The following is a 43,819-nucleotide window of genomic DNA, read 5'->3' as shown; positions in this document are numbered from 1 at the left end:
GTCCCCGACCGACGCTTCGCGCGTTCGGGGACGCGCCCGCTCGGGCGCATAGACAGGGAAATAACAGTCCACAGGACTGTTATTTATTTCGTTCCGAAGATGCGGTCGCCGGCGTCGCCGAGGCCGGGAACGATGTAAGCCGCAGAGTTCAGCCCCTCGTCGATGGCGCACGTATAAATGTGCACGTTGTTGTCAGCGGCGAGGACGGCGTCGATGCCCTCCGGCGCGGCGACGAGCACCATGAGCTTGATCTCGCCGGTAACGCCGCGCGAGCGCAGATAGGTGACAGCCGAGATGATCGAACCGCCCGTCGCAAGCATCGGGTCGACCACGAGCACCGTGCGGTTGGCGATATCCTCGGGCATCTTATCGTAGTAGGGAACCGGCTCGTGGGTCTCCTCGTTGCGGTACATGCCCAGATGTCCCACACGCGCCGCGGGAATCAAATCGAGCACACCATCGACCATGCCGAGGCCCGCACGGAGAATAGGCACAACCGCGAGCTTCTTGCCCGACACCTGCTTGCAACGAGCCGTGCAGATGGGGGTTTCGACGTCCACGTCGGAAAGCGGCAAGTCGCGCGTCGCCTCGTAGCCCTCGAACAGGGCAAGCTCCCGCACAAGCTCGCGGAACTGCTTGCAGGAGGTCGTTTTATCGCGCAGGATGGAAAGCTTGTGCTGCACCATAGGGTGATCGACGAGGGTGACGCGGCTGTTGTCCATGGTTCCTTCTTTCGGCCGAAGTTCGCTTCCATAAAGAAAAGGGCCCGCGGTAAGCCGCGAGCCCTTCACCGTTTCATGCGATTCTACCAGCATTGGGTTGCCACGTGAGCCACAACCAATGCATGCACCGAGTAAGAATTCAGGAAAGCGCCATTTCTCGACCCGCTTCGAAGGGTCGGATCACGCTTTCGCGGTTGTCCTCGCGAAATAGGGTCGAGAACTCATCGACCTGGCGCAAGATGTCGTCCGCGCGAGGGGCAGCTTCTAGTACTCCATGCCCGGGTAGAGCGGATGCGCCTCGAGCATCGCGTCGACCTTCTTCTTGATGTCGGCGAGCTTCGCGTCGTCGTCAGCGTTGAACACGGTGCCCGCGATGCACAGGCCGACCTCGTAGAAGTCGTCCTTCGTGAAGCCGCGCGTGGTGGCCGCAGCAGATCCGACGCGAATGCCGCTCGCCACGAAGGGGCCGCGCTGCTCGTTGGGGATGGTGTTCTTGTTCACCGTAAGGCCAACGCGCTCAAGCAGCTTCTCGGCGTCCTTGCCGGTGACATCGGCAGGCGTGAGGTCCACGAGGCACAGGTGGTTGTCCGTGCCGCCCGACACCAGGCGCAGGCCGCCGTCGGTCATGCCCTGGCCGAGCGCCTTCGCGTTCTCGACCACATGATCGATGTAGGTTTTGAACTCGGGCTTGAGCGCCTCGCCGAACGCGACCGCCTTGCCGGCGATCACGTGCATGAGCGGGCCGCCCTGCGAACCGGGGAACACAGCGGAGTTAATCTTCTTGAAGAGCTCCTCAGAGTTCGTCAGGATGAAGCCGCCACGCGGGCCGCGCAGCGTCTTGTGGCTGGTCGACGTCGTGATATCGGCATACGGCACGGGGCTGGGATGCGCACCCGTGGCGACGAGACCGGCGATGTGGGCCATGTCCACCATGAGGTAGGCGCCCACCTCATGCGCGATTTCGGCCATGCGCGGGAAGTCGATTGTGCGCGGATACGCCGAAGCGCCGCCGACGATGACCTTCGGGCGAACTTCCTTTGCCTTTTCGAGGAGCGCGTCATAGTCGATGACCTCGGTCACGGGATCGACGCCATAGGATTCCGCATGGTAGAGCTTGCCCGAGAAGTTCGCCGGGCTGCCGTGGGTAAGGTGGCCGCCGTTGTCGAGGCCCATGCCCAAAATGGTGTCGCCGGGCTTGATCAGCGCGAAGTATGCCGCCAAGTTCGCATTCGCGCCGGAATGGGGCTGGACGTTCGCGAACTGTGCGCCGTAGAGCTTGCAGGCGCGATCGCGCGCGAGATCTTCCACGATGTCGACCTTTTCGCAACCGCCGTAGTAGCGCTTGCCGGGATAGCCCTCCGCGTACTTGTTGGTGAGCACGCTGCCCATGGCCTCCATGACAGCCGGGCTGGTGAAGTTCTCCGAAGCGATGAGCTCGACACTCGTGCGCTGACGTCCCAGCTCAGCGCGAAGAACGTCGGCGACCTCGGGATCGCTTTCACTTACATATTGCAACGTCATATAACTCGCCCCTTCCAGAGCCCGAAAAAAGTATGCGCCCACTCTAGCACAATGAGCAGGCGCAATTGTTACAAGTTGGTTAGGGGAGGTTTGCGTTGGTCGGGGGAAAGATGACCCAACCGGAAAGCGAGACCGCTATGCCGACGGCGTCTCGAGCGCCATGATCTTCTCGACACGACCCGCGTGACGACCGCCGCCGAAGTCAGTGGACAGAAACACGTCGAGGATGCTCTTGTTTTCCTCCACGTCGACGAAGCGCCCCGACAACGTCACGATGTTGGCATCGTTGTGCTCGCGGCACAGCTCGGCGAACTGCGTGTTGATGACATTCACCGCTCGAATGCCGTTGATCTTGTTGGCGGCGACCGCCATGCCGATCCCCGTGCCGCACACGAGAACGCCGTACGTCGCCACGCCGCCTGCCACCTCATGGGCGACTTTGGCGGCGAAGTCGGGGTAATCGACGCGGTCATCGGAGTCGGGGCCCAGATCGTGCACCTCGTAGCCCTTCTCCTCAAGGTAGACAGCCAAAAGTTGTTTCTGCTCAAAACCCGCGTGATCGCTTGCGATGCTGATAATCATGTTCCTACTCTCCCTTATGTCGTGAACCTGCCCTATTTCGTCTTCGTATGCCCCACCGCGCGCCGCCATCCTTCCAAAAGCTCGGCATGGCGTGTATGGTCCATCTGCGGCTCGTAGACGTCGTCGGTCGTGCGCAGCCCGCGCAATTGGTCGGTGCTCTCCCAAAAGCCCGTCGCCAAACCGGCCAGATACGCGGCGCCGACGGCAGTGGTCTCCGCGTTCTGCGGACGATGTAGCGACGTGCGAAGCATATCGCATTGGAACTGCATGAGGAAGTCGTTTTTCGACGCGCCGCCGTCAACGTTGAGCTCGGTAAGCTTCACACCCGAATCGGCTTCCATCGCCACCACCAGGTCATGCACCTGGTAAGCGAGCGATTCGAGCGCCGCGCGGACGAAATGGGCGCGGGTCGATCCGCGCGTGAGCCCAACGACCGTCCCGCGCGCGTCGGCATCCCAATACGGGGCCCCAAGGCCGGTGAAGGCGGGCACGATGTAGACGCCTTCGGTGCCATCGACGCTGCGCGCAATCTCGCAGGTGTCCGCCACGTTGTCGATAAGGCCCATCTCGTCGCGCAACCACTGCAAAAGAGCGCCCGCCATGAACACGCTTCCCTCGAGCGCATACTCAGGTTCCTTTGTATCAGGCGAGGACGCTGCAATAGTCGTAACCAGGCCGTTCTTCGATTCACACGCCTCGTGCCCTGTATTCATCAGAAGGAAGCAGCCCGTGCCGTAGGTATTCTTCGCCTGCCCGGGCGAAAAGCAGCACTGCCCGAACAGCGCCGCCTGCTGGTCGCCCGCGATACCGCGGATGGGCACCCCGGGGAAGGCGGCGGGGTTCCTTGTCACCCCGAAATCGCCCGACGAGGGGCGCACCTCGGGAAGCATCGAGGCGGGGATGTCGAACAGGTCGAGCAGCCACGGGTCCCACTTCATGTCGTGGATGTTGAACAGCATGGTCCGGCTTGCGTTGGTGACGTCGGTGGCGTGCACCTCGCCCTGCGTGAGGGCCCATAAAAGCCACGAATCGATCGTGCCGAAGGCGAGTTTCCCCTGAAGTGCGTCCTCGCGGGCGCTGGGGACGTTGTCGAGGATCCAGCGAATCTTGCTAGCGGAAAAGTACGCGTCGGGAATAAGGCCCGTGCGCCGCGTGATTTCCGCCGCGACCCCCGGGTCCCCGCACAGCTCCTCGACAAGAGGCGCCGTTCGGCGGCACTGCCACACAATGGCGTTCGCCACCGGCTGGCCGGTCTCGCGGTTCCACACGACCGTGGTCTCGCGCTGGTTGGTGATACCGATCGAATCGATGTCGCAGGGCCCCAAGTCGTTCGACACGAGCAACTCCGTCAACGCCCCGAGCTGGGAAGACAAGATGTCGCGCGGGTCGTGTTCGACCCAACCGGGTTTGGGGAAGATCTGCGGGAAGGGGTTTTGCACCACATCGACCACGCGCCCTTCGCGGTCGATGAGCATCGCGCGGGAAGACGTGGTCCCCTGGTCAAGCGCGACAACGTAGGTTTTCGACATGAGCATCTCCTTGGAAGGTAGCAACATCTGGCGTAACGGGAAATCACGAGATCAGCCCATGTGCCGGCCCATCCAGTCGACCACGTCATCGTAGACCTGCTGCTTGCCGGGTTCGTTCAAAATCTCATGGCGCATGCCCTTGTAGAGCCTTACCTCGACGTCTTTGATGCCGGCTTTCTCGAACAGGGAGGCCGCGCTCTTCACACCGCGCCCCTTCTTCCCCACCGGGTCAAGCGCGCCGGCGACGAACAGGATGGGCAGCTCAGAGGGTATCGCGAGCGCCGAGTCGAGCGTCGCGACCTCGGCGGTAAGGCTCGTGAGCGTAGCGTAGGCGCCGGCCGTGAACTTCTGGCCGCACAGGTCGTCGGCGATATAGGCATCGACGATGGCGGGGTCGGTGGAAAGCCAGTCGAGGGGCGTGCGCGCGTTTTTGACGTCTTTTGAGAACGCGCCATCCGCAAGGTTATGGAGCAGGTTGCTGCGAGTGCGTTCCCCCTGCTTGGCGGCCACGCGGCTGGCGAGCGCATGTCCCATCTTCGACTTCACGACGGGCTCGTTTCCCGTGCCGCAGATCACAGCGCCCGAAAGGCCTTCCGCGTAGCGGGATAGGTATGCCCGCGTGACGAAGCTTCCCATGGAATGCCCGAAGATGAAGTAGGGCGTCTTGCGCGAGAAACGGGCGCTCATCGTTTTCCGCATCTCGTGAACGTCCTCGATGAGGGCGTCCTTCCCGCAATCGAGGGGCATGTGCCCCAAATCCATCGGGTCGGCGACCGAGCGGCCGTGCCCGATGTGGTCATGCGCGCATACCGCGAAGCCGGCGCTCACGAGGAAGCGGGCGAAGTCCTCGTAGCGGCCGATGTGCTCGGACATGCCGTGGACGATTTGGACGATTGCACGAGGGGCGGCACTTGATGCTCCCCGCGGGGTAACGGGCTGCCATATCACGCCTTTGATCTGGGAAGACTTATCGTACGACCTGAACCCTACCGAAGATTTCTCAACTGGTTTAGACACGAGATCCCCCTTGTGTTGAAGCGATTTCCCTGTCCTGCATCAGTATAGCGACTTACCGCGCCGCGCGGGCAGCCAACCCTATGAAAGGGACTTGATGTCCGCAATAGTGATGGCGCCCTCGCGCATGATAACGGGATGGTCCTGCGTGCAATCGACGACCGTTGACGCGACGCCGCTCTTGCTGCCGTCTTCCCCATCCGAGAGCACCGCCGAAACCTGGGAACAAATGCCGGCGTCGAGCTCGTCGAAGGCTCCTGCGGGGCGCTTTCCCGACACGTTTGCCGAGGTCGTCGCGAGGGGACACCCCACCGCGTCGATCAGCTCGAGCGCGCAGGCGTTGTTCGGCATGCGAAGGCCGATGGTGCCAGCATTCGAGCGGAACGCTTCGGGAACCTCGTCCGACGCCTTCACAATCAGCGTGAGGGGACCCGGCCAAAACGTTCGAGCGAGCACGAAGGCGAACTCGGGGACGCAGCGGCCGAAGCGAGCGAGGTCATCTTGCTGGGAAACGAGCCACGAGATGGGCTTTTTCCGGGTGCGGCGCTTCAGGTCGTAGAGGATGTCGGGGGAAGCGGCATGGCGGATTGAAACGCCCAGACCATACACCGTTTCTGTAGGGAAAATCGCCGGCTTGCCCTTTTTGAGGGCAGAAGCCGTAACCGCAATCGAATCGGAAAGACGCGCCATGGAACCACCTTTTCAAGCACTCGTCGTTTGCCGTGCGCATGATGTGCGCGGCGACATGTCATGAATTGTAGCACTCGCGGGTTGGCGCGAGGGTAGGCGGCGGGCGTGCGCGGGCGGCCGGCGCGAGGACGGGCGCGGGGGGCGGGACAGCGGGCGGCGGGCGGCGGGCGGCGGGCGGGCGCGGGGGCGGGCGGAGGCAGTTCTTCCCACATTTCTTTCTCGAATTCACCTTCTTCCTCGAAATCGGCACGTCGTGGACAAAAATCGTCGATATGTGAGCCATCCAGAGACGGAAGAAGGGATGGGTGGACTCGCCACGCGCGTTTTCCCAGCTCAGAAAAATCGACATTGAGTTACCCTCGTATAACTCCTCGCATATCGACGAATTCTGTCCACGAGGCCCCGATTTTCGAGAAGAAGAGGGTCAACAGACGGCGGGCAAATCAGGGCGAACGCAGCGCCGGGCATGCATGGGTGGCAGCGAGCGCGGGCGGAATCGTGACCTGTGTCAGCGGACGCTCTAGCGGGAAGAGAACTCGGCCGCAATGGCCTCGGCTACGCGCAGACCGTCGACGGCGGCGCTCATGATACCGCCCGCATAACCCGCGCCTTCGCCGCACGGATAGACGCGAGTCCTCGGGTTCTCTTCCAGGGCGAGCAAATCGCCTGCCAGTCGCACCTGAAAGTTCTTCCCGCGAACCATACGGATGGGGCTTGAGCTGCGCGTTTCAGGACCGGTGAGAACGGCGCCGGGATCGGCGAACCCATGCAGCTTCGCATCGAGCAACGGCAAACCCTTCGCAAGCGCGTCGCAGATGAATTCGGGAAGGCATTCGTGCAAATCGCACCAGACGACACCGCGAGGGTAACTCGGGTGCACGACCGCGCGGCCATGCCGCACAGGCGCGCCCGTGTGACGACGAGCTTCGAGCCCCGCCGTGTAGTTATGCGACTCGGATGCGGCCGTACGGCGGTGAGCCTCGGGCGAGACCGCGGGACGATGAGGCTCGGACGCGGCAGTGCGGCAGCGAGCCTCAACCTCGGCCGCGGCGGCGCCACGCGGCTGCTCGCCTTCGGGCCGCTCACTCGAATGCGCGGCGGCCGAAAGGAAATCCCCCACCGTCTGCGCGGGCGCGGCATAGGGCGCCCCACCATTGCGGCGAGCAAGCTCGAAAGCCGCACGCTCGACCTCACGCTGCAAGCAAACGCCTTCCATAACGTCGTCCCCCGGCAGGTCGTCGGGCCGCACGTCGGCGAGCAGCGCGCTGTTCGAGTTCTCGCCATCGCGCGCGAAACGGCTCATGCCGTTCACCACGACGCCGCCTTCTTCGCTTGCCGCCGCGACAACTTCCCCACCTGGGCACATGCAGAAAGTGTACACGCCACGGGGCGCGTTCTCGCTTGCAGCGGCATTCTCGCCATGTGCCGCACCCGAGCGAGAAACGGCACCGCTGCGCGACAGGATTCCGCCCCCATCAACAGCGGCGTTGGGACGGGCAACGTTCGCGCTTGCGACATCATCGGCACGCGCGGGATCATCCGTCCTTGCAGTGGAATCGGCGCACGCGGGATCATCCGCCCCTGCGACGCCACCCTTGCTTGCAGCATCCGCGCGGGAAGACACGAGGGCAGGCACGCGAACCGCCATCTTGTAGTCGGCGGCACCGAGCGCCGCGTGTTTCGCCGCAGCACCGTATTGCGCGTGGTTGATGAGCGACTGCGGATGCTCGATGCGAACGCCCATCGAGAAGGGCTTGCGCTCGAGCGCGAACCCTCGATCTCGGGCAAGCTCGAATACATCGCGCGCCGAGTGCCCGCACGCGACGACGACACGCGAGGCTTCGACCACTTCGCGCGCGCCCGTGCGAGAATCCTCCAGCACGACCGAGCGAACCGCGCCACCCGACAGCTCGATATCGGCAAGACGCGTGAGGAAACGCACCTCGCCACCTGCGGCGATGATGCACTCTCGAATGTTTTTCACGACGGCGGGCAGCTTGTCGGTACCGATATGGGGCTTCGCCTGCCAAAGGATCTCATCAGGCGCGCCCGCCTGGACGAACGCCTCGAGGACATGGCGGATATGAGAGCTTTTCGTGCCCGTGGTCAGCTTGCCGTCGGAAAACGTGCCAGCGCCACCTTCCCCGAACTGCACGTTCGCCGCCACGTCAAGCGCACCGCCCGCGTTGAAGGACTCGATAGCCGCCGTGCGCTCGTCGACCGCCGCACCACGCTCGACCACGAGCGGGCGCAGACCCGCTTCAGCCAGATAAAGCGCGCAGAAAAGGCCCGCAGGCCCCGTGCCCGCGACGACGATGCGACCGTCAGACGACGCCGCATGCGATCGAAGGTCGGGAATTGCAAGCGGTGCGGGCGGATCGTATGCGCGGACGTTCACCCCGCGAGCGGGGGCCAGCGCGTCGTGGGCCACACCTTGAGCAAGGCGGACGGCGTAGGTGGCGTTGAAGTGCACATTGGACTTCTTCCGCGCATCAACGCTGCGTTTCACCAGGGAAAACGAGACAATATCCTGCGGCGCGACCCCGAGCGCGGAGGCAACTGCGGCACGAGCGAGGTTTGTCTCACGCGAGACCGAGGTCTCACATGCAGGCGGGACAGGAATCGGGTGAGTTGCCCCGGTCGAAAGTGGAGCAGGGGTTGAGACGGGGGTCGGGTGATTTGCCTCACTCGCGAGGCTCTCCAGCCCCGCATCGAGCGGAAGCGCAACGTTCGACACCTCGATTATGTCCACGCCTTCAAGCGCGCTCGTATCGAAGGTGGCGCCACGATGCGACGCTCTGCCGTCGCGAGAACGGGAAGAGGCGTGCGAGCTGGCCTTCCCCCCGCGATAAGACCGACCGCTCGCGTTCTTGCCAGCGTTCGCGCCCTTGCCGCCAGCGCCCTTGCCGCCCGACATCTTGACGCCGTCCGCCCTCTTGTCGCTCGTTTTCTTGCCGTTCGCGCCCTTATTGTTCGACTTCTTGTCGCTCGCCCTTTTGCCGCCGTCATCCCTCTTGCCAGCGTTCGCGCCCTTGCCGCCGCGAGTGTCCTTCGAGCTCATTCGCCTTCCCCTTCCCCATCGGCGGACACAACGACGCCGCAAGCAGCCGACGCACCCGCGAGCAGGCCCGATGCCCATGCCCAATGCAAGTTGTAGCCTCCGCAGGGAGCGTCCACGTCGAGCGCCTCGCCGACAGCGAACAACCCCGGCAGCACGGGCGCCTCCATAGTTTGCGGGTCGAATGCCGCAACCAGAAGCCCGCCGCGCGAGACCTGGCATTGCTTCGCGTCGCCGATGCCACGAACTGCAAGGCGCAACCCCCCGATGACGCGCGAGAGCGCAAGCGCATCCTTCTTGGAAAGCGGCCGCGCGGGGTCGATTGACGCGCACTTGCAAAGCACCTGCGCCACCTGGGGAAGCATCGCGCCGCGCAGCACGTCCTCGGCAGCGATCTGGCCGTTCTCACCAAAGCGCGTCGACAGATGCTTGCGCCGCGCGAGCAACCACGCATCGCGGTCGGAGTCAGACATCTGCGGCAGAAAATCAATCGAGAGCACGTCCCCCTCGCGAGCCGCCCGCGACAGGTTGAACACGCACACGCCCGACACGCCGTAGTCGCGGAACAAAAGCTCGCCTTCCTCCCGCGCAACAAGGCTTCCCGAGCGTTCGAGCGAGACGGCGCACTTCACGCGAATGTTGTTCAGCTGGCGCGTGATGCGCGAGTCGGTAGCAAGCGGCCCCAAGACCGGCCGCATCGGTTCGCACGGGATCGCGGAGGGCATCTCAACGGCGCTCATGCCGCGCCCGCCGACAGCAAGGACGACCTTTTCGGCATGAGCGATCGATCCGTCGGAAAATCGCAGGTGAAAGCGGCTCTTCCCTCTCGCAGGAGCCTCGATTGCGCGAAGGGTTTTCCCGAATTCCACACGCGCGCCCGACACATCGAGGGCTGCGCGCAGCACATCGAGCACCGACGACGCCTTGTTGGCGGCCGGGTACATACGACCCTCGCCCTCCTCGCGCCATATAAGGCCCAAGCTAGAGAAGAATCGCTGCACGGGCGCTTCGTAGGCGCTCGCGAAATGGACGCCTTCCCGCACGGGAATTTCATAGGCTCCTAAAGATTGCGTGCTCGCCTGACTGGGCGCTTTGGGGGCGCCCGCAAGTTGAGCGCTCCCCCGACAAGGCACCTCGAGGGCACCCGCAGATTGAGCGCTCCCCCGCCCAGAAGCTTTCGAAAGGCTCGCAAGCGAGCGCAACGCGGCTTCTACAAAGGCGGCGTTGCGATAACAAGCTGGGTCGATGTGGGCGTTCGAGAAATTGCAGCGGCCGTTCCCTGTCGCAAGAATCGAGCGGCCGACGCGCTCGGGGTCGGCCTCGAAGAGCACGATTTCGCACTCGCCCGCTGCACCGAGCCGCGCAAGTTCGTTTCCGGCGGCGATAGCTGCAGCCAAACCGGCCGCGCCGCCTCCTATGATGGCAATCTTTTTCATGATGTAAGAGTATAGGCGATGCGAGGCGTCGCTTTCCGCCGACTTCCCTTCGCCTTGCAAACAACAAGGGCGCACGACGGCGCCCCCAGGGAAAGCTGTCAACGCGCATCTGGCCGCGCCTATTTCGAGGCAATCATCGGGATTTCCCGCGTGTCTTCCTCCTCGATGTTGCCGTCGTAGACATAATGCTTCGTCTCGCGGCAAATCAGCCCCGAAAGCAGCAAGATGGCGATGATGTTGGGGATGGCCATGAGCGCATTGCCGATGTCGGAAATGGTCCACACCACGTTGCCCACGCCGATCGCGCCGAGGAACGCCACGAGAACGTACACAATGTGGTACGGCAGGATGGCGCGCTTGCCGAACAGGTAGGCGGCGCAGCGGTTGCCGTAATACGACCAGCCGAGAATCGTGGAATACGAGAACGACACCATGCCGATGACGAGGATCGGCGTCCCAACATAGGGAATGGTGGCGAAGGCGGTGGAAGCGAGCTGCGCGCCGGTGTAGAACGTCGGGTCGGCGAGCACCTCCGCCTGGATTTCGGGGTGCGCGATCATCGTCGAAACTAACACGATGCCCGTGAGCGCACAGATGACAACCGTGGACCAGAAGGTGCCGGTCATAGCGATGAGCGCCTGCTCGGCAGGGTTTTTCGTCTTGGCGGCAGCCGCGATGATGGGGGCGGAGCCGAGGCCTGACTCGTTGGAGAACAGGCCGCGGGCGCAACCGAACTGCAACGCCATCAAAAGCCCGGAACCGACTGCACCGCCGAACGCCGCCTTCGGAGTGAAGGCGCACTCGAAGATGAGGCCGATGGCGCTGCCGAGAACGGGCGCGTTCATCAGCAGGATCACGATACAGCCGCCCGCGTAGGCGACCGCCATGACGGGGACGAGCTTCTCGCAAACATGGGAGATGGACTGCACGCCACCGAAGATGACGATGCCCACTAACACGACGATGGCGATGCCGACCGCCCATTCGGGGATGCCGGGAATCGAGGATGTGATGATGCCGGTCATGGACGTCGCCTGTACCGCCGAGCCCGTGCCGATGGTCGCGACGACGGCGAACGCGGCGAACGCGATGCCGCCAAGCTTCGCCCACCAGGGGCGCGTGCCGTCTTTACGCGTGAAGGCGCGCTCCCACACGTACATGGCGCCGCCAAGCATGTTGCCCGCATGGTCGCGCACGCGGTAGCGCACCGAGGCGTAGACTTCCACGTACTTCGTGGCCATGCCGAACACGCCGGTGATCCACATCCAGAAGACGGCGCCAGGGCCACCTGCCAGGATAGCCGTGGCAACGCCGACGATGGAGCCCGTACCGATGGTCGCGGCAAGCGCCGTCGCAAGCGCGCCGAAGTTGGAGATATCGCCCTCGCCCTTCGAGGTGCCGCCGCCCCACGACATACGAAGCGCCTGGGGCAGCTTGCGCTGGATGAAGCCCGTGCGAACGGTGAGGAAGATATGGGTGCCGAGCAGGAGCGCAATCATGGCGGGCCCCCACACGACTGAGTCAATGGTGTTCAAGATTTCAATCATAGTGGGTTGGTATTGTAAAGGAAATGCAAACGCTCGCGCGGGCGCATCCCCCAAACGGCAACGAGAAAACATCGTCGGTAGATTCCGTACGACGAAGCCATTCCAAAATCGAGAACATCTTTAAAGACCGAGCGTTTGATTGCCATTACTATGTTTTAAAGAAACCGAACGTCAGGGCATAAAAAACGACCCCGCTTTTGCGAGGCCGTTCAGCATGTATGAATGTAAAAAAGGATTTACAGCTTCACCACATTGCTTGCCTGGAGCTTGCCGTTCTGACCCGTGGTCACGTCGAAGGAAACAGCCTGGCCCTCATCGAGCGTCTTGAAGCCGTCCATCTTGATCTCGGAAAAATGAACGAAAAGGTCTTCACCATCCTTCTGGGAGATGAAGCCATAGCCTTTTTCCGGGTTGAACCACTTAACAGTACCTTCCGCCATTTTAAAATCCTCTTCTCTTCCCCTTAAGCCGGGGAGGTAACTCTGCGCGTTGCATGGCGGCAACACTCGCCCTCACTTCGAGGGCACATGAATACTATACGCTATCGCGCTGCGAAACCGTTCCGAAATCGCAGGAATTCGTACCATTTTTCCCGAAGCATGCGATGCGGGGAAATGCCAACGGAAACGACGTGCTCTTAGCCCTGTGTCGACTCGAGATAATCGAGCCGCTCAGCTGGAGTGCCCTCGGCAAGCTCGAACCCGTAGGCCGAGGCGAGCGCTTGCGCCTGACCCGCGCGAACCTCTGCGAGCTCGTCGTTTCCCGCACTGCGCAGGAACTCCGACTCGAGCTGCAAGCTGTTCGCGACGTATTCAGTGACATGCGGATCGACGCCCGACACCTGAAGCACCGATGCCATCGATTCGGGGGCAAGAGAAAGAAGCATCGACCCGTCGAGGTCGGTTGCGTCGCCGATAGCGCTCTCGAGCATGTCGGCTGCAGCCGCTGGGTCGCGGCCGTCGTCGGCACGCTCGATGCTGCGGCGCATCGCTTCCATGAACTGCATGAGCAGACGCATGAGATAATCTTGTTCGAACATGGCCCTCCCCCGTTCGCGGTAGGTTACAGTCGGTCCTTCATCAGTCGGCCTTCGGCGGCACGATTCCCAAATGCTCGTAAGCGCGCTCAGTCGCCTGGCGGCCCTTCGGCGTGCGCACGATAAGTCCTTGCTGCATGAGATAGGGCTCGTACACGTCTTCGATGGTGTCGGTATCTTCCGAGAGCGCCGACGCAAGCGTGGTGAGGCCCACAGGACGCCCGCCGAACTGCACGGCAAGCAGCTCCAAAATGCGATTGTCGACCGCGTCGAGCCCCAGGTTGTCCACCTCGAAGAAGCTGAGCGCCTGTGCCGCGACATCCTCGTCGATAACACCGTCACCCCTCACCTGTGCCCAGTCGCGCACGCGCTTGAGCATGCGGTTCGCCAAACGCGGGGTTCCACGGCTGCGGCGGGCGATCTCAAGCGCGCCGTCCTCGCTGATGGGAACATCAAGGATAGCAGCCGAGCGTGCAACGATCGCCGCGAGTTCCTCGGGCGTGTAATACTGCAGGCGGAATGCAATGCCGAAGCGGTCGCGCAAAGGACCTGTGAGTAGGCCCGTTCGCGTCGTCGCACCGATGAGCGTGAAGTGGGGCAGATCGAGGCGGATCGATCGCGCTGCCGGCCCCTTTCCCACCACGATATCGAGCGCGAAATCCTCGAGCGCGGGATAGAGCACTTCCTCGACCATGCGGTTCAGGCGATGAATCTCGTCGATGAAGAGGACGTCGCCCTCTTCGAGGTTCGTGAGGATTGCCGCCAAGTCGCCCGTTCGCTCAATAGCCGGACCGCTCGTCGTGCGGATGTTCGCACCGAGCTCGTTGGCGACCACCGTGGCAAGCGTGGTCTTGCCAAGCCCCGGAGGCCCGGAAAACAGGATGTGGTCGGCGCATTCCTTGCGCTGCTGCGCCGCCTCGATAAGGATAGCGAGCGACTCTTTCACCTTGGTTTGCCCCAAGTAGTCGCAAAGCTTCTTCGGGCGCAGGCTACGGTCGAGCGCGAGGTCGTCCTCTTGCAAGTTGGGCGCCACCGCGCGATCGCTTGCAGACGGGGACGCTCCACCCTGCATCGCAGTTGCCGCCTCGAAGACCATTCCCTCTATTTGAACACCGTCCGCCATTGCGTCCTTTTCATCTAATGAGCCGTACCCAGTCGCTTAAGGGCATATTGTAACAGCGCTGCCTCGGTCGCACCCTCGGGAGCCCCCTTCAACGCCAATTCTGCCTCCTGCGAGGTAAATCCCATAGAGAGAAGCGCCTCGGCCGCGCCTTTCAGCCTGTCATCGAGAATCGTTTGCGCGGAAGGCTCGGAGAGCAGGCTTTCAAAGCTCGCGTCGAAGGAGCCCTTCAACTCGAGGATGATGCGCGATGCGCTCTTCTTGCCCACGCCGGGGATCTTCTGCACGAGAGCGACATCCTGCGCGGCGACAGCGTCCGCCAGCGCGCGCGGGGAAAACGTGGAAAGCGCCGCCAGCGCGACCTTCGGCCCGACGCCGGTCACGCCGATCAGGCGCTCGAAGGTGGCCTTCTCCTCTTCTGAGAGGAACCCGTAAAGCGCGATACCCGCATCGCTCACCTGCAGATACGTGAGCACCGTGACGGCGCCGCCGGATTCCGGCAGCTTAGAGAGCGCCGTTGCCGACATGAAAACAGCGTATCCCACGCCGTTTACGTCGATATAGGCGACTTGCGGCGTTTTGCCGACGAGCTTACCCTTGAGAAACGCGATCATACTTGCTCCTTATCTCGCAAGTCCGCCGAAGCCTTCGTGGGTGGTATAGCAGATGGCGGCGGCCAACGCATCGGCGGCGTGGTCGGGGCTCGGCACCGAATCGAGCGAGAGCAGCTGGCTTACCATGTACTGCACCTGCTCCTTGTCAGCAGTGCCCGTACCCACCACCGCAAGCTTAATTTGGCGAGGCGTGAATTCCCCCACGCTGAGATTCCCCTCCGCGCAGGCGACGAGCGCCGCGCCGCGCGCTTGGCCCGTTGCGAACGCCGCAGTGATGTTCTGCCCGAACCACACCGTTTCGATTCCCACGCACGTGGGTTTGAAGCGATCGATCACCGCGCCGATCTGCTCGTGGATCTTGCGAAGACGCAAGGAGAGCTCGACCTGCGCGGGCGACGATACGCAACCGTATGCGATGCACGAGAGCTTGGCGCCGCGCTGCGACACGATTCCCCAGCCCGTGTTCGCCAGGCCTGGGTCAATCCCGAGTATGATGCGCTCGCGCGTTGCCACTGTGCTCCCTTGCATTCCCAAACGTTTGTTCGGTATTGTATCATACTGATTCGAGATGCGAACATCCTTTCGCGTTTTCCTTCGCAAGAAACGCAAAAGGCGGCCCCTTTCGGAGCCGCCTTGCAATTCAATTCTCAAAGCTGGAAAGCTTCCTCACCTCACTCGACGCTTCGCGCGAGCAGGGCGCGCCCGCTCGGGCGCCTAGATGGGGAAGGAATAACCCACAGGACTTTCCAGCCCTGCTCGACGCTTCGCGCGAGCAGGACGCGCCCGCTCGGGCGCCTAGATGGGGAAAGAATAGTCCACAGGACTATTCTTCTTCCAAAGCCTCGGCAATCTCGTCGGTGATGTCCATCGTGTGATAGACGTTCTGGAGGTCCTCCAGCTCTTCGAGGCGATCGATGAGGCGCATGACCTTCTTGGCGTCCGCCACGGACACCTCGGTCGGCGTGGACGGAATCATGGTGAGCTCGGCGCCCTTCACCTGAACGCCCTGCTCCTCGATAGCCTTCTTAACGGCCATGAGGTCGGACGGCGAGGTGTAGACAATCCACTCCTCGTCAGCATCCTCGTAGTCGTCTCCGCCAGCCTCGGCGACGGCCATCATGAACTCGTCCTCGTCAGCGGCAGCACCGTTCGGGCCGATGGGGTTCTTCTTGTCGCCAGTCTCAATTTCCTTGGCGACCATGATCTGGCCCTTGCGCTCGAACTGGAACGACACGGAACCGGAAGTGCCGAGCGAGCCGCCCGCATGGGTGAACGCGCTGCGCACGTCAGCCGCGGTGCGGTTGCGGTTGTCGGTCAGAGCCTCGCAAAAGATAGCGACGCCAGCCGGGCCGTAGCCTTCATACTGAACGGTTTCGTAGTTCGCGGCGTCCTTGCCGGAACCGAAAGCCTTGTCGATAGCGGTCTTAATCTTGTCCTTCGGCAGGGAGTAGCCCTTCGCCTTTTCGATAGCAGCGGCGAGCGACGCGTTGTTTTCGGGGTTCGGGTCGCCACCTTCCTTCGCAGCAACAGTGATGTTACGGGAAAGCTTGGAGAACAAAGCAGAGCGCTTAGCGTCCTGGGCAGCCTTGCGATGCTTCGTTGTAGCCCATTTTGAGTGACCTGACATATACGTCCCTTCCGATAATGCAAATACCAGCCGCATAGTTTAGCACAGAGGGCAAGCTACACAAATACCCCACGCCCCACCCGCACGCAATTTGCAGAACGGCCATCAAAAATCGCGTTGGACCAAAAGGGGGGGCTTCGTTCGCAGCGAAGCCCCCCAATACAGCATCATGCCGCCACAAGAAAGCGGATTACTTCAGAATGCCTGACTGAAAAGCGCGCATCAGGATTACGGCAACGCGCTCGCGCGCAACTTCTTCGCCAGGGCGCAAGTACTGCCCATCCGGCTCATCGTATCCGGACACAAGGCCGTTCTCAACCGCCCATGCCATGTTTGCTTGAGCCCATGCCGAAACGCTCTGCCCGTCTTTGAAAGAAGAGAGTACCTTGCTGGACTCTTGAGCGGAAGGAAGGTCCTCGCTTTTTGCGGAGCAGTTTGCAAGAACCGTGATGAGCTGCTCGAAGGTGACGGGGTCATCGGGGCCAAATGCGAACCGGTTACCTTGCTCGTCCGCATATCCGTTGATGACGCCATTTTCAACAGCCCAGTTCACCCCAGCGGTATACCACTCGCCGCCCTTTACATCGGGCATACCGGTCGTATTGGAAGGACGAGAATCCGACGAGACGCCCGGATTGGCGTTGCGATACAAAATCGTCGCAAGCTGAGCACGCGTCAACGTGTCGCCCACGCCGAAAAGCGTCGTACCCGAATAACCCTTAATCAAGCCTTTTTCGTATACGAACATAACGCCCGAATAATACCAAGAGTCGGCGGCGACGTCATCGAACGGTGGGAGCTCCGATATCTTTCCGTAGTACGATTTCCCCCATGTATTTTGATCGCCTGATGTCACAAGAAAATAATACGTTCCCGCAGGCAAAACACCCGTATCAAGAATCACATCCCCGCTTCTGTCACCAGCGGCACTCCCAATAATTGCATCCCCTTGCGAATCATTCCCCTTATTCACGAAATTACCCTCAGAATCATAGAGACCGAAGATTGTTGCGGAATGGTTGCTCATTCTAATCTGCAAACGTTTAGGAGACTGAATGGTGATTTTGTAATAGTCGAGATCGCCAACCTTAGTAGACTCGTAGCTATCGAAGGGATCGTAGATACTCCCCATGAACGTATCGCCAATGACAATCGGCGTTGCCGTGTCCAGTTTAGAATTATTCTCTTTCTCGACTATTGCCCCAACTGGCGTCGAAGCAACCTCGTACCGCGCGGAAACAGAATGATACGCTTTCGTTAGTGAAGCAACATTTAGAAGCCACTTTCCGGCAGGCACCGAGAGAAGACCATACCTCTTTGAGTCTCCCGCCTCCATCGACCACACGTAGCTTATGCTTTTGTCTTCATTTAACAAGCTAACAAGATATGTCGTCGACGAGTTCTTTTCGGGAGCGATGCACGAGTTCGCAATGTCCAAATTTATGAGCGAGTCTTGCTTGATATCAATGAACCAATTTTTGGTGAAATAGCCTTTTCCGTCCGATGACGCAGACCCCCTTACGCCTTCTTCAAGAAGCTGAATGATTTGGAATGAGGCAGTTTTCCTTCCCGTATAATTGCCAATTCCGTCAACAGTCACCGTTGCGAAACCAAGATCAACGTTGTTTTCGTAGCTCAAGGTATAATCGATATCCTTGACCAGCTCCTCGTCGTTTAAAGAAACCGTAACGTCCGGCTCGATCGCCGATCCCGTCCATTCCTGATCAGGAATATCGTTAATAACCGCATTAGTGAGAGACAGCGGACGAATCGTGAACGGCTCCGAAACGCTTCCCGAATACTTACCTATTCCCGTAATGACGCAATGCGCGGTACCAGCATTGACGTTGTCGCTATAGGAAACCTCATAATCTTCGCCAGCAGAAAGCGTCACTCCCTTTAACCGGACCGACTTCACCCCTGGCTCTATTTCACTGCCCGTATAGCGATAAGAGCTATTGTCCAAAACAACGCTCGCCGAAGAAATATCTACTCCCAAAGGGGACAGCTCGGAATCTACTACGGGAGATGCACCTAGCGTTTCGCTGATTGTATTATCCGCAGCATCTTTAAGGGTAATATCTTGCCGACATCTCGAACCATCATCCCCCTCGTCCTGCGAAGCGAATGCGGCAGACGGGACAAATGCCCCTAGCGAGATAGACAGAACGACCGATATGCACTTTTCTTTAAATGACAGGTTCATTTCGCTTCCCACTATCGCATCGTGTAGGAAAGCGGAACTGTTGTTGACCCATTTTCAGCTCCGTAAACCACTTTATTGTCAGAGGAAGATATGCAGCCAATTACGCTGAGGTTAGCGCCCTCCTGAACGCTGATTTTATACATTGAGCCAGACAACTCTCTGACCGACTCCGAAAGGCTAACCAGGCTTGAGCGAAAATCGAAGCTATTACGATACCCATACCTTATTGTGCTGAATGTTCCATTAAGCGGCAGTAAAAGAAAGTATTCATGCTCCCCCGCCTCGTTAGTCACTATTCCAATTCGAGCACCACTTGCGCTCATGCCTGACCTGTCCAGCTGTCCTTGGAATGACGCCAAAACACGTTGCTCTTTTTGCTCTTGGCTCTCAGTCGGCTCGGGGTCGGGCGCAGGCTCGGGGTTGCCAAACACATCGCGGTCGAGCACCATGATCATCTTCGCCATGGCAGCGCGCCACGTCGATCCCATCGGGTCGAGATACGCCCCCGACGGCGTGTCCTTCCCGCTCATAAGCCCCTGGTCAACACACCAACCGAGCGAATCAAGCGCCCAAGAGTCCGCCTCTCGCCATCCAGAAATGTTCTTGAGTGCCGTCTTGTCACTCGCGGTATCGTAGCCCTTGAAGCTCGCATAATTGGCGAGCATGACCGCCGCCTCTTGGCGTGTGATCAGCCTCTCGCCACCGAATGTTCCGTCACCATATCCCTTAATCACACCGTTTTTCTGCGCCCAAAGCGCTGCAGAATAGTAGAAGTCGCTGCTGCTAACGTCGGAGAACCCAGCAGAGCTCGAAATCGGCTTGCCTTCCATGCGCCACAGGATAGTAACCAATTGTCCACGCGTGATATTATCGTAGGGTCCGAAGGTTCCATTGTCATACCCCGTGATAAGGCCCTTGTTCGATACATAAGTTACCGCCGATGCATACCATTCGTTCGGATTGCAATCTGGAAAATCCCTTACCGATTGCAGCTCGATTCCCGAGTTCAGGTCAGATGAAGAATCAACTCCCGAAATCGAATCCAGCAACAACTCAGAGCCGCTTAGGGCATCGTCAAGCGACATGGCCGCCGAAACTGAACCCACCGATTCAAGCTGCGACCCAAGCGCCTCCGCATCACTCTCCGGCGAGGCAAGCGCCACCGCAGGAGTGAAGCAAACAAGGCTTGCTGCCATCCCCACCGAAAGCGCCTTTGACCATACGTTTAGTTTCATAAGGCCCGTCCTTCCCGAGCATAGCTTTCGCCGCACATGCCGCGAAGGTCATCGTACGGCGCCTACTGAAATCAAATAACAATCACCTTTTGTTCAAGATTTAGCCGCAATTGTTTCTGATTTCATACATAGCAGTATAAGACCGTAAGTAACCTGCGACTATGAAAAAGTCGGAAATCAGAAACAAAATCGGGCTGCGCATTAAAGAGCTGCGCGTTCAGCACAACTTGACCCAAGAAAGATTTGCGCTCATGACCGGCATCAATCGTAGCTATCTCGCCGATATCGAAAAAGGCCATCGCAACTTCGGTTTCGACACGCTCGAGAGGATAGTGGAAGGTTTCGGCATCAGCTATTCCGAATTCTTCGAAGGGCTCTAACCAATCGAATCCCCCAAAGCCTCCGCGAATGCGGAGCGTCTTCAACTTCAAACGTCCATGAACAAGCGACGTCCCTTCGCATGCGCGCCAGCGCGACAAATCCCCTTGACATTCTCTATGTTGTACAGGTATTGTTGTACAAAAGCGAGGAGGACGTTATGCCAACATCGATGGTTACCGGAAGAATGGACGACTACAAGAAGGGACGTGGGGCGCAGGTGCTCGCGCAAGCTGGGCTTACTGCCTCGCAAGCCATTAACCTTATGTACGATCGGATCATCAGCGAACAAGACGCCGCGTTTCTTCTCCCCGACGCGCAGGCAACTCCGCCAGCCGAGCGCATCCAAGTCGCCGCTCAGTTCGTCGATTCGCTTTCGCGTAAGACAAGCTCAAGGTTCGACAACATGACCATAGCCGAAATAAAAGCCGAGCGTCTTGCTTCCCGTGGATTGATGTAGCCATGGGAATAATCAAAGCGCTTCTCGACAAGAACATCGTGATCGATTTCCTCAACCAACGAGAACCGTTTTACGAGCAAGCGCGACTTCTTATGATTGCCGGACGAGTCGGGGAATTCGACCTATGGATCCCGTCATCCCAGGTTACGGATTTGATATACATCCTTTCCGAAGGGGGGAAGCCCTCGCTAATCCCCGAGACCCGCGAAAGAATCCAAGGCTTGCGGACCTTTGTGAACGTATTCGCCGTAAGCGAGCGGGAAATCGACAAAACGCTCGCGTCATCGTGGAAGAACCCCGAAAACAGACTCCTTTTCGAAGTTGCACTGAGCATACAAGCCGACTGCATCATCGCCCGGAACAGGGAGGACTTCGAAAGCAGCCTCGTTCGTGTGCTCGACTGCGACGATTTCTTCACCTGGCTGAGAACCGACTTCAACCTCGACTACGAAACAATAGCGATTTAAAATGGGCGGAAGACTCACTCGCGAATCCCCCGCCCCGCAACTGATTCACAGCGCCTGGAACTGGTATCGGCACTGCAGGCGCAGGCTATCCCAAAACGACCGCTTTGAAAACCCGCCTAAGCGCCACGGCCGCGCGCTTGCGTTCTCGGGGCGGCCTCTAGTGCTCGCCTTCCAACTTCGAGAGCAAACCGCGACACCCGGCGACGATGTCGCGATAAGTCGCGTCGAAATTGCCGGTGTACCAAGGATCGGCCACGTCCTTGCCATGGCGGGGGTTGTCGTCGGGAAGAAAGTCGAGCAGACGCACGAACTTCTTCTGCGGATCGCTGCCGAAAATCGATTCGAGACCGCGCAGGTTCTCCCTGTCCATATAGATGAAAAGGTCCCACTCGCCGTACTCGTTCGCCCGCACCCGCCGAGCGTGGTGGGCATGCGTGGAAATTCCCTGCTCACGAAGCTTTTTTAGCGTGCCAGGATGCGGCAGCTCGCCGATTTCCTCAGTGCTCGTTGCCGCGGAGTCGATTGCGAACTTCCCGCCGAGACGAGCCTTGCGCACCAAATCTTCCATGACGAACTGCGCCATGGTCGATCGGCAGATGTTGCCGTGGCATATAAATAGGATGCGATGCATAAGCCCCCTTTCGCCAATCCTTCGAAATGCCGGCCGAGGTCAGCACAATGGCTGGGCCAGCAACACTTAATCATAAGGGCCTTCCGTTGCAGAAAGGTTAACAAGCCGAACGCGAAAGAGAACCTTTAAACAACACCTGCGCACGGAAAAGTGCGGGACCTAACCATGCGAAAAGCATCGACGGAACAGCGCTCACCAGGAGACACGAAGCTTCACTGTGCGAGAACCCTATCAACAAGAAAGCGCCCGCACACGAAAATAGTACGGGTCCGAACCGCGCGAAAAGGCACGGACGGACCCGCCAGTCAACGACTCAGTTAAGCGGTCGGCTTGCTGTTTGTGCTTCCAGCTACTCGGATTCCCCGCGAAGCCACAGGCCAGTCTTCCCGCCGTCCTTCTTGAGCAGGCGAATCTCGGAGATTTCCATCCCGCGATCGACCGCCTTGCACATGTCGTACACGGTAAGGCACGCGACACTCGCCGCCGTGAGGGCTTCCATCTCAATGCCGGTCTTGCCCGTGACGCCCGTCGTCGTCGTAACGTGGATGCCCACGCGACCGTCCTCGCGCTCGCCCTCGAGCACCGGCGTGCATTCCACCTTGGCCTTCGTGATGTTCAGCGGATGACACATCGGGATGAGCGTGCTCGTCTGCTTGGCCGCCATCACGCCCGCCACGCGCGCGCAGGCCAGAACGTCGCCCTTCGCAGCCTTGCCCTCAACGATGAGCGCAAGCGTCTCGGGGTGCATGGAGATGAACCCCTCCGCGACCGCAACGCGCTCGGTGTCCGGCTTTTGGGACACGTCGACCATGCGGACGTCGCCCTTCTCGTCGATGTGCGTCAAATGAGTATCGCCACTCATAGTGAATTCCTTTCGAAAAACGTCTCTTACGCCCGAGATTCTAAACGAAATGGCAGGTAGGCGAAAGCTGCGAGGCGCCAAAGCAGCGCGCAGCTTCGGGAAAACCTAGCCGCCAATCTGGCTCATGCCGCGCTCGGTTCCCACCTTGTCGTGGTGCTCGTCGGGCTTCGCGCCGAGGGCCTGCAGAAACACGGCGCGCTGGTCTTCCTCAGTGCCTTCGCGCAACGCGGTTCGCAAGTCGTATTCCACGTCGGAGAACAAACACGGGCGCAGCTTGCCGTCGGCCGTCAAGCGCAGGCGGTTGCACTTGCTGCAGAAATGGCGCGAGAGCGGGCTGATGAAGCCCACCGTTCCCGCAGCGTTGGGGAAATGGTAGTACTCCGCGGGGCCCCAGCCGAGCGGCTTGTCTTCCCCCGCCGGAACGAGCTCGCCTATGCCCTGCTCGCGGGCGCCTTCGTTAATGATGTTGAATACTTCCTCGCAGGAAATGACGCCATCTTTGCCCCAGCTGATGCCGTCGACCTCGGAGACATCGCCGATGGGCATGTGCTCGATGAAGCGCACGTGCAAGGGGCGGTCAATCGAGAGCTTGGCAAAATCGAGGAAGCCGTCCGCAAGCGATCGAAGCGCAACCGCGTTGATCTTCACCGGGTTAAATCCCGACTCGAGCGCTGCATCGATGCCGCGAAGCGCGTCGTCAAGCGAGCCGCAGCGCGTGATCTTGTGGAACTTCTCGGCGTCGAGCGTGTCGAGCGATAGGTTCACGCGCGAAAGCCCCGCCGCCTTCAAGTCGGCAGCCATGCGCGGCAAGAGCACGCCGTTCGTGGTCATCGAGACATTTTCGATCTCGGGCATCGCCGCGATGTTGCGCACCAGGCCGACAAGACCCTTGCGCACTGTCGGCTCGCCGCCCGTCAGGCGCACGCTTTTGATGCCAATCGTCGTCGCAATGCGAACCGCCTGTTCAACCTCTTCGATTCGCAGGATATCGAAATGGGAGAGCTGCTGCACTCCCTCTTCGGGCATGCAGTACACGCAGCGGAAATTGCAGCGATCCGTCAGCGATATACGCAGGTAATCGATTACGCGGCCATGGCCGTCCTTCATATTCCCCTCCTAGAAGTTCATTCGCAGTTGCCTAGTATACTCCAAGAAGGCAAAAAGCCGTACAACTGTGGTCGGAGCGCTACCATATAAGACGATTCGAGAATTCTTGTCACGCAGCGGCACTGGTGGCCCACAGCTGCCAGCGCCCTAGCCGCCGCCCCCGGGCGTGACGGCGTGCCCCGCGCGCAGTTCCGCAGCGAAGCGAGGACTGTCAGGGCACGGGACCACTGTCGCGACTGGGGCAAGCGAGCCAGGTCGCCAAGCCCCTGGGCGTGGCGGAGTGCATTTTCGAAAGGGGGTCCTGCCAGAAATCGGGTGGTTTTCATCAACTCGGGAAGAAGTCGCAAGGAGAAAGAGAGACCGCTCGGGGACAAGAATGTCGCTGAACTGGCCTTTTCCTTGCGCTCCCGTCGCAACCGCCAGTTGCAAGGGAAGGATAACGCCTTCCAAGAGCCTCCCGTTGATGAAAACTACTCGATTTCTGGCAGGTTGGGAGCGATTTTTCGACCACAAGACAAGAGAGGGTTGAAAGACGGGGGCTCAACCCATGAGGGCGGATCAGGCGCTCGAAGCCGGATCGCCAAGCCCCTGGGCGTGGCGGCGTGTCCCGCGCGCAGTTCCGCAGCGAAGCGAGGACTGTTTGAGCACGGGGTATGTCCTCCGCGTCCAAGGGCGCTCTCGCAGGTCGAGTACGCCGCCGCGACCAAGGGCGCTCTCGCACGCCAAGCACCTACCCGATCGATGGATGGCGCACCTGACGCAAAAGCCCGACGAAGCGCAGGAAGCAGTAGGCGATCCCGACCAGCGCAAGAGCACCGCCCACATACCCGATAAGCCCGATTCCCGCGTTCGCAGTAACCACGCCGCCAAGCCATGTCCCCGTGCCGATACCAAGGTTGTAGAGCCCCGAGTACATCGACATGGCGACCGAGCTCGCACCCTCGGGCGCGCACTTGATGACGGCGGCGTTGAACGACACGTTGAACAGCGAGGCCGCAAGCCCCCACAGCACGCACACGAGGCACGACGTGATCCCGCCACCCGCCGCCGCGAGGGCCATCAGCAGAAGCGCGGCTCCGATGCCAACACAGGCGAAACGGATGAACGTCGCAAGCGTCACGTGCCCCAAGCGGGCGAACAGCAAGCTCCCCACCAGGCCGGCCGCGCCGAAAAGCACAAGCGCGAAGGTAATCGCATTGTCGGGCAGACCCGCAACCTGCTGGAAGAACGGCTCGATGTAGCCATAGCCGGTGAAGTACGCCGTAATCACGATGATGGTGACCAGATACATGCTCAGAAGCGAGCGCGTGCGCAGAAGGCTCGGCAGCTTTCCCAGCGTGAAAGGCTTCCCCACATCGAGCTTGGGGAACACGAACGCGAGGCACGCAACGATGGCAAACGACACGATTCCCACCACGAGAAACGTCGCGCGCCACCCGATGGCAAGGCCGAGCATGCGCCCGCATGGCAAGCCGAAGATCATGGCGACCGACGTCCCCATGCCTACCATTGAAAGCGCGAGCGAGGCCTTCGAAGAGGGCGCCACGCGCACCGCAAGCGGCGTGATAATCGACCAAAATACCGCATGAGCTGCGGCAACTCCGATGCGCGCCGCCATAAGCATCCAGAAGTTGACCGATGCCGCCGAGAGCAGCTGGCATGCGCCGAACAGAGCGATCACCCCGAGGAGCAGCCGCTTCGGCGGCACCTTCGTCACGCAGAGCATCAGCGGCAACGACAAGATCATAACCGCCCACGCATACACGGAGATGAGCATGCCCGCAGCCGATTCGGTCATGTTGAAATCCGCGGCGATGTCGGTGAGCAGGCCGATGGGCATGAACTCCGACGTGTTGAACACGAAGGTCGAAAGCGTCATCCCCACAAGCGGAACCCAAAACCTCAGCGACACGAGCACCCACTTCCTTTCATCGGGCGTCCCAAAAACGTCCTTCTTCACTAAGCCGACACAGCTTACTCCATCCACCGAACAGGTCTGCATATTTTTCTTGTGGCGGCGTGAGCGGCGTTATTATCGTGCGGCACTTTTCCTGGAAGCACATCACCTACACGGAGGCACAACTGGCATGGACGGCGAATTTCTCAGCATACTCGGCACGATGGTCATCTTGTTCTTCGATATATCGATCGGGTATATCGCGAAGAAAACGCACATCATGGACAAGGCAATCGACAAAGGCCTGTCCAAACTCATTCTGAACACGGCGCTGCCGGCGATGATTTTAGGCTCGGTGCTCACCGCCGACTCGCTGCCCGGCTCGACCGAGATCCTCATCACCATGGGACTGTCGATCGTAAGCTTCGCCATCATGACCGCGCTCGCGTTCCTCGTCACGAAGCTCCTCGGCGTCCGCGATGGGCATCGCGGCGTCTTCCGCTTCATGCTCACCTTCGGCAACGTCGGCTTCATCGGATTCCCCGTGCTGTCGGCTATCTTTGGGCCCTCGACGCTGATCTACGGCTCGATCTTCAACCTGCCGTTCAACTTCCTCGTGTTCACGATGGGCGTTTGGTTCATCGCGCAGGACTCCGGCCGCGGCGCAAAGGTGAAGATGGGGCTTAAGACCTTCCTCACCCCGGCAAACATCGCCTGCGCAATCGCTATCGTACTCACGCTTTTGAACGTGCACAGCGTGCCCATTATCGGCGACGCCGCCGAGACGCTCGGCTCCTTCACCACGCCGGGCGCGCTTCTCATCATCGGCTCGTCGCTTGCCGATCTGCCGGTCACCAAACTCATCGGCGGCCCGCGCCTGTGGGTTGCCGCCATCGCGCGCCTCATCATCTCACCGCTTATCGTTTGGGCGCTCTTCCGCCTCGTGCCGGTCGACCCGATGCTCATCGACATCATGGTGGTGCTGTGCGCGATGCCGGTCGCCACAAACGGCACGATGCTGTGCTACCAATACGGCGGCGACTCGCGCACCATGGCACAAGGCACCTTCGTCACCACCGTGCTCTCGATTATCACGATCCCGATTCTCGTCATGATCATCGGGTAGAAGGCGAAGCGCGGGAAGACGAAGTCTGGATTGGAAGGAGGCCCCCGCATTCGGGCACGGGGCATTCGGGCACGGGAAAGCGAGGTCGTCCCTCTCCCGCGTTCGGGCGCAGGGCATATCCCGTGCTCAAACAGTCCTCGCTTCGCTGCGGAACTGCGCGCGGGACACGCCCTGCGCCCGAACGCGACTCTTACCCCCTCGAACGACAAAGGGGCCGCCCCTCGTAGTGAGAGACGGCTCCGCGCACTCGGCTCAAGCCAACGCTACCTCGACACGAGATAGACGCGATCCTTCGGAATGCGGATCCAAAGCTCCTCCCCCTCGCAGGGAAGGCTTGCCTCGTCGGCCCGCAGCTTGTCCACGCGCCAGAACATGTGCTGGTGCAGGTACTTCATCTCGTCCTCGTTGCGATCGAGGATTTCCCGCTCATCGCGGCAAGCGTTCACGAAGCCCAAAAGCACCGTGCGCTCGAAGCGCGAATCGCTCACGCGGTCGACCCGCACGCGGTAGGCGTTCTCGCCGGGGCCGTCGGCTCGCTCGAGATAGATAGCCCGCACACCCAGGCACTTAACGTCCCGAGGCACCTCGCGGGACATCTCCACCGTGATGCCCCAGCGCGGCAGGCGCACGTGATGCTCGTCCACGTATTCCGCACGCGTCGCGTTCTTGCACCCTGAAAGCTTGATGCCCGCCTGACTCTGCGGGTTGTTCACCAAGTCGTCGCCCGTGCCGATCTCTATGACGTGGCCGTCCTCCACCACCGCGATGCGGTCGCAGAAGCGAAGCGCCTCGTCGATGTCGTGGCTCACGTACAGGATAGTGCCGTCGAACGCGTCGAACAGGCTCACGAGGTTCTGTTCAAGAACGCTCTTCAGGTGCGCGTCAAGCGCGGAGAACGGCTCATCGAGCATGAGGATTCCCGGACGCGCCGCGAGCATGCGTGCCAGAGCGACACGCTGCTGCTGGCCGCCGGAGAGCTGCGCCGGGTAGCGGTTGTCGAAGCCTTCGAGTCCGAAGCGCTTAAGCTCACACGCCACAGCGGCATCGCGGTCGGCCACGCTAACGTCCTTACCGATGCCCGCGGCCACGTTCTGAGCCACCGTCAGGTTCGGGAACAGCATGTAATTCTGGAACAGAAGCGCGGTCTTGCGCTGCTGCGGCGTCAGGTCGACCTTGGGCCTTCTTCCTGGCGCCCTGTCGAAAAACACCGTGCCGTTCACGACGATCTTCCCCGAATCGGGTCGCTCGATGCCCGCAATCGAGCGCATAGTCAGGCTCTTGCCGCAACCGGACGCGCCCAAAAGGCCGAGCGTCTCCGTCCCGGCGGAAAACGCGTTGTACAGCTCGAAGCCCTTGAACTTCTTGCGGATGTCTACTTCAAGGCTCATCTACTTCTGCTCCCTCTTGCGGTATTTCGTGGTGTGATTGGACCACAGGTTGATGAACACGATGACGATCAGGCTGAACACGATGATGATAAGCGTCCAGAACCACGCGGTGGAATCGTTGCCGTTCATCCATTCGAAATAGATGGCGATTGGGATGGTGCGCGTGATGCCGATGTAGTTGCCCGCCATAAACAGCGTCGCGCCGAACTCGCCGAGCGCGCGGGCGAAGGCGAGCACCATGCCCGCCGCAATCGAGCTCCACGACAGGGGCAGCATCAGCTTGCGGAAGATCTTCGCGTTCGACCAGCCGAGCGTACGGGCGGCGTCGAGCATATTGCGATCAAGCCCCTCGAACGCGCCGAGCGCATTGCGGTACATGAGTGGAAACGCCACGACCACAGCCGCGATGACGCAAGCCACGGGGCTGAAAATCAACGGGAAACCGATGTCGATCCAAAATTGGCCGAACGCCGTGTTCGAGCCGCAGACGAACAGCAGGATGAAGCCGCACACGGTAGGCGGCAGCACCATCGGGATGGTGAAGATGGCGTCGAAAATGCTTTTCATACGCGGGGACAGGTTCAGGCAGAAATATGCCGCCAAAAGGCCCAGGATAACGATGAACACGATGGCGATGCCCGTCGTGCGAAGCGAGACCCACAAAGGGCTCCAGTCGAGGTTCGACAAGAACTCGCCCACAGCGGCAAGCCCCTCGGGCGCCTTCTCGATGCTCACCGCATCGGGCGAGGTGAGCTTGCCGAAGTCCCCGAACGACGGCTTCATGTAGAGGGAATTTTCCGAGTCGGTGAGGTCAGAGCCGTCGACGCCGATGACGCTCGCGTAGACGTTTCCATTGATGACCTGGTCGAACATGAAGCGGACGCCGTCTTTGTCGAAGGTTGTCTCGCTCGTGAAATACCAGGTGTCGTACTCGGAGAGCTTGGCCGAGCCCATCGCCTGCCCATCGTCGAGCGCGAGGAAGTAGCTTTTCAGTTGCGCCTGGTCAGACAAGCTTTGCACATCGATGCCGAGTTTGGCGGCAGCGGCAGCGGGAACATAGGCAACGACATACTTGTCAGCTGCGATGACCTGCACGAATGCGCTCTCTTCCTGGCCAACCAGGTAAGAGTACCCGTAATACGTGCCGTCGATTGCACGGTTCGAACCCTTCTGCGCCCGCGAGAAATCGCCTATCGCAAAGCTTGCCCCGTCCTTCAGAGCCGCCGAGCCTTCACGCGACACCTCGACGCCGTCAGCCGTCGCCTCGGCATCCGACGCAGACTCGCCCGAAGCCGAGCCCTCGGCGTCCGCGCTCGTCGCCGCCGCTGACGTTGACGTCGTCGGCGTCCGCGGGCTGTCGACATCGCCGAGCGCATCGTCGGCGAAAGCCGCAGCCGGCAGCGTGCTCAACGCGAGCGTGGCCGACAGAACAAGACTTGCGATAAACTTTCTCGCGCGCATGGAACCCCTTCTCCTTGCACCCATGGACAAGAAAGGGGATGAGCGATTCGCGTCGCCCATCCCCAGATTGCTACTTCAAGACGAACCTTCTTAGCGAAGATTATACTACGCCAACTCGAAGCCCCAGTCCTGCCAAATCTTCTGAGCCTTCTCGCTGTTCAGGCACCAATCCAGGAACTCCTGGGTTGCCTCGACGTTCGTGCAATCCTTGGTGATGGCGCCAGGGTACACGATGTTCTTGTGGGTGTCGGCCGGAACGGTACCGACGACCTGCACGCCACCGAAGCGATACACGTCGGAAGTGTACACGAACGCGATGTCGACGTCGCCGGACTGAGCATGCTTGCACACATTGCCGACGGAGGTGTCCAGAACGACCTTGCCGTCCTTCACCATATCGGTGTTGTAGGAGCCTCCCTTGCCGGAGATGTCCTTGCCGGTCTTGCCCTCGTCGTCGCCAGCCGGAGCGTACACGCCCACGGTGGACAGGGACTGAGCAGCATAGTTGCCAGCCGGAACGGAGTCGTCGCCGACGCAGATGGTGTACTTGCCATCAGCGATGTCCTGGAGCGTGACATCCTTCATCTCGGCGCCTTCCTTGGAAACCATCACGAGATCATTCTTGAACATGTCAACGCGCGTGGACTCATCCACGTAGCCCTTGGAAACAGCGGTGTCCATGGAGCCCTTGGAAGCGGAAATGAGCAGGTCGGCGTAAGAGCCGGCACCGAGCATTTCGTTGAGCTCGCCGGAAGACTTGTACTGGGTATCCTTGAAGGTGACGTTGTCATGGCCGTCCTCGATGTAGGCCTTCTGGATGTCCTCCATGGCCTTGGAAAGCGAGTTAGCGGCGAAGACCTGGAGCTCAACCGGCTCGGCCTGTTCGGTCTTGGCGGCGTCGTCCTTCTTCTCCGTAGTGGTGGTGTTGCTGGAGCAGCCGAACATCGCGAACGCCCCGACGAGCGAGAGCGCGAGCACGGCGGACAGCACCAAGCGTACCTGCTTCTTCATGTGTTCCTCCCGTTAAGTGGTCGAATACGAGCCTTGCTGGAGGGCGAAGACCCGCAGCACATCGGTTCGCGAGACAACCTTTGCCTGCGCGAATCCAAGCAAAGTCCGCCTCGCCATATCCCTTTTCGATGCGCTGGTATTTAGGTTATTTATTTTTAAGTATATAGTCAAGGAAAATCGTTGTCGTTCAGCAATATTTGTGGCTGATTCTATTCTGAATGGCGATACCTCGGGACATTACGAAACAGAAAAGCCCCGCTTGCTCCACATTTTCGACGTGGAACAAGCGGGGCAGCAGAAGCACGGGTAGGAGGCGCGCTTACCCTTCGAACCCTACGAGAACGCCACCGGGCTCGCAGTAGTAGGAGCACAGGCCTCGGTTGGCGCCGATGCGAATATCGCATGCGGGCCACAACTCGCGAATCTTGCTCGCAAGCGCCTCAGCCATCTTCGGGTTCCCGGTGTGACGGATGCGCACGCGCCCGCCGACGAACCCCACGGTCTCCATGTTCTCGAAGAGCTGCTTGAGCGCCCGCTTCTCGCCACGCGGCTTGTTGAGCACGCCAAGCTCGCCCTCTTCGCTTGCCTGCCCGACGATACGCACGCCGAGCACGCCTGCAACCTTCGCGACAAGCGGGCTCACGCGGCCATTGCGCACGAAGTTGTCGATACGCTCAAGCGAGAACATGAGATGTGTACGCGAGGCGTAACGGCGCAATTCATGCACGAGATCGTCGAAGTCCATGTCGCTTTGCGCGAGCTCGTTCGCACGCTGTGCGAGAAGCTCAAGCTCAGGACCTGTCGTCAGTGAGTCGAGCACGAACACCTTCGCCTCGGGGTGATCGAACAGGAAGTGCTTCGCTGCTGCCTGCGCGGAATTGAACCCGCCCGAGATCTTGCTCGTAAGGGCAAGCGCGACGATTTCGTCAGCACCTTCGAATGCCTCTATCCATTCTGCGATGTTCGGGCACGACGTGCTCGACGACGCGCCCTCAACCGAGAACGCCTCGATAAGCTCGTCCACATCGAGGCTTGCGTCATCGGGGAATTCCCGCTCCCCCACCCGCACCTTCATCGGCACTGAAGCGATATCCCGCACACCCTCGACGAAAAGATTTGCTGAAGAGTCGACCACGACCCTGCGCACCATAGTTCCCCCTTGCCGCCGATGCGCGCATGATGCTAACGGCGCGCGACGGTTTTTCCGTAGCTTATCTGTTTTGCACTAAAGGTACGCAAGGCTTGAGGTTTGAGCAACTACAATCACGTACGAAACGTCAGTTACTTATACAGTTATCTCGTAATGTGAGGTTGTAATGGACAAACGCGTCGTGAAAACCAAGCGCACCATCAAGCAGACGCTTATCGAGCTTCTCGTGACCATGCCTTTCGAGAAGATCACCGTCACCGAACTATGCCGCGCCGCCGACGTGAGCCGCATTACCTTCTATACCTATTATGATGACAAATACGCCCTCGCCGACGAGCTGTTCCGCGACGACATGGCGCAAGCCGAGGAGCGCTACCGTGCGCTTCAGGCGGAAAACAACCCGAGGAAAATTCCCACAAACAGCTATCACAACTTGCTGACCTGCGTCTTTGGGGTATTCGAGCAGAGGAACGGCATCTTTATCCACTGCTCGTCGACGAAGAACCCCTATCTGCACTCGGCATGCTTCAACCATGTGGTGCGCGTCGTGGAGAATTACGTGCAGAACCACCGCAACGCGCTCAAGCCGAAATATCCCTCACCGCTCACGGCAGCCCTTGTGTGCAACGGATTATTCGGGATGTTCAACCAGTGTCGCGCGCAGGGCATGTCCCTCAAGGAAACGAAGAAGGTCGTCTTCGCCGCATTCGACGACCTGCTCGCCTCATCACTGTTCTGTCACAGCGCCCTTATCGGGTAGGCAACTAACTGATTCGCCCGCATTCGACGGTAAACGATTCGTCGGCGATGCGTGCCGTCGACTCGCGATGACTTACAAGCACGATCGTCTTGCCCACGCGGCCGTCGCGCAGCGCGCGCAGAACAGCCGCCTCGTTCAAGCTGTCGAGATTGCTCGTCGGCTCGTCGAGCAGCATGAACGGCGCGTCATGCAGGAACACCCGCGCGAGCCCGATACGCTGGCGCTCGCCGCCCGAAAGCGTTTCGCCCAATTCGCCCACCGGGGTCGAAAGGCCCAAAGGCAGACGCTCGATCAGGTCATCGACTGACGCCTTACGGCATGCCTCCATCACGTCGTCGTCACTCGCAGAGGGCCGCCCCAGACGAATGTTGTCACCGATCGTGCCCGTGAACAGGTGCGTTTCCTGCGTCATGAAACCCTCGACGGAGCGCAAGCTCGCCGTGTTCACCTGACGGATGTCGGCACCGGAGATCGAGACCTCGCCGCTTCCCGCATCCCAGAAGCGCATGAGCAGCTTGCACAGCGTCGATTTCCCCGAGCCGCTCTTCCCCGCGATTCGCACGATCTGCCCCGGCTTCACGGCAAGGCTCACATCGCGCAACACCTCCTCGGCACCATAGGAGAACGACACGTCGCTCACCTTCGCGCCGGAAAACCCTTCGCGAGAAAGTTCCTGCCCGCCCACAACCTCGGGCGTTGCCGGCTCCTCATCGAGAAGATCGAGCACGCGCGCACCCGAGGCGAGCGTCTGCTGCAGGGTCGACCCCAGGTTCGCCACAGCGATGACCGGCCCAAACGACGACATGAGCGCGCCGACGGCAATGATCGCCGCGCCGAAGCTTATCGCCCCTTGCGAATAGAGGGCGCATGCGAAAAGCAGCATCGCCGCGTCGAATGCGAGCACAAGCGCGTTCGTCAGCGCCATGAACAGCGAGGTAGTGCGCTTCATGACGACCTCGATGCCCGAAAGCTCGAGCATGCGCTCGCCCAATTCACGAGAGCGCTCTTGCTCGCCGCCGAACTGGAGCGTCTCGCGCAGACCGCGCAAGCTATCGAGAACGAACGTGTTCATATCCCCGATCGCATCGCGGAAGCGTCGCCCGCCGCGCCCTTGAGCACGAGATGCCGCCACCGGCAGCGCGACTCCGATCGCCAGATACGCGATGGCCGCAAGTACCGCGAGCAGCGGGGAGGAAACGGCGCCGATGAAGACGACCATGCCCACCGAGACGATGATTGCGATGAGCACGGGCGAGACGGTGTGCGCGTAGAAAACCTCGAGCAGCTCGATGTCTGACGTGACGAGCGAGACGAGGTTGCCCTTGTCGCGGCCCTCGAGCTTCGCGGGGGCCAAGCGGCGGAGCGCGCCGAACACCCGGTCGCGCACGAGCGCGAGCAGCTTGAAGGCGATGTAGTGGTTGCAGATCTGCTCGCCATAGCGAAGCGGGCCGCGCAGCACGCCGCACGCGGCAATGAGTGCGATAGCGCCGACGGTAAGCCCAGCGCCCGCCTGCACGTTGGCAAGCGCCGAAGTGCCCGCAACCGTGAGGAAGATCGCTGCCGTGAAGCCGAGGACGCCGAGCGCAACGGCAAGCACCATCACGGGCGCGAGCGGGCGGACAAGCCCGATAAGGCGCGCCATCACCGCGAAATGGGAGCGCGGCTTCGCGTTCGGCTTGCCGGAATCGCGCCCCGCCACCCCAGCAGGGGAATCGGCACGCGCAGGTTCTTCCTCGAAAGCAGCGGGACTTCCCGTGCGGTCGGCCTGCTCCTCGCCCAAGCCTGCCACAGGTGAAGCCTCGCCCGCGACGTCGTCGCCAATCCCAGCTCCCGCAGCCGCGTACGCTTCGAGTTCTTCCTGCTTGCGCCACAGCTTCGCGTAAACCCCGCCCTTGGCGAGCAGCTCGTCATGCGTGCCGCTCTCGGCGGCTTCGCCGTCGGAAAACGCGTAGATGCAGTCGGCGTCGCGCACCGCCGACAGGCGATGGGAAATCATGATGACGGTCTTCTCGCGCGCAAGTTCACGGATGACGGCGAGGATCGACTCCTCGCTTTCCGCATCGATGTTCGAGGTTGCCTCGTCGAAGAGGTAAATCGGCGTGTCGTGCAGAAGGGCGCGCGCCAAGGCGAGACGCTGACGCTGGCCGCCGGAGAAGTTGCTTGCCTGTTCCGCAACGGGAGCATCGAGCCCTCCTGATTCGCGCACAAAGCCGCCAAGCGCGCATCGCTCGAGCGCGGCCATAAGCTCGGCGTCACTCGCGTTCGGGCAGGCCATGAGGAGGTTGCTGCGAATCGTGCCCTTGAACAGGTAACTTGAGAACGGCACCGTCGTCATCGTCTCCATGAGCGAGGCGCGCGAGATTTCGGCGACGTCAACACCGCCGATGCGCACGGACCCCGAAAACCCTGCGTTGCGCCCTGAGAGGATGCCGGCAAGCGTCGACTTCCCCGATCCGCTCTCTCCTACGATGCCGACGAACGACCCGGTGGGAACATCCATGTCGACGTGCTTTAAGGCCTGGCGCTCTCCGTCGTAGGAATAGCTCACGTCACGGCATTCGATTCGCACGTCGCTCGGATCGACCGCCGCCGTGCCTGTCTGGGGGTCGGGCACCGAAAGCAGCTTGAACATCTTGTCCGCCGCAGCCATGCCGTTCATGGCCGTATGGAAAAACGACCCGAGCGTGCGCATGGGGATGAAGAAATCGGCGGCGAGGAAGATGATCGCGAAGGCGGCGGCGAAGGGCACCGCGCCCGCAGCGTATTGCTGCAGCACGACGATGATGCCGATCGCCGCGCCGCCGAAAGCGAAGAGGTCCATGATCGTGATGGAGTTCAGCTGCATGCGCAAAAGTCGCATCGTGGCCCGGCGGAAGCTCTCCGCCTCGCGGTTCATCTCCTCGTGGCGCGCCTCGTCGGCCCGATAGATCTTAAGCGTCGTCAAGCCTTGGAGATTCTCCAGGAAGGCTGTCCCCAAATCGGTATAGGAGCCCCAGTACTTCCCCACCACTTTCCGCGCGATCTTCTGAATCGCGACGATGGAGACGGGGATAAGCGGCACGCAGATGAGGAGCACGACCGCAGCGGGAAGGCAAAGCGGAGCCAAGAACACAAACAGCGTAAGCGGCGCAGCGAGCGCGTAGAAAAACTGTGGAAGATAGGACCCGAAATAGCTTTCGAGCTGCTCTGTGCCCTCGACGCTCAGCTGCACAGCCTCGCTTGTCGCGACGTGCTCGGTGTAAGAGAGGCCGAGCGTGACGAGCTTGTCGTATACGACCTGACGAATCGTGCGTTTCGCTTCCCCCGCTGCGCGTTGCGACTCGCGTTGCGCCGCGCGCGAGCACGCAAAGCGGACGACGATCGCGACAAGCGCGCAGACGGCAACGCCCTGCCACGAGGAAACGAACGCGAGCACACCCGAGAATGCGGGGCCGACGCCCGTGAAATCCTCCGGGGTCACCGGGCGGCCCTCAAGCGCACCCTGCAGATACAGCCCGATCGAGACCATGAGGGCGATGTTCGCCAGAAGGGCGATCCACTGGAACAGCACGTTTGCCGCAATATGCGAGCGCGCCGAGAAAACCATCGCCAAAAGCCGCTTATCGAACATGCAATTCCCGCCCCATTATCTTTTATGAAAAGTTATCCTGTACTGACAAGTGTTTCATATTGAGGGGAGCGGCTCGTTTTGTCAACCGAAAATAACTTTCTGCACGTGACCAATCCGCCCTCGGAAGGCGTTTAGCACAAACGAAAGGGGCTGACCTTGCATCCAAGATCAGCCCCCGCAACTGCCGAGCCGCCAGTTTCGATTGCCTTCCAGCTCGGCTACTTCCAGCCTCTATCCCTAGTCGGCTTCCACTTCGATCGTCATCCTGAAGCGGTCGGACGCATGCGCATAGCCGGTCTTCTCGGCGATACGGCGCATCGACGCATTGCGCGTTTCCACGTAGATCGCATCGACGCCCACGCGCATCGCGACGAGCGGCCATGCGCGCAGCATCGCAGCCATATGCCCCCGACCTCTAAACTCAGGGCGCGTATAGCAAGCGACCACCGTCGCCGTGCGCTGAACGCCGGACACCCCGCCGTAGGTCGGCAGGCGATCGAACACCTCGACCCCCGACATGGAGGCGATCTCGCCATCCTGTTCGATGAACAGGAACATCACGCGCTCGCCCAATGTGCGTTTAAGGTGCGCCTCAGTCTCGCTTCGGAAATGGGCAAGCTCCCCCGGCTCGGGGTTCGCCCCCCAATACTCGAGCGATTGGGCGACGCGCATATCGCAGATGGCGGGAATATCCTCTTGCGTGGCGAGGCGAATCGTCGCGCCTTCGCCCACAAGGGTGGAGAAATCAAGTGCAGTCATAAAAGCAAGCTATCCTAAAAACCTATTTAACTGTCAGAACGGGGACGTCCGTGGAGCGCAGAAGACCGAAGCTCACGCTGCCGAGCATGCCGCGAATAGCGCCGAGGCCACGACGACCCATGACGATCAGGTCGCAACCGTTCTTCTCGGCGTAGCGCGCAAGCGCCTCAGCGGGAGCGGTTCCTGCTACCACTTCGATGGTCACTTCGCCCGGAATGTCCTCGATGAGGCCTTGCAGGTGCTCCGTGACCTTTTCTTTTGCCTGGTCGAGCGCCGCCCGAACCACGCCCTCGTACTGCTCGTAATTCAGCATGCCGAACGGAACGCCGTCAAGCGAGCCTTCCGTACCGAGCTGATCGACGCCCATGACGCCCGAAGGCACCACATGCACGATCGCGATCTTCGCATCGGAAGCGGCAGCCAAACCCTTCGCGTATTCGAGGGCATGTTTCGCGTGCTCTGAACCATCGTAGGGAACCATAATCTTGCTGTACAGCATGAGACGCTCCTTTCAAACGACCGTTCGCGCAAAGCCTGCACGCGAACCCTGCATCACCATTATACGCCGAACCGAACAAGCAAAGAGGCTAGTTCACCTCAGCGATAACTTCAACTTCCACAAGCGCTCCCTTGGGAAGCTTCTCGACCGCCACTGCCGAGCGAGCCGGGCGCACCTCACCGAAGGACTTCGCGTATTCGGCGTTGAAGGCGGCGAAATCGTTCATGTCGTTCAAGAAGCACGTCGTTTTCACCACATGGTCGAAATCGGTGCCAGCAGCCTCGAGAATCGCAGCCACGTTCTTCATGACCTGCGCGGTCTGTTCCTCGATGGTCGCGCCCACGATCTCGCCCGTTTCCGGATCGAGCGGAATCTGGCCGCTCGCGAACAGAAGACCGCCCGTGATATTGCCCTGGGCATAGGGGCCGATCGCCGCCGGCGCATTCGGGGTGGAGATGGTTTTCATAATGTGCCTTCTTTCTTGAAGTTCGCCCGATTCTGAAAAATGCTGCGCTGTTTTTCGCATGTGAAGATTATAGTGATGGACGCTTATGAACCATAGAGGAATGCAAGGAAAATAAATGTCAGACGAAGCTACGCACATGCTCACCCTGCCCGCCTTCGAGCAGGCGGCGCAAAAAGTTCGCGAGGTCACCCAGGAGACCAAGCTCATCGAGAGCCCCCATTTCAGCGAAATCGCCAACAACCGCGTCTTCTTCAAGCCGGAAAACATGCAGCGCACCGGCGCCTACAAGGTGCGCGGCGCATACTACAAGATCAGCACGCTTACCGACGACGAGCGCAAGCGCGGCCTTATCACCGCATCCGCCGGCAACCATGCGCAGGGCGTGGCCTATGCGGCGCAGCGCTACGGCGTGCCCGCCACCATCGTCATGCCCGCGACGACGCCCTACATCAAGGTGGAGCGCACCAAGGCGCTCGGCGCCGAAGTCGTGCTCGCAGGCGACGTGTACGACGAGGCCTACGCCCGCGCGCTCGAGCTTGCCGAGGAGCGCGAGCTCACCTTCGTGCACCCCTTCAACGACCTGGGCGTCGCAACCGGTCAAGGCACTATCGCGATGGAAATCGCGCAGGAGCTGCCGCTCGTCGACTACATCTTGGTCCCCATCGGCGGCGGCGGGCTTGCAACGGGTGTGTCTACCCTGGCCAAGCTCCTAAACCCACACATCAAGGTCATTGGCGTGGAACCTGCGGGGGCGGCATGCATGAAGGCGTCGCTTGAAGCAGGCCACGTCGTGAAGCTGCCGCACGTGAGCACCATCGCCGACGGCACCGCCGTGCAGGAGCCGGGCGACAAGATCTTCCCCTATCTCCAGCAGAACCTCGACGGCATCATCACAGTCGAAGACGAGGAGCTCATCGTGTCGTTCCTCGACATGGTGGAGAACCACAAGATGATCGTGGAGAACTCGGGGCTTCTCACCGTCGCAGCACTTCGCCACCTCGACTTCACGGGGAAGAAGGTCGTGTCGATCCTCTCGGGCGGCAACATGGACGTCATCACCATGTCGTCGGTCGTGCAGCACGGCCTGATCCAGCGCGACCGCATCTTCACGGTCAGCGTGCTTCTGCCCGACCGCCCCGGCGAGCTCGTCAACGTCGCCCAGGTCATCGCCGAGAGCAAGGGCAACGTCGTCCGCCTTGACCACAACCAGTTCGTCACGACCAATCGCAACGCCGCCGTGGAGCTGCGCGTGACCATCGAGGCGTTCGGCACCGCGCACAAACAGCAGATCGTCGAGGCGCTCAAGGCGAAAGGCTTCCGCCCGCGCGTCATCCAAGCGCACCTGTAAGCGTACGGCGAGCTGGGCTCGCGGGCTTGCGTTTGCGGGTACGACCGCGTTCGCACTAGCGCTTGCGCCCGGGTTTGCGCCCGCACTTGCGCCACGCCCGCCAGCCACAAGGCACCACCCCACGACAGGGGCGAACCTCAGACGCGGTTCGCCCCTGTTTGCTTTTGAGAGGACAGTGATTCGAAAGCATGGAAGAAGTCATGTTGAAAGTGGCGGCGTTTGTCGCCATCATCGTCGCAGGTCATCTGACGGGAAGATCGCGAACGCTTGGACCGCGCCCCGAGCAGTGCGTGAGCAAGATCGTGTTCACCTTCACCCTGCCCTGCGCAATCGTTCACGCATTTGGTGCAGCCGAGTTCACCCACAACCTGCTCATCCTGGTGCCGCTCGGGCTCGCCTGCGCGCTCATCCCCCATCTCGCGGTGCTCGCAGCAACTCGCAAAACCGAGCGCCGCGACCGTGTGTTTTACCTGCTCAATTGCTGCGGCTTCAACATCGGATGCTTCTGTTTGCCCTTCGTGCAGACACTCTTCCCCGCTCAGCTCGCAGTGACCACCTGCCTGTTCGACGCAGGCAACGCCATCATGATGACGGGCGGCTCCTACGCGCTCACCGGCCTCGTTGCAGGCAAGGGGCCCGTCGAGCATCCGGTGAAGTTCGTTGTAAAGAGGCTCGCGAAATCGATCGCCTTCGACGCCTACCTCATCCTCATCGTGCTCGCGGTGGTAGGAATTCGCATTCCCGACGCAATCGTCCAGTTCACGGCCCCTATCGCGAACGCGAACTCGTTCCTCGCGATGTTCATGCTGGGACTTATGATCCGCTTCGAGGTCAATCGCGAAAAGCTCGCGAAGGTGGCGCGCCTTATCGGGCTTCGCGTTGTCGTGTCCATCGTGGCAAGCGCGCTCGCTTTCGCCTTCCTGCCCTTCGATACGACCACGCGCATCGTCATCGTGATGCTTCTCTGGGCACCTGCAAGCGCCATGGGCCCGACGTTCACGCTCTGGTCAGACGGCGATTTCGGCCTGGCGGGACTCGCGAACGCGCTCACCATCATCCTCGGCGTCATCGCAACGACGACCATCGTTCTTGCAAGCGGCGTCGTGGCATAATGAAGGCGCCCCGCCGGCAACGAAGCCGACAGGGCGCGAAAGGACAAGCAGACGGGGCGAATCGAGCGCGAAGCGAGCACGCGGCTCGAACGAACTCGAGCGGCACCCGAGCAGGCGGAGTCCAAGCGGCACTCGAACAGTGAGGTGCCAAACGATCCCGCTAGAACTTCATGATGCCGAGCGACTGGGCGAGCGCGGTCACGAGGATAACCACCACAAGCACAGGCGCCACGTACTTCACCATGACCGACCAGGCCTTCGCCATCTTGAAGGGCGCGGAGATGCGCACCTCGTCGATGATCGCCTTCGGCTTGATGATCCATCCGACGAACACGCAGGTCAAAAGCGCAACGATTGGCATAATCACCGAGTTGGAGATGAAGTCGGCGAAGTCGAGCAGCGAGGAGCCTTCGCCTAAGGGCTGGATGAACGAAAGCACGTTGTAGCCCGAGTTGATGAAAAGACCAGCCACCACGATGAACACGATGGTAATCACCAGCGACTTGCGACGCGAGTAGCCCGCGCCGTCCTGGATGATGGAGACACAGGTTTCGGTAAGCGAGATCGCGCTGGTGAGCGCCGCGAAGAACACCAAGAGGAAGAAGACGAATCCCACGATGGTCGCCACCTGCCCCATGTCCGCGAACACCTCGGGCAGGATGATGAACATGAGCGAGGGACCGGAGTTCTGCGCGACGGCTTCGCCCGACCCCATGGCGACGAACGCGGCGGGCACGATCATGAGGCCCGCGAGGAACGACACGCCCAGATCGAAGAAGCCGATGCGCGTGACAGACTGCGTCAGGGACGCCTTCTTCTCGAGGTAGCTGCCGTAGGTGATCATGATGCCCATGGCAAGCGACAGGCTGTAAAACATCTGCCCGAGCGCACCGATGACCAGCTCCGGCGAGAACTTCGAGACGTCCGGCATCAGGTAATACGCCGCACCGTCGAGCGCCCCGGGAAGCGTCAGCGTGAAGATGGCGATCGCGATGGCCATCACGATAAGCGCAGGCATCAAGATGAGGTTCGCCTTCTCGATGCCGCCCTTCACGCCTCGCGCCACGATGATGAACGCCGCTGCCATGAAGATCAGCATGAAGACCGAGCTGTCGACGCCGTTGGTGATAAAGTTCGAGAAGAACGTGCCGCCGTCCGCCATTGCCGCAGGTCCAGCCGCAATATAGGCGAATGCATACTTCGTCACCCAGCCGCCGATGATGCAGTAGTACGGCACGATGATGAAGGGCACGACCGACGCCAACACGCCGATGAACATGAACTTCTTCCCGAAATGGCGGAATGCGCCGATGGCCGAAAGACCCGTCTTGCGACCGATCGCCGTTTCAAGCAGCAAAAGCGATACGCCAAACGTGAACACCAACACCAGGTAGGTGATGAGGAACGTGCCTCCGCCGTACTTCGCCGCCAGGTACGGGAAGCGCCACATGTTTCCCAAGCCGACCGCCGAAGCGGCAGCCGCCAGGATGAACGCCCATTTGCCTGACCACGACGAGCGCGATCCGGTTTTCGTAGATGCCATACTATTCCCTTTTCCCAATCGAGAGCGCAAGCAAAAGTGCCGCGCATGCTGGAACCCTCCAATTCGGGCTATTTTACCTGAGCATTACGATTTCTCGTGCGAGAGAAGGGTATTCGGCATTCCTCTTCGCCCAGCTGCGGAATTATGAAGGAGGCAAGCCCTTGGCGAGGAGCTCGGAAAGGAGTGGAAACTAACCGAAAAGCGTTGCACATGGTTAACTTTTAAGCTATAAGTTAGCTGAATGCAACCTAAAGGGGCCACTGCGCTCCTTTCGAGAAAGAACGCCCATGGCAAAATCAACCACCCCCTATCTCGTTATCGAGAACCTCGCCAAGCACTACGGCGACGGCGAGGCCCGCGTCCAAGTCCTCGACGGCATCACCTGCACCGTCAACCGCGGCGAGGTCTGCGTCATGCTCGGTCCCTCCGGCTCGGGCAAGTCGACCTTCCTGAACCTCATCGGCGGGCTCGAGGACGCCGACGGCGGCGCCATCTCTGTCGGCGGCTGCGAGCTCACGTCCCTCTCGCCAAAAGACCTCGGCGAGTATCGCCGTCGCGAGCTCGGCTTCGTCTTCCAGTTCTACAACCTCGTCCCCGACCTCACCATCAAGGAGAACATCGAGGTCACGGCGCACCTGTCCAAGAACCCGCTCGACATCGATGACCTGCTGCACTCGCTGGGTCTCTACGAGCACCGCAACAAGTTCCCGCGCCAGGTCTCCGGCGGCCAGCAGCAGCGCTGCGCCATCGGCCGCGCCCTCGTGAAGAACCCGGGGCTCATCCTGTGCGACGAGCCCACAGGCGCCCTCGACTACAAGACCTCCAAAGAAGTGCTCGAGCTCATGGAGCGTGTGAACCAGCAGTACGGCTGCACCCTCGTGATCGTAACGCACAACGCCGCCATCGCCCGCATGGCCGACCGTGTGCTGCGCCTGCGCGATGGCCGCCTGGCAGCTGACGAGGTCAACGAGTCGCCCGTGCCCGCCTCTAAGCTTGATTGGTAGGCGCCCGATGACTCCTCTCGCCAAGCGGCTCCCCCGCGAGCTCAAGCACAACATCGGCAAGTACCTGGGCATATTCCTGCTCATGTGCGGAAGCATTGCCCTCACGTCGGGCTTCTTGCTGGCCGCGCACTCCATCGGCTGCCTCATCGACGACATGCGCGACGAATACATCATCGAAGACGGCCGCGTGATAACGGCGTTCGAGGCGACCGACGACCAACTCGAAGCGGCCGCCGACGCCGCCGAGGACGTCGGAGGCGTCACGTTCTACAAGAACTTCTCCATCGACGCGACCTTCCGCAAGTCCACAGGCGACGACGGCACCAAGCGCACGATGCGCACCTACGCGCACCGCACCGAGGTCGACCTCGCGTCCTATTGCGAAGGCGCCGAACCTCAGGCGGACGACGAGGTGGCCCTCGACCGCGTCTTCGCCACGAACAACGATCTCGCCGTGGGCGATACGGTCGAGCTCGGCGGCCGCGCCTACACCATCTGCGGCATCATGACCCAGCCCGACAGCCAAGCCCTCTTCCTCAACAACTCGGACTTCACGGTGAATACCATCACCTACGGCGTTGCCGAGGTCTCAGACGCCGGCTTCGCCGCGCTCGAGGACGCGGGAGGCGCGCCTACCTACACGTACTCCTTCACCTTCAACGACCGCGGCCTCTCCGTCGCCGACCGCACCGATGCCGAGAAGGACATGGTCGAGGCCCTGACGGACGCCGACGCCCGCGTGGACGACCTTGTGGACGCCGACTCCAACCAAGGCATCGGCTACGCGCGCGACGACGTGGACGGCGACTCCATGATGTGGACGACGCTGCTCGACATCATCAT

At 60.8% G+C, this 43,819-nt stretch carries 38 protein-coding genes and 1 pseudogene; 9 read left to right on the top strand and 30 right to left on the bottom strand.

Annotation, left to right across the window (positions count from 1 at the left end; all coding sequences use genetic code 11):
* Positions 1 to 83: 83 nt before the first annotated feature.
* From upp to Q0G85_RS04660, 17 genes are all read right to left on the bottom strand, one after another.
* Complete coding sequence (gene upp, locus Q0G85_RS04740) at positions 84 to 722, bottom strand: uracil phosphoribosyltransferase (RefSeq protein ID WP_297155223.1); 639 nt, start codon at positions 720 to 722, stop codon at positions 84 to 86.
* A 264-nt stretch (positions 723 to 986) separates the two neighbouring features.
* On the bottom strand, positions 987 to 2,243 hold the full coding sequence (gene glyA, locus Q0G85_RS04735; RefSeq protein ID WP_297155221.1) for a serine hydroxymethyltransferase: 1,257 nt from the start codon (positions 2,241 to 2,243) through the stop codon (positions 987 to 989).
* A gap of 135 nt (positions 2,244 to 2,378) precedes the next feature.
* Positions 2,379 to 2,825, bottom strand: coding sequence for a ribose 5-phosphate isomerase B (gene rpiB, locus Q0G85_RS04730; RefSeq protein WP_297155219.1), 447 nt, complete (start codon positions 2,823 to 2,825; stop codon positions 2,379 to 2,381).
* A gap of 32 nt (positions 2,826 to 2,857) precedes the next feature.
* Positions 2,858 to 4,354, bottom strand: coding sequence for a glycerol kinase GlpK (glpK, locus tag Q0G85_RS04725; RefSeq protein ID WP_297155217.1), 1,497 nt, complete (start codon positions 4,352 to 4,354; stop codon positions 2,858 to 2,860).
* 51 nt (positions 4,355 to 4,405) lie between these two features.
* Complete coding sequence (locus Q0G85_RS04720; protein WP_297155215.1) at positions 4,406 to 5,371, bottom strand: alpha/beta hydrolase; 966 nt, start codon at positions 5,369 to 5,371, stop codon at positions 4,406 to 4,408.
* A 78-nt stretch (positions 5,372 to 5,449) separates the two neighbouring features.
* A complete protein-coding gene (locus tag Q0G85_RS04715; protein ID WP_297155213.1) occupies positions 5,450 to 6,058 on the bottom strand; it encodes an L-threonylcarbamoyladenylate synthase in 609 nt (202 codons plus the stop codon).
* A gap of 520 nt (positions 6,059 to 6,578) precedes the next feature.
* Positions 6,579 to 9,119: an NAD(P)/FAD-dependent oxidoreductase gene (locus tag Q0G85_RS04710; RefSeq protein ID WP_297155211.1), complete on the bottom strand. Its 2,541-nt coding sequence runs from the start codon at positions 9,117 to 9,119 to the stop codon at positions 6,579 to 6,581.
* Positions 9,116 to 10,552 (bottom strand): FAD-dependent oxidoreductase, encoded by a 1,437-nt coding sequence (locus tag Q0G85_RS04705; RefSeq protein ID WP_297155209.1) that lies wholly within the window; start codon positions 10,550 to 10,552, stop codon positions 9,116 to 9,118. Before Q0G85_RS04705 ends, Q0G85_RS04710 begins: the two co-directional genes overlap by 4 nt.
* 119 nt (positions 10,553 to 10,671) lie before the next feature.
* Positions 10,672 to 12,099: a sodium:alanine symporter family protein gene (locus tag Q0G85_RS04700; protein WP_297155207.1), complete on the bottom strand. Its 1,428-nt coding sequence runs from the start codon at positions 12,097 to 12,099 to the stop codon at positions 10,672 to 10,674.
* A gap of 236 nt (positions 12,100 to 12,335) precedes the next feature.
* Positions 12,336 to 12,539, bottom strand: coding sequence for a cold-shock protein (locus Q0G85_RS04695; protein ID WP_158049612.1), 204 nt, complete (start codon positions 12,537 to 12,539; stop codon positions 12,336 to 12,338).
* A 197-nt stretch (positions 12,540 to 12,736) separates the two neighbouring features.
* A complete protein-coding gene (locus Q0G85_RS04690; protein WP_297155205.1) occupies positions 12,737 to 13,138 on the bottom strand; it encodes a hypothetical protein in 402 nt (133 codons plus the stop codon).
* 40 nt (positions 13,139 to 13,178) lie between these two features.
* On the bottom strand, positions 13,179 to 14,258 hold the full coding sequence (ruvB, locus tag Q0G85_RS04685; RefSeq protein WP_158049608.1) for a Holliday junction branch migration DNA helicase RuvB: 1,080 nt from the start codon (positions 14,256 to 14,258) through the stop codon (positions 13,179 to 13,181).
* A 14-nt stretch (positions 14,259 to 14,272) separates the two neighbouring features.
* Positions 14,273 to 14,869 (bottom strand): Holliday junction branch migration protein RuvA, encoded by a 597-nt coding sequence (ruvA, locus tag Q0G85_RS04680; RefSeq protein ID WP_297155203.1) that lies wholly within the window; start codon positions 14,867 to 14,869, stop codon positions 14,273 to 14,275.
* A gap of 9 nt (positions 14,870 to 14,878) precedes the next feature.
* Positions 14,879 to 15,382 (bottom strand): crossover junction endodeoxyribonuclease RuvC, encoded by a 504-nt coding sequence (gene ruvC / locus Q0G85_RS04675; RefSeq protein ID WP_297155201.1) that lies wholly within the window; start codon positions 15,380 to 15,382, stop codon positions 14,879 to 14,881.
* 310 nt (positions 15,383 to 15,692) lie between these two features.
* Positions 15,693 to 16,496 (bottom strand): YebC/PmpR family DNA-binding transcriptional regulator, encoded by an 804-nt coding sequence (locus Q0G85_RS04670; RefSeq protein ID WP_296061218.1) that lies wholly within the window; start codon positions 16,494 to 16,496, stop codon positions 15,693 to 15,695.
* A gap of 190 nt (positions 16,497 to 16,686) precedes the next feature.
* Complete coding sequence (locus Q0G85_RS04665; RefSeq protein WP_297155198.1) at positions 16,687 to 18,702, bottom strand: S-layer homology domain-containing protein; 2,016 nt, start codon at positions 18,700 to 18,702, stop codon at positions 16,687 to 16,689.
* A gap of 11 nt (positions 18,703 to 18,713) precedes the next feature.
* Positions 18,714 to 19,898: an S-layer homology domain-containing protein gene (locus Q0G85_RS04660; RefSeq protein WP_297155196.1), complete on the bottom strand. Its 1,185-nt coding sequence runs from the start codon at positions 19,896 to 19,898 to the stop codon at positions 18,714 to 18,716.
* A gap of 200 nt (positions 19,899 to 20,098) precedes the next feature.
* On the opposite strand from Q0G85_RS04660, the gene Q0G85_RS04655 reads away from it, so the two are divergent.
* From Q0G85_RS04655 to Q0G85_RS04645, 3 genes are all read left to right on the top strand, one after another.
* A complete protein-coding gene (locus Q0G85_RS04655; RefSeq protein WP_297155194.1) occupies positions 20,099 to 20,317 on the top strand; it encodes a helix-turn-helix domain-containing protein in 219 nt (72 codons plus the stop codon).
* Positions 20,318 to 20,475: 158 nt separating this feature from the next.
* Positions 20,476 to 20,775, top strand: a complete 300-nt coding sequence (locus Q0G85_RS04650) for a type II toxin-antitoxin system RelB/DinJ family antitoxin (protein ID WP_297155192.1) — start codon at positions 20,476 to 20,478, stop codon at positions 20,773 to 20,775.
* A gap of 2 nt (positions 20,776 to 20,777) precedes the next feature.
* The gene (locus Q0G85_RS04645) at positions 20,778 to 21,242 is read left to right on the top strand and encodes a PIN domain-containing protein (RefSeq protein ID WP_297155190.1); all 465 of its coding nucleotides are present in this window, start codon (positions 20,778 to 20,780) and stop codon (positions 21,240 to 21,242) included.
* A gap of 157 nt (positions 21,243 to 21,399) precedes the next feature.
* Here Q0G85_RS04645 and Q0G85_RS04640 read toward each other — a convergent pair whose 3' ends face one another.
* The 4 genes from Q0G85_RS04640 to Q0G85_RS04625 form a co-directional block, all read right to left on the bottom strand.
* Complete coding sequence (locus Q0G85_RS04640) at positions 21,400 to 21,873, bottom strand: low molecular weight protein-tyrosine-phosphatase (protein ID WP_297155188.1); 474 nt, start codon at positions 21,871 to 21,873, stop codon at positions 21,400 to 21,402.
* A gap of 349 nt (positions 21,874 to 22,222) precedes the next feature.
* Positions 22,223 to 22,735 (bottom strand): cyclic pyranopterin monophosphate synthase MoaC, encoded by a 513-nt coding sequence (moaC, locus tag Q0G85_RS04635; RefSeq protein WP_297149500.1) that lies wholly within the window; start codon positions 22,733 to 22,735, stop codon positions 22,223 to 22,225.
* A 105-nt stretch (positions 22,736 to 22,840) separates the two neighbouring features.
* Positions 22,841 to 23,842, bottom strand: a complete 1,002-nt coding sequence (gene moaA / locus Q0G85_RS04630; RefSeq protein ID WP_297155186.1) for a GTP 3',8-cyclase MoaA — start codon at positions 23,840 to 23,842, stop codon at positions 22,841 to 22,843.
* A 730-nt stretch (positions 23,843 to 24,572) separates the two neighbouring features.
* Positions 24,573 to 25,754 carry an MFS transporter gene (locus Q0G85_RS04625; RefSeq protein ID WP_297155184.1) on the bottom strand — a complete coding sequence of 394 codons (1,182 nt, stop codon included), beginning with the start codon at positions 25,752 to 25,754 and terminating at the stop codon, positions 24,573 to 24,575.
* 175 nt (positions 25,755 to 25,929) lie between these two features.
* Between Q0G85_RS04625 and Q0G85_RS04620 the strand changes: the two genes are divergently transcribed.
* Positions 25,930 to 26,865: an AEC family transporter gene (locus tag Q0G85_RS04620; RefSeq protein ID WP_297155182.1), complete on the top strand. Its 936-nt coding sequence runs from the start codon at positions 25,930 to 25,932 to the stop codon at positions 26,863 to 26,865.
* Positions 26,866 to 27,128: 263 nt separating this feature from the next.
* Here the strand turns inward: Q0G85_RS04620 and Q0G85_RS04615 are convergent, their stop codons facing one another.
* The 4 genes from Q0G85_RS04615 to Q0G85_RS04600 form a co-directional block, all read right to left on the bottom strand.
* On the bottom strand, positions 27,129 to 28,253 hold the full coding sequence (locus tag Q0G85_RS04615) for a sulfate/molybdate ABC transporter ATP-binding protein (protein WP_297155180.1): 1,125 nt from the start codon (positions 28,251 to 28,253) through the stop codon (positions 27,129 to 27,131).
* On the bottom strand, positions 28,254 to 29,714 hold the full coding sequence (gene modB / locus Q0G85_RS04610; protein ID WP_297155178.1) for a molybdate ABC transporter permease subunit: 1,461 nt from the start codon (positions 29,712 to 29,714) through the stop codon (positions 28,254 to 28,256).
* Between the two features lie 105 nt (positions 29,715 to 29,819).
* Positions 29,820 to 30,725, bottom strand: coding sequence for an extracellular solute-binding protein (locus Q0G85_RS04605; protein WP_297155176.1), 906 nt, complete (start codon positions 30,723 to 30,725; stop codon positions 29,820 to 29,822).
* A 319-nt stretch (positions 30,726 to 31,044) separates the two neighbouring features.
* A complete protein-coding gene (locus tag Q0G85_RS04600) occupies positions 31,045 to 31,875 on the bottom strand; it encodes a DegV family protein (protein WP_297155174.1) in 831 nt (276 codons plus the stop codon).
* A 166-nt stretch (positions 31,876 to 32,041) separates the two neighbouring features.
* Between Q0G85_RS04600 and Q0G85_RS04595 the strand changes: the two genes are divergently transcribed.
* Positions 32,042 to 32,635: a TetR/AcrR family transcriptional regulator gene (locus Q0G85_RS04595; RefSeq protein WP_297155172.1), complete on the top strand. Its 594-nt coding sequence runs from the start codon at positions 32,042 to 32,044 to the stop codon at positions 32,633 to 32,635.
* 4 nt (positions 32,636 to 32,639) lie between these two features.
* On the opposite strand, the gene Q0G85_RS04590 is transcribed toward Q0G85_RS04595, so the two are convergent.
* The 4 genes from Q0G85_RS04590 to Q0G85_RS04575 all read right to left on the bottom strand — a co-directional run bounded on the left by Q0G85_RS04590 (position 32,640) and on the right by Q0G85_RS04575 (position 37,969).
* A complete protein-coding gene (locus Q0G85_RS04590) occupies positions 32,640 to 36,245 on the bottom strand; it encodes an ATP-binding cassette domain-containing protein (protein WP_297155170.1) in 3,606 nt (1,201 codons plus the stop codon).
* A 237-nt stretch (positions 36,246 to 36,482) separates the two neighbouring features.
* Positions 36,483 to 37,004, bottom strand: coding sequence for a GNAT family N-acetyltransferase (locus tag Q0G85_RS04585; RefSeq protein ID WP_297155168.1), 522 nt, complete (start codon positions 37,002 to 37,004; stop codon positions 36,483 to 36,485).
* Positions 37,005 to 37,026: 22 nt separating this feature from the next.
* Positions 37,027 to 37,503 (bottom strand): universal stress protein, encoded by a 477-nt coding sequence (locus tag Q0G85_RS04580; RefSeq protein WP_297155166.1) that lies wholly within the window; start codon positions 37,501 to 37,503, stop codon positions 37,027 to 37,029.
* 88 nt (positions 37,504 to 37,591) lie between these two features.
* Positions 37,592 to 37,969, bottom strand: a complete 378-nt coding sequence (locus tag Q0G85_RS04575; protein ID WP_297155164.1) for a RidA family protein — start codon at positions 37,967 to 37,969, stop codon at positions 37,592 to 37,594.
* A gap of 136 nt (positions 37,970 to 38,105) precedes the next feature.
* Here Q0G85_RS04575 and ilvA point away from each other — a divergent pair, with 136 nt between their 5' ends.
* Positions 38,106 to 39,317: a threonine ammonia-lyase gene (ilvA, locus tag Q0G85_RS04570; RefSeq protein ID WP_367116867.1), complete on the top strand. Its 1,212-nt coding sequence runs from the start codon at positions 38,106 to 38,108 to the stop codon at positions 39,315 to 39,317.
* Between the two features lie 188 nt (positions 39,318 to 39,505).
* Positions 39,506 to 40,429: an AEC family transporter gene (locus Q0G85_RS04565; protein WP_297155160.1), complete on the top strand. Its 924-nt coding sequence runs from the start codon at positions 39,506 to 39,508 to the stop codon at positions 40,427 to 40,429.
* Positions 40,430 to 40,589: 160 nt separating this feature from the next.
* Here the strand turns inward: Q0G85_RS04565 and Q0G85_RS04560 are convergent, their stop codons facing one another.
* Positions 40,590 to 41,972, bottom strand: coding sequence for a sodium-dependent transporter (locus Q0G85_RS04560; RefSeq protein WP_297155159.1), 1,383 nt, complete (start codon positions 41,970 to 41,972; stop codon positions 40,590 to 40,592).
* A 287-nt stretch (positions 41,973 to 42,259) separates the two neighbouring features.
* On the opposite strand from Q0G85_RS04560, the gene Q0G85_RS04555 reads away from it, so the two are divergent.
* Both Q0G85_RS04555 and Q0G85_RS04550 read left to right on the top strand, forming a co-directional pair.
* Positions 42,260 to 42,976 (top strand): ABC transporter ATP-binding protein, encoded by a 717-nt coding sequence (locus Q0G85_RS04555; protein ID WP_297155157.1) that lies wholly within the window; start codon positions 42,260 to 42,262, stop codon positions 42,974 to 42,976.
* Between the two features lie 7 nt (positions 42,977 to 42,983).
* A pseudogene (locus tag Q0G85_RS04550) lies at positions 42,984 to 43,819 on the top strand (ABC transporter permease); the annotation flags it as partial.

Origin of the sequence: uncultured Ellagibacter sp. (assembly GCF_934617235.1) — a bacterium.
Taxonomy (GTDB): domain Bacteria; phylum Actinomycetota; class Coriobacteriia; order Coriobacteriales; family Eggerthellaceae; genus Ellagibacter.
This window is presented reverse-complemented; position numbering and strand designations above follow the sequence as displayed.

Bases quoted from the DNA above. Each gene is read 5' to 3' on its own strand.
- upp (WP_297155223.1), bottom strand. From the start codon at position 722: ATGGACAACAGCCGCGTCACCCTCGTCGATCACCCTATGGTGCAGCAC.
- glyA (WP_297155221.1), bottom strand. From the start codon at position 2,243: ATGACGTTGCAATATGTAAGTGAAAGCGATCCCGAGGTCGCCGACGTT.
- rpiB (WP_297155219.1), bottom strand. From the start codon at position 2,825: ATGATTATCAGCATCGCAAGCGATCACGCGGGTTTTGAGCAGAAACAA.
- glpK (WP_297155217.1), bottom strand. From the start codon at position 4,354: ATGTCGAAAACCTACGTTGTCGCGCTTGACCAGGGGACCACGTCTTCC.
- Q0G85_RS04715 (WP_297155213.1), bottom strand. From the start codon at position 6,058: ATGGCGCGTCTTTCCGATTCGATTGCGGTTACGGCTTCTGCCCTCAAA.
- Q0G85_RS04710 (WP_297155211.1), bottom strand. From the start codon at position 9,119: ATGAGCTCGAAGGACACTCGCGGCGGCAAGGGCGCGAACGCTGGCAAG.
- Q0G85_RS04705 (WP_297155209.1), bottom strand. From the start codon at position 10,552: ATGAAAAAGATTGCCATCATAGGAGGCGGCGCGGCCGGTTTGGCTGCA.
- Q0G85_RS04700 (WP_297155207.1), bottom strand. From the start codon at position 12,099: ATGATTGAAATCTTGAACACCATTGACTCAGTCGTGTGGGGGCCCGCC.
- Q0G85_RS04695 (WP_158049612.1), bottom strand. From the start codon at position 12,539: ATGGCGGAAGGTACTGTTAAGTGGTTCAACCCGGAAAAAGGCTATGGC.
- Q0G85_RS04690 (WP_297155205.1), bottom strand. From the start codon at position 13,138: ATGTTCGAACAAGATTATCTCATGCGTCTGCTCATGCAGTTCATGGAA.
- ruvB (WP_158049608.1), bottom strand. From the start codon at position 14,258: ATGGCGGACGGTGTTCAAATAGAGGGAATGGTCTTCGAGGCGGCAACT.
- ruvA (WP_297155203.1), bottom strand. From the start codon at position 14,869: ATGATCGCGTTTCTCAAGGGTAAGCTCGTCGGCAAAACGCCGCAAGTC.
- Q0G85_RS04670 (WP_296061218.1), bottom strand. From the start codon at position 16,496: ATGTCAGGTCACTCAAAATGGGCTACAACGAAGCATCGCAAGGCTGCC.
- Q0G85_RS04665 (WP_297155198.1), bottom strand. From the start codon at position 18,702: ATGAACCTGTCATTTAAAGAAAAGTGCATATCGGTCGTTCTGTCTATC.
- Q0G85_RS04660 (WP_297155196.1), bottom strand. From the start codon at position 19,898: ATGGCAGCAAGCCTTGTTTGCTTCACTCCTGCGGTGGCGCTTGCCTCG.
- Q0G85_RS04655 (WP_297155194.1), top strand. From the start codon at position 20,099: ATGAAAAAGTCGGAAATCAGAAACAAAATCGGGCTGCGCATTAAAGAG.
- Q0G85_RS04650 (WP_297155192.1), top strand. From the start codon at position 20,476: ATGCCAACATCGATGGTTACCGGAAGAATGGACGACTACAAGAAGGGA.
- Q0G85_RS04645 (WP_297155190.1), top strand. From the start codon at position 20,778: ATGGGAATAATCAAAGCGCTTCTCGACAAGAACATCGTGATCGATTTC.
- Q0G85_RS04640 (WP_297155188.1), bottom strand. From the start codon at position 21,873: ATGCATCGCATCCTATTTATATGCCACGGCAACATCTGCCGATCGACC.
- moaC (WP_297149500.1), bottom strand. From the start codon at position 22,735: ATGAGTGGCGATACTCATTTGACGCACATCGACGAGAAGGGCGACGTC.
- moaA (WP_297155186.1), bottom strand. From the start codon at position 23,842: ATGAAGGACGGCCATGGCCGCGTAATCGATTACCTGCGTATATCGCTG.
- Q0G85_RS04620 (WP_297155182.1), top strand. From the start codon at position 25,930: ATGGACGGCGAATTTCTCAGCATACTCGGCACGATGGTCATCTTGTTC.
- Q0G85_RS04615 (WP_297155180.1), bottom strand. From the start codon at position 28,253: ATGAGCCTTGAAGTAGACATCCGCAAGAAGTTCAAGGGCTTCGAGCTG.
- modB (WP_297155178.1), bottom strand. From the start codon at position 29,714: ATGCGCGCGAGAAAGTTTATCGCAAGTCTTGTTCTGTCGGCCACGCTC.
- Q0G85_RS04605 (WP_297155176.1), bottom strand. From the start codon at position 30,725: ATGAAGAAGCAGGTACGCTTGGTGCTGTCCGCCGTGCTCGCGCTCTCG.
- Q0G85_RS04600 (WP_297155174.1), bottom strand. From the start codon at position 31,875: ATGGTGCGCAGGGTCGTGGTCGACTCTTCAGCAAATCTTTTCGTCGAG.
- Q0G85_RS04595 (WP_297155172.1), top strand. From the start codon at position 32,042: ATGGACAAACGCGTCGTGAAAACCAAGCGCACCATCAAGCAGACGCTT.
- Q0G85_RS04590 (WP_297155170.1), bottom strand. From the start codon at position 36,245: ATGTTCGATAAGCGGCTTTTGGCGATGGTTTTCTCGGCGCGCTCGCAT.
- Q0G85_RS04585 (WP_297155168.1), bottom strand. From the start codon at position 37,004: ATGACTGCACTTGATTTCTCCACCCTTGTGGGCGAAGGCGCGACGATT.
- Q0G85_RS04580 (WP_297155166.1), bottom strand. From the start codon at position 37,503: ATGCTGTACAGCAAGATTATGGTTCCCTACGATGGTTCAGAGCACGCG.
- Q0G85_RS04575 (WP_297155164.1), bottom strand. From the start codon at position 37,969: ATGAAAACCATCTCCACCCCGAATGCGCCGGCGGCGATCGGCCCCTAT.
- ilvA (WP_367116867.1), top strand. From the start codon at position 38,106: ATGCTCACCCTGCCCGCCTTCGAGCAGGCGGCGCAAAAAGTTCGCGAG.
- Q0G85_RS04565 (WP_297155160.1), top strand. From the start codon at position 39,506: ATGGAAGAAGTCATGTTGAAAGTGGCGGCGTTTGTCGCCATCATCGTC.
- Q0G85_RS04560 (WP_297155159.1), bottom strand. From the start codon at position 41,972: ATGGCATCTACGAAAACCGGATCGCGCTCGTCGTGGTCAGGCAAATGG.
- Q0G85_RS04555 (WP_297155157.1), top strand. From the start codon at position 42,260: ATGGCAAAATCAACCACCCCCTATCTCGTTATCGAGAACCTCGCCAAG.